The sequence below is a fragment of the Pseudomonas gingeri genome, assembly GCF_013385635.1.
Lineage (GTDB): Bacteria > Pseudomonadota > Gammaproteobacteria > Pseudomonadales > Pseudomonadaceae > Aquipseudomonas > Aquipseudomonas gingeri_A.
On record NZ_JACAPR010000010.1, the window covers coordinates 739,711 to 797,381 of the forward strand.

Below are 57,671 nucleotides of genomic sequence, written 5' to 3' on the forward strand. Positions count from 1 at the left end.
TGGAGGGCTACAGCCTGCTGCAACCGGGCGACCGGGTGCGTTTCGAGGCGGTCAGCCATCATGAGTTCATCCGCCTGGGTGGCGACGACACACCACTGGAGGCCTTGGCATGAGTGGCTTGCAGGTAGAACGCAGTACCCCCCTGGTGCTGCTGCAGGACGCTGGCCGTTTCGGCATTCGCCAGCTCGGCGTGACCCAGGGCGGCGGCGCCGATTGGATCTCGATGTCCTGGGCCAACTGGCTGCTGGGTAATGCGCTGGAGGCGGCGGTGATCGAGATCACCCTCGGCGGCCTGGAACTGATTGCCCAGGAAGATGCCTGTCTGGCCCTGGCGGGTGCCGACCTCGGCGCCCGTCTCGACGGCCAGCCGCTGCAACCCTGGCGCAGTTTTCTGGTGCGCCGTGGTCAGCGCCTGGTCTTCAGTCAACCGATCCAGGGCGCGCGCGCCTACCTGGCGGCTCCCGGTGGTTTCGATGCGACACCCGTCATGGGCAGCAAGGCCACTGTGTGCCGTGAAGGCCTGGGTGGTCTCGACGGTGCGGGGTTGGCGCTGGCGGCGGGTGATCGGCTGGTCTGGTCCGGCACTTCGCCGCAACCGCGGGAGCTGGAGGCGGGCCGTATCCCTGACCTGGTTTCGACCCGACCGCTGGAAACCGTGCTGGGGGCGCAGATCGCCGACTTCGCCGGGCAGAGTCTGTTCGATGCCTTCAACAGCCCCTGGCAAGTCGATTCGAGAGCCGACCGCATGGGCGTGCGCCTGCTCGGGCCGACTTTGCACTACCAGGGCAAGGCGCTGATCTCCGAGGGTATTCCGCTGGGCGCTATCCAGGTGCCGCCGGACGGCCAGCCGATCATCCTGCTCAACGATCGCCAGACCATCGGCGGCTATCCACGCCTGGGGGCCCTGACCCCGCGCTCGCTGGCCCGCCTGGCGCAGTGCCTGCCGGGTGACAGCCTGCGGCTGGCGCCGGTGGTCCAGGCGGTTGCGCAGGAGCAGCACCTGCGTTTCCTCGCGCAATGGCATTGACGCCAACCCATGCCGCCACGTCCGCTGTCCGGGCGTGGTGGCGCGCATTCATGCCGCGTTTCGTAGCCGTTCCAGGAAGTGCTCCCAGACCTGCGGATTGAGCAGATGAGGTGGGCGTTCGCCACGCAGCAGCGTCTGGATCTGTTGTGCGGATGAGCGTGCGACATTGCGCCGGCCACCCACGCTGACGCCGGCGGTATGGTAGGTGGCGATCACGTTTTCCAGCGCCAGCAATGGCGAACCGTGGGGCGGCGGCTCCACGGCCCAGACATCCAGCCCGGCCCCCGCCAGATGACCGTCTTTCAGCGCCTCGTAGAGTGCTTCCTCATCGTGAATGCCGCCGCGCGCGGTACTGACAAACACCGCTCCCGGCTTCATCGCCGCGAACTGCCTGGCGCCCATCAGGTGTCGGGTCGAGGTGTTGAGCGGGCAGTGCAGCGAGACGTAATCCGACTCGGCCAGCAGTCGCTCAAGCGTTGCCGGTTGGGCCCCGCGTTGGCCAAGGGTGTCTGCGTCCAGGTGCGGATCATAAGCCAGCACGTTCATCCCGAAACCACGGGCCACCCTTGCGGTGCGCTCGCCGATAACGCCGAGACCGATGATGCCCAGGGTTGCCCCGTGGATTTCATCGCCCATCAGCTCTTCGCGGGCGAAACCGCTGTCCGTCCGCAACCGCCGGTTGGATGGAACGATGCGCTTGGCCAGGGCCAGGATCAGCCCGAAGGTGTGTTCGGCCACGGAGTTCGCGTTGGCCCCGGCCTGGTTCACCACGGCAATACCGGCGCGTGTACAGGCGTCGACATCGACGGTGTCGTAGCCCGCACCGCCGCTGGAGACGCAGAGCAGGTCCGGGCAGCGTTCTATCAGCGCGGCATCGGCGAACCATTGGCGCGGCAGTTCATCCTTGGCGGCGGTGACGTGATAGGCAGCCGAACGGGCCAGGCCCGCCCAGACGCCATCTTCGTCGGCGCGCAACAGGCGTTGCAGGCGCAATGCCGGGGATGCCTCGATCAGTTCGTCGAAGATCGGATTGATCCACAGGTCCAGGCGGCTGACAACTTTGCTCGATGAGCTAGACATACTCTGTCCTTTATCCAGGAAAGCCACGGTTCAAAGGTGTGATTCAAGGGCGTGACAGGACCGGCTGACGGTCGGTGACCCCGTTGTCCGCTTCGACGGTGATCGTGGTTTTCGGGCGCGGTTCGACCATGGTCAGCAGGATGATGAAAGTGAGTAGGGAGCAGGCCCCGAGAAAGACGAAGACCACGTTCCAGCTGTAGGCATCGAGCAGCACGCCGACGACAAACGGGGCAAAGGCACCGCCCAGCGAACCGCCGGTATTGACGATGGACGCGGCGAACGGGACCTTGTCCTTGACCGCCAGGCCCATGGGGTAGACCAGGAATGTCGAATAGCCGATGTTGAGGAGAATGCCGGTTAGCAGGAAGATGCCGGCCAGCAGTGCCGGATCGTCCGGCGAGTTCAGCAGCACCAACATCATCACGATGGTCGCCAGGGCGGTGATCAGCATCGCCGGCTTGCGGCGCCTGTCGAAGACCTTGTCGGAAAGCCAGCCGCCCAGCAGATTGCCGATGATCGCGCCGACCCAGGGGAAGGCTGCCACCGCACCCATCTTCAGCACGGAGTAATGCTTGACCGAGACCAGGTACGTCGGCACCCAGGTCATGATGGTGTAGGTGATGCCCACCATGAGGAAGTAACCCAGCGCACAGGCCCAGACGTTCCATGACCTGAGGATACTGGCGTTGTCCGCCAGCAGGTCCATTTCACGACTGCGAATAAAGCGGTCAAGCCGGCTGTGACGGGGCGCGAGGGTGGCAGTGGCCTTGGCTGGGGGCGTGTCGATTTCCTGGATATAGCGCCTTTCGGTTTCGGAGCAATGCGCGCTCTGCGACGGATCATCCTTGACATAGAGCCACCACAGCGCCGCGATCAGCAGGCCCGGGAAGGCAAAGATGTAGAACACTTCCCGCCAGCCATACAGGCTGACGATCAGCGCACACAGCGGCGGGACAAAGGCTGGCGCAAACTTGATCGACGACATGAAGATGCCGGTCGCCAGGCCTTTTTCCCGTGACGGGAACCAGCGATTGATGATCGAGACGATACCGATATTGATCGGCCCCTCGGCCGCGCCCAGCAAGGCACGGGCGAGCTTCAACTGCAGCACGCTGCTGGTCATGCCGATCAGTAACGTCGACAGAGAGGTCAGCACCAGGGAGGCGGTCAACAGATTGCGGATGCCGAAGCGGCTGAACAAGTAACCGGCGGGAATCTGCACCAAGGCATAAGTGAGGTAGAACAGGCTTGCCAGCGCACCGATATCGGTATTGCTGAGCATATATTCCTGTTTGATGAAGGGCACTACGACACCGATATTGGCCCGGTCCGCACCGGCGATCATATAAGCGAGGAAAAACAATGCGGCGACTATCCAGCGGAAGCCGCCTCTCTTTGGAACAGTAATACGAGATGCTGGCGAATTCATCGAGTGACCCGGTATTTTTCTTATTGGGAAAATAAATACTAGGGTTAGCGGAGGAATATCTTTAGCGATATTTAGGACTCGAATACCATCACTTTTTTTCCGCGAACTGCGTGGAATATGTCACGCCCACTTCCGAGTAATCAGCGGGCAATCAGCAGTCTGGAAAAATCACACAGTTGCTTCGCCATCTCGGCGATCTCGGCACTCACGCCGACCCAGCGATCACCCCGGTGCAGGGTGATGTAAGGTGCGTCCGGGAGGGCCGGCTCGCATTGCAGCTCGCACAGGTCACCACGGTCGAGCAGGTGCGCCAGGCAATCTTTGGGCAGATAGGCGATACCCAGTCCGGATGTCGTCAGGCCCACCTGGGCGAGCAGATTGTTGACGTTGATGGTACGGGTGAAGTCCACGCCCTGTGCGGCAAACCAGCGCTGGTAATGCAGCCCGGCCCCGGAAGAAACCCCCTGGGTCAGCAGTTTCTGGCTTGCCAGTTCCGCCAGGGACCAGACGCGGCTGCTATCCAGCAGACGTGGCGAGCACATCCACACATTCCTCACGCTCTGCAATTGGAGGCTGACAAACCGTGCATCGGCGTAGACCGCCGGCGCCACGATCAGGTCCAGCTGATCCTGTTCGAGCTGGCGAAACAGGCCCGAGCCGACATCCACCGAAGGCTCCAGTTGCAGCCTCGGGTAAACGGCATTGACGCGTTCCACCAGCGCAGGCAGCCAGGTCATTGCCGTCAGTTCGGTCACCCCCAGGCGAAAGCGGCCCACGAGCGCCGATTTGTCGCTGACCTCACCGAGCATCTGGTCACGCCGCATCAGCAGGTCGCTGGCATGGGCCAGCAATAGCGCACCCTTGGGGGTCAGGCGCGAGGTGCGCCGTGTACGGTCGAACATGGCGACGCTGAAGGTTTCCTCCAGCTCGGCGATACGCTTGGAAATCGCCGATTGGGACATGTGCAGCTTGTCTGCGGCGGCCTCGAAGCTACCGAGCTGGGATATCCAATACAGGGCTTCCAGCTGCTTGAACGTGACCATCGACATAACCTTGTGATTACTAAAAGAGATGGTAAATCATATATAAATATCGCTAAAAGTATAATTTTAGACTCACTACTATCGGTTTGTCGTGATAACAAACCTAATAAGTAGGGCATCTTATGTTACTTCCAGGCACCCGTATCAACCCATCGGTTGCGACCGCTTCCACTTCTCTGATCGAAGCCTTTGCATCAGTGGTTACCCCTCATATCAGCGACAACCTGGGCCGGCATATCGGTGCTCGTGGCCTGACGCGCTATAACCGCACGGGCAAGTTGGTCGGTACGGCGCTGACGGTCAAGACCCGTCCGGGAGACAACCTGTATATCTACAAGGCCCTGATGATGCTGAAGCCGGGCCACGTCCTGGTGATTGATGGCCAGGGCGACACCAACAATGCGGTCATCGGTGAACTGATCAAGTTGTACGCCCTGCAACGCGGCTGCGTCGGCTTTGTCGTCGACGGCGCCATCCGTGACGTGGCGTGCTTCGAGAACACGCCGTGTTATGCCAGGGCCGTGGTGCACTGCGGGCCGTACAAGACCGGGCCGGGCGAGATCAACGTGCCGGTGTCCATCGGCGGCATGGTGATCAACCCGGGGGACATCGTGGTCGGTGACGAGGATGGCCTGGTCGCGTTCTCCCAGGAAGCGGCCGAGGACGTGCTGGTCAAGGCCCGTGAACACGAAGCCCACGAAGAGCGGGTGAAGGCCGAGATCGCCACTCATGCGGTCGAGCAATCGTGGATCACCAACGCCCTCGTCAAAGCCGGCCTGATGTGAGGCAAACCATGAGTACAGCACTTCTTTCCCGACGCGTCCTGAGCATTGCCCCTTCGCCGAGCATCGCGGCCAATGCCCTGGTGGCGACGTTGCGGGCGCAAGGCCGGGACATCGTCAACTTCACCGTGGGCGAACCCGACCTCGCCACCCCGGCGCATATCGTCGAGGCGGCCCAGGCGGCGATGCTGGCGGGGGATACCCATTACACCAATACCCTCGGCACGCCTGCGCTGCGCAAAGCCATCGTGACCAAGCTGCAGCGTGACAACGGCCTCGAATACACGGTCGATCAGGTTGTCGCGGCCGCCGGTGGCAAGCAGATCATTTTCGAAGCGCTGGCGGCGACCCTCGATCCCGAAGACGAAGTCATTGTGCATACCCCGTACTGGGTTTCATATCCGGATATCACCCGGTTGAACGGCGGTACTCCGGTTGTTGTCGTCGGGCATGAAGGCAACGGTTTCAAACTGACGCCGGAGGAACTGGACGCGGCCATCAACCCGCAGACGAAATGGTTGATCCTCAACTCACCGAACAACCCCAGCGGGGCGGTCTACACCCTGGATGAGTTGCAGGCCCTCGCCGAAGTGCTGCGCAAACATCCCGATGTACTGGTCATGGCCGATGAGATCTACGAGCACTTCGTCTATACCGAGGGTGGGCATGTCTCTTTCGCCAACGCGGCGCCCGACCTGAAAGAGCGGACGCTGATCGTCAACGGTGCTTCGAAGGGCTATGCCATGACCGGCTGGCGCCTGGGCTTCGGCGCCGGCCCGACCTGGTTGATCGCCGCCATCGGCAAGCTGCTGTCGCAAAGCACCACCTGCCCCAGCTCGATCAGCCAGGCGGCTGCGGTGGCGGCATTTGCCGGCGATCAGGCACCGGTCCGCGCCATGGCCAGCCTCTACAAGGCACGGCGCAATCTCATGCTGGAGCTGCTGTCCGCCATCCCGGGATTGAGTTGCGTCATCCCGGACGGCGCGTTCTACGTGTTTGCCAACGTGGCGGGGCTGCTCGGTCGTCGGGTCCCGCAAGGCTGGACACTGCGGACCGATGCCGACGTGGTCCGCTACTGGCTTGAAGAGGCCGGCGTGGCGACGGTGGTCGGCGACGCCTACGGTCTCAGTCCCTACGTGCGTCTTTCCTTCGCCAGCGGCGATGCCTTGATCCGCGAAGGTTGCGCGCGCCTGCACAAGGCCTGCGCCGTGTTGCGCTGATCGGCCGATTCGAGCCGACAGCTGTCAGGGGAGGGTACTGCCTCCCCATTGAAAACAAGATCCTGCCACTGACATCACCTGTGAGACGGACATGCATAAACCTCGTATTCCCCTGGTCGTTCAGATCCTGATCGGCCTGATCCTCGGCATCGCTGTCGGTGCCTTGCTCAACCACTTCCCGGACGCACGTCCCTGGCTCACCGAAAACCTGCTGCAACCGGCCGGCGACCTGTTCATCAAGCTGATGAAGATGATCGTCATTCCCATCGTGTTCTGCTGCATGGTGGTCGGCGTCGCCGGCCACAGCGATCGCAAGGCGCTCGGCCGGATGGGGATGAAAACCCTGCTGTACTTCTTCGCCGTGACCACCACCGCGATCATTGTCGGCCTGGTGCTCGGCAATCTGCTCCAGCCGGGTGCCGGCACCGATCTGCACAGCCTCAAGGCCGCCAGCATCAGCCTGCCTGCCGGCAGCGGGCACCAGGGGATCATGGGCCTGCTGTTGGGCATCGTGCCGGATAACATCGTCGACGCCATGGCCAAGGGCAACCTGCTGCCGGTGCTGTTCTTTGCCGTGATGTTCGGACTGGCGCTGTCCGGCCTGCCCGATGAGCGCAGGGAGCCGGTACTGGCGGTGTTCAGGGGGCTGAGCGATGCGATGTTCCGGATCACCTCGATGGTGATGGCGTACTCGCCCATCGGGGTTTTCGGCATGATTGCCGTGACCGTCGCCAACTTCGGTTTCTCCTCACTCCTGCCGTTGGCGAAGCTGATACTGGTCACCTATGTCGCGCTGATCCTGTTTGCCGTGGTGGTGCTGGGCAGTATTGCGCGGCTGGCCGGTGTCTCGATTTTCGGCTTGATCCGGCACATCAAGGATGAGTTGGTCCTGGCGTTTTCCAGTGCCAGCTCGGCGGCGGTGATGCCGCAATTGATGGTCAAGCTGGAGAAATTCGGCGTGCCACGGGAAGTGGTGTCCTTTGTCGTCCCGGTCGGCTACTCGTTCAACCTGGATGGCGCCTCGCTGTTCCTCGGCATCGGCACGCTGTTCGTCGCCCAGCTCTACGGGATAGAACTGAGCCTTGCCCAGCAGGCGGTCCTGGTCGTCACCATGGTCCTGACCTCCAAGGGCGCGGCAGGCGTGCCCGGCTTCATGTTCGTGATCCTCTCGGCGACCCTGGCCAGCGCCGGGCTGCCGCTGGAGGGCATTGCGTTCATTGCCGGTGTCTACAGGGTCATGGACATGGGCACCACGACCCTGAATGTGCTCGGCAACGCGTTGGCGCCCCTGGTGATCGCGCGCTGGGAGCGGGGGAGCCCGGGCCTGGACGCCCAGGCCCGCGATGATCAGGCCACCGGGATCAGCGGATCGGCAGATGCCAGCGCCGTCGCACGCTCGGCGGCAGGTGGATAGATCCATACCCTGTTGATACTGGTCTTGAGCTTCTTGGCTTCGTCCTTGACCCGTTTCAACTGACGGTCCCAACCCTCGGTGTACACCGCGCCCCATTCCGTGACTATCGCAGCAGGTTTTCGCGCTGATCGAGCCGATAGATGGCTGAGGGCATCGCCGGTCCGGATCGGGCCAAGCCCTGATTGCATGCGGCGCAACGGCCCTGATGGGGGCCGCTGCGTATTCAACGGTAGTCTGCCGGAAGGCCGTGGTTATCTACTTCTGCGGGTACTTGAAGGTGAACGTCTCGCTGAAAGGTCCCCACCATTCCGGCACGCCGGTTTCCTTGTCGATGTGATGGAAGAAACCGTTGACCTGCGGGCTCTCGTAACGCAATACCACGGTGTAGGTGCCCGGTCCGTCCATCTTGACGTTGTTGGCGTAGTGCGCGCCGTCTTTGGCGACCATCGGCAGCAGCGTGCCGATTTCCTTGTAGTCAGGTGAGCCTTGCTTGACCAGCAGGTAGGAAATTCGCAGGTACGGTATCCACTCGCCGTTGGCGAAACCGTATTTGTTGTCCGCGGTGGCATGCACGTCCGTTTCAAGGTGCACGCTGTCGGCGCCCATCACCATGCCCGGAGGCATGGGGGCCATGTCGATTCCGACCAGGTAGGAGGAAGCGATCTCCATGTCATGGGTCTGCACCGGACCACCGATGGGAAACTCGCGGGCTTGTGCGCCTGCCGCGAAAGTCAGGGCGCCGACACCGGCAAGGGCCAGCGCCAATACGTTGAATGAAGATTTCACGGTGTACTCCTGAGGACGTTGAGGTTCAGTGAATCGTGGCTGCGGCGGGGCGCTGCCTGATCAACCAGCGGCCAATGATCAAGGTGGCCAGGGTGACGGCCCAGGCGGCCAGCTGCACGCCCATGGGCCTGTCGCTGTAGCCCAGCAGTGCCTGGAGTACGCGGCCGGTCATGCTGCCGTCGGCGACGATCGAGGAGCTGTCCCACCACTCGTAGCCCCAGGCGGGAATCAGGTCCGCACCGGCGAGGATCGCGGCCGCGCGCCCGGCCATGCCCGCCGCCAGCAAGGCGATCAAGCCGCTGGTGAAGTCGAAGAGTTTGTTCAACGGGATGATGACCAGGCCGCGATAGAGCAGCCATGAGACCAGGCTGCCGGCCAGCACGCCCAGCACCCCGCCGGCCAGCATCGACAGGGCGGATGTCTGGCCGGAGGCGGCGATACCGTAGAGGAACAGCACTACCTCCGAGCCTTCGCGCAGCACGGCCACAGCGACCACGGTGGCCATGGCCGGCAGGGACGACTCGCCGCGCGTCACGGCGCGCCCCAGCGCTTTCATTTCGGCGGCGATTTCCCGTCCGTGGCTGGCCATCCACAAGGTGTGCCAGCCAAGCATCACCACCGCGACCAGCAGGATCGCACTGTTGAAGATTTCTTCGCCGAACCCCGACAGCGACTCGGTGATCGCACCGGCAAACAGGGCCAGCACGCCGGCTCCGAGCACGCCTGCGCCGATACCGATGACGATGTAGCGTCCCCGGTGGCTGATGCCCTGGGTCGCGGCCAGCACGATGCCGACGATAAGACCTGCTTCCAGGACTTCGCGGAATACGATCAGCAGACTAGCGAGCATCGTCCTGGCCTCCTGTCGCCGTCACGGTGACCGTGCCCTTGGCGTCATCCGGATGGTAGTCGTCAAAGAAGCTGTAGGTCCCGGGATGCATGGGGCCGGTGAACACCGTGATGGTGCCGCCCGGGACGATGATTTTTTCGAACTTCATGTCGTAGCTTTCGAACTCGTCAACGGAGTTGTCGTGGCTGGTGAGCTGGATGCGAAAGCGCTTGTCCGCCGGGACCGTGAAGGTCGACGGGGTAAAGTGATGATTTTCCAGCACGAGGGTGATGGGGGCGTCGTCGATTGTTTCGGCGGCCAATGCTATCGGGCTCGATAGCAGGAAAAGGACAGAGGTGAATGTGATCCGGGCAAGCATGAAGGGCTCTTGTTAATAAGACTCATTCTCGAATGTTGCGTGTTACTTTCCGGGGAAGCAATCCGCCAGAGGGCGTAACCGAGCTTCTTCATGAAGATTTCATGTTCGAGGTCAGGAGGCTCGGCTGAACCGCTATCGCCCTTTTCTAAGCTAAGTCCAAAACAGTATTTAAAAGATATTATTTAGAACGTTTAAGCTGGTTCCACCACGCCACTCAGGGGGGATGCCCGGACGTTCAGCGCCTCTGTTGCCGGCGCGTCCCATGCCCGAAGAGTGGAACACCGCCCTTCAGTCCGCAGGTTCGCCACCCCATGAATGCCTTATCGCTGAGCCGTAAATTGATCACCCTGCTGGGAGTTGTCGGTATTTCCCTGAGTGCCCATGCGGCCGACTTGACCATCGGCTATATCACTGGCATCGATCCCACCAAGCTGCCCATCGCCGATGGCACGTTCGACAAGGTCATCGGCGAGAAAATCAACTGGCGCCGCTTCGATGCCGGGCCGGCGGTGATTGCGGCCATGGCCTCCGGCGACCTGCAGATCGGCAACCTGGGCTCAAGTCCATTGGCCGCCGCGGCCTCGCGTAAATTCCCACTGGTGGCGTTTATCGTCACCTCGCAGATCAAGGGCTCCGAGGCCCTGGTGGTGCGTGACGGCAGCGGTATCAAGAGTCCCCAGGACCTGATCGGCAAGACCATCGCCACCCCCTTCGTTTCGACTTCCCACTACAGCCTGCTCGGCGCGCTCAAGCACTGGAACCTGGACCCGGGAAAAGTGAAGGTGGTCAACCTGTCTCCGGCGGAAATTACCGCGGCCTGGAAACGCGGTGATATCGACGGCGCCTTTACCTGGTCGCCGGCACTGGGTGAAATCCGCAAGACCGGGAGGATCCTCACCGACGCCGGTGAAGTCTCGCAGTGGGGTTCGCCGACCTTCGAAGTCTGGGTGGCGCGCAAGGACTTCGCGGAAAAACATCCGGAAGTCCTGAAGAAGTTCACCCAGGTCAGCCTGGCGGCAATTGCCGACTACAACGCGCACAAGGCCGAGTGGACCGCCGACTCCGAGCAGGTCAAGACCATCGCGCGCTTTACCGGCGCCAATCCGGCCGATATCCCGGAACTGCTGCAAGGCTCGCATTTCCCTGATGCCGCCGAGCAGAAATCCGCGCAGCTGCTGGGCGGTGGCACGGTCAAGGCGGTTGCGCAAACGGCCGAGTTCCTGAAAGAGCAGGGCAAGATCGAAAGCGTTCTTCCTGACTATTCACCCTATGTCAGTGACCAGTACATCTCGCAATAACCAGCCTGCCATTGCCCACTGAAGCCACTCGATAGAGTGGTTTTTTTTTGCCTGTCGTCGAGAAGCTTACTGATTCGATCAATACATACGCGGGCAATTTGATTGTCGCTTCAATGGCGACGCTGAAGCGCATGGTGCGTTATTTATGCCTGCCGCAGTGATACGCATAATTCAGCCATCCATGCGGGAAAGTCGGCGGATTGTCTCCCCGGCAGCGACTAACAGTATCACTTGTCGTTATTTATCCAGATGCGTCGCTCCGTCATCATTCAGACATGGGCAGCGAAGATTCAGAGGCCGTGACGATGTTGACGAAACACCAGATCACCTCCGGTGCCTATCTCGAGAACTTCGGTGAGGTGCCCAAGGAAATCATGTGGACGCTTGAGCGAATCGAGCGCTCCATGCGGGACACGCTGGCGACCCGGCCAACTTCCGGCGACTTGTGGATCTTTGGTTATGGTTCGTTGCTCTGGAATCCATTGTTGAGTTTCGCCGGTCAACAGCCGGCCACCTTGCACGGTTGGCACAGAAGTTTCTGCATGCGGATCATTGCCGGACGCGCCACCGTTGAAACGCCTGGGCGAATGCTTGCCCTGGAGCCGGGTGGTTCTACGCAGGGCGTTGCCTTCCGGTTGACGGAGCAGGTCGCGCAGGAAGAACTGTTGCTGTTGTGGATACGCGAGATGCCGACCGGAGCCTACCGCCCGTTGTGGGCGCCGCTCTCACTGGATGACGGCACGCAAGTCACAGCGCTGGTGTTCGTGGCCGAACCGGATCACCCGCTGTATGAGGCGGATGCGCGTATCGAGTCGATTGCGCCGTTTATTGCCGAAGCTTCGGGGCCCATGGGGAGTAACGCCGATTATGTTCACAAGTTGAATCGAGCGTTATGTGAGGTCGGTTTTGTTGATGCATATATCGACGCGTTATCGACAGGCATAGCTCTCTAAGGCATGACTATTTGCAGTAACACATCGTGAAGTAATACCGCCGTAGTGGACGTTATATCCGCCCAGCTCAAGTTCTGGGTGAGGGCCTCCTTGTGCCCGGAAAAGCGGTTTTCAAGTTTTAGCAAGTTGCAGCAGCGCGAATAAGTTTTTCGATAGCCGCCTGCGGCGTCATCCAACGAGTAGGAGATAAAGAAATGATCGCCCATCCCAAACGACTTTCCGTCGTGTTGAGTGCGCTCTTAGTGGCCGGCACTGCCGGGATCGCCGTGAAGTATGGCGGTCATTTTTCCCCGGTCAGCACGGCGCAGGCGGCCGAGGTTGCCCGGGTGCCCAAGACCGAAGTAGACGTCGCCACCGTGGTCTTCAAGTCCGTCAGCGAGTGGCAGTCGTATTCCGGCCGCCTCGAAGCCGTGGGCAAGGTGGACATCCGCCCATTGGTTTCCGGGACCCTGGTGGCCGTGCATTTCAAGGATGGTGCGCTGGTCCGCAAGGGTGATCCATTGTTCACCATCGACCCGCGCTCCTACCTGGCCGAAGTGGACCGCGCCGCGGGACAGTTGGCGGCTGCCGAGTCCCGTGCGCTCTACACGGCCACCGATGCCGGCCGCGCGGCGCGACTGATCGATCAGAACGCCATTTCCAAGCGTGATTTCGATGAGAAGCAGAATGCCTCGCGCGAAGCCAGCGCCAACGTCAAGGTGGCAAAAGCGGCGCTGGATGCGGCCAGGGTCAATCTGTCCTACACCGAAATCACCGCGCCCATTTCCGGCCGTGTGTCTCGCGCCGAGCTGACCGTCGGCAACGTGGTCTCGACCGGTGCCGCGGCGCCGGTATTGACCAGCCTGGTCTCGGTGTCGCCCATCTATGCCTCGTTCGATGTCGATGAACAAACCTACCTGCGCTACCTGAACCAGTCTTCGGCCCAGCCCGCTCCGGTGTCCCTTGGCCTGGCCAATGAAGACAGTTTTTCGCGCATGGGCGTCGTCGACTCCATCGACAACCAGTTGGACACCCAGTCCGGAACCATCCGTGTGCGCGCCCGTTTCGACAACGCCACCGGCGCGCTGCTGCCAGGCCTGTATGCACGCCTCAAGGTCGGCGGCGGCCAGCCATCGGATGTGGTGCTGGTGGACGATTCAGCGATCGGCACCGACCAGGCGAAGAAGTTCGTCCTGCTGGTGGGCGAGGGCGACAAGGTCGAGTACCGCGAAGTCACCCTGGGCAACCTGCATGAAGGCTTGCGCATCATCACCTCCGGCCTGAAAGCCGGTGATCGGGTGATCGTCAGCGGTGTGCAGCGTGTGCGTCCGAACGACAGTGTCCACGCCACCAGCGTTGACATGGCGAACATCAGCCGTGCTGCGAAGCCTGCGGCTTAACGCGAGAACATCATCATGAATATCTCCAAGTTCTTTATCGACCGGCCGATCTTCGCCGGCGTGCTGTCGGTGCTGGTGGTCCTGGCGGGGCTGATTGCCCTGACCAAACTGCCCACCGCCGAATACCCGGAAGTGGTGCCGCCCTCGGTGGTGGTGCGCGCCGAGTACCCGGGCGCCAACCCCAAGGTCATCGCCGAAACCGTGGCGTCGCCGATTGAAGAGCAGATCAACGGCGTCGAAGACATGCTCTACATGCAATCGCTGGCCAACAGCGACGGCAAGTTGACCACCACCGTGACCTTCAAGCTCGGCACCGACCCGGACAAGGCCCAGCAGTTCGTGCAGAACCGCGTGGCCCAGGCCTTGCCGCGCCTGCCGCCGGATGTGCAGCGCCTGGGCGTGACCACGATCAAGTCGTCGCCGACCCTGACCATGGGCGTGAGCATCACTTCGCCCAACCAGCGCTACGACCTGACCTACCTGCGCAACTACGCCCTGATCAACGTCAAGGACCGCCTGGCGCGGATTCCCGGCGTGGGTGAAGTGGTGATGTGGGGCGCCGGTGACTACTCGATGCGCATCTGGCTCGATCCGCAGAAAGTGGCGCGCCTGAACCTGACCGCCACCGATGTGGTCAACGCCATCCGCGAGCAGAACGTGCAAGTCGCGGCCGGTATCGTCGGTGGTGCGCCGATGCTGACCAACGTGCCGATGCAACTGAGCGTCAACGCCCAGGGCCGTTTGAAGACCGAGCAGGAATTCCGCGACATCATCCTCAAGGCCGCTGGCGGGGCGGTGACTCACCTGTCCGACGTCGCGCGGGTCGAGATGGCGGCTTCCGAGTACACCCTGCGGGCCATGCTGGACAACAAGCCGGCCGTGCAGATGATCATCTTCCAGCAGCCCAATGCCAACTCGCTGCAGATTTCCGATGACGTGCGCAAGGTCATGCAGGAGATCAAGCAGGACATGCCGGACGGTGTCGACTACGGCATCAAGTACGATCCGACCCAGTTCGTCCGTGACAGCATTCACGCGGTGATCCAGACCCTGCTCGAAGCCATCGCCCTGGTGGTACTGGTGGTCATCGTGTTCCTGCAGACCTGGCGCGCCTCGCTGATTCCCTTGCTGGCGGTGCCGGTGTCGATCATCGGCACCTTTGCCCTGTTGCTGGGCTTTGGTTACACCATCAACGCCCTGTCGCTGTTCGGCATGGTCCTGGCCATCGGCATAGTGGTGGACGATGCCATCGTCGTGGTGGAGAACGTCGAGCGCAACATTGCCGACGGTCTCTCGCCACGGGAGGCGACCTATAAAGCCATGCAGGAAGTCAGTGGGCCGATCATTGCCATCGCCTTGACGCTGGTGGCAGTGTTCGTGCCGCTGGCGTTCATGTCGGGCCTGACCGGGCAGTTCTACCAGCAGTTCGCGATGACCATCGCCATCTCGACGGTGATCTCGGCGTTCAACTCGCTGACCCTGTCGCCCGCACTCTCGGCCATCCTGCTCAAGGGGCATGACGAGCCGAAAGACCGCCTGACACGAATCATGGACGCTCTGTTCGGGCGTTTCTTCAACGCGTTCAACCGGGTCTTCAACCGGGGTTCGCAACGCTATGGCCATGGCGTGGGCCTCGTGGTCAACCGCAAGCTGGCGATGCTGGTGATCTACGCCATCCTGCTGGGCGGCGCGGTCTGGATGGGCAAGATCGTGCCCGGTGGTTTCGTACCGGCGCAGGACAAGGACTATGTGGTCGCCATTGCACAACTGCCCAGCGGCGCCACCCTGGACCGCACCGAGCAAGTCGTACGGGAAATGGGCGACATTGCCCTGGCCATTCCCGGGGTCAAGAACCTGCCGCAGTTCCCGGGGTTGTCGGTCAGCCTGGCCAATTCGCCCAGCAGCGCGCTGGTATTCCCGGTGCTCGAACCATCCAAGTACCGTTCCAAGGCTGAATCCGCCGCGGCCATCGTGGCGCAGTTGAATGCCCGGTATGCCGGGATCAAGGGCGCCGCCATCGCGGTATTCCCACCACCGCCGGTGGCCGGCCTGGGCACCGTCGGCGGCTTCAAGCTGCAGATCGAAGACCGTGGCGCCCTGGGTTACGAGGCATTGAACAAGGCGACCCAGGATTTCCTGGCCGCCGCAGCCAAGGCGCCGGAACTGGGCCCGGCGTTCTCCACGTTCCAGATCAACATGCCGCAACTCAACGTCGACCTGGATCGGGTCAAGGCCAAGCAGTTGGGTGTGTCGGTGACCGATGTGTTCGACACCCTGCAGATCTACCTGGGCTCGATGTACGTGAACGACTTCAACGCCTTTGGTCGTGTGTATCAAGTGCGAGCTCAGGCTGATGCACCGTTCCGGGCCACTGCTGACAACATCGGCCTGCTGAAAACCCGTAACGACAAAGGCGAGATGGTGCCGTTGTCGTCGCTGATCAAGGTCAGTACCACCTACGGTCCGGAAATGGTCGTGCGCTACAACGGCTACACCGCAGCCGATATCAACGGCGGGCCAGCACCGGGCTATTCATCCGGTCAGGCGCAAGCGGCGGTTGATCGTATTGCGAAGGAAGTGTTCCCACGCGGTATCAGGTACGAGTGGACTGACCTGACCTACCAACAGGAATTGGCGGGTAACGCGGCGCTATGGGTATTCCCGATCAGCGTGTTGCTGGTGTTCCTGGTACTGGCGGCGCTGTATGAAAGCCTGACCCTGCCACTGGCGATCATTCTGATCGTGCCGATGAGCATCCTATCCGCACTGGTCGGCGTCTGGCTGACCAATGGCGACAACAACATCTTCACCCAGATTGGCTTGATGGTACTGGTGGGGCTGTCGGCGAAGAACGCCATCCTGATTGTCGAGTTTGCCCGTGAGCTGGAAATGCAAGGTCGCACCATTGTGCAAGCAGCGGTGGAAGCCAGTCGCCTGCGTCTGCGCCCGATCCTGATGACCTCCATCGCTTTCATCATGGGCGTGGTGCCCCTCGTGTTCTCCACCGGCGCGGGTTCGGAAATGCGTCAGGCCATGGGCGTCGCGGTGTTCTTCGGCATGCTCGGCGTGACCTTGTTCGGCCTGCTGCTGACACCGGTGTTTTACGTGCTGCTGCGCAAGCTGTCGGGTGTCGAGCACCTGGTGGACAAGCATGGCAAGCACCCGCACCTGGGCGCTGATCTCGCCGGCCATGAGCATTCGGATCAGATTATCCCTCCCACCCGGTCTTCGGTTCACGCGCCTGAAATCGCGTAAGAGCCGCAAGGAGAACGACATGAAAGTATTTGCGCTGAATCGCGTGTTTTTCGGGACTGTGTGGCTGGCGACCCTGCTGGCGACGGCGGGTTGCTCGCTGGCTCCCACGTACCTCAAGCCGCAGGTGTCGATGCCGCCGGCGTACAAGGAGGAAAAGACCCCGCCGCTTTTAAAGCCCGCTGAAGCCGGAAGCTGGAAAGCCGCCGAGCCGGCGGAAGCCATTTCACGGGGCGAGTGGTGGCGGGTGTTCGACGACACCGCGCTCAACCAGCTCGAAAGCCAGGCCCTCGATGCCAACCAGAACCTGGCGGCGGCGGCGGCCCGCTTGAAGGAGGCGCGGGCGTTGAAGCAGTCGGCCCGTTCTGCGCTGTTCCCGACCCTGGACGCGGGTTTCGGCCCGACCCGGGAGAAGGTCTCGCCGGCCTCGCAGTTCCAGTCGGACAGTGGCCAGGGCGCCAGCCAGACGATGTGGCGCGCCCAGGCCGGGGTGTCTTACGAGGTTGACATGTTCGGCCGTGTCGCGTCGACAGTGGATGCCGCCGATGCGGACGCCCAGCGCAGCGAGGCCCTGTTCCATTCGGTGTTGCTGGCGCTGCAGGCGGACGTCGCGCAGAACTATTTCGCATTGCGTGAACTGGACGCGCAAGCCGAGGTTTATCGCCGTGGGATCGAGTTGCGCGAGCAGGCCCTGAAGATGGTGCAACAGCGCTATGTGACGGGTGATATCGCCGACCTGGATGTCGCCCGGGCCGAGTCCGAACTGGCGACGGCGCGTACCGATGGAATGACCGTGCAGCGCCTTCGCGCGGCCTCGGAGCACAGCCTCGCGGTACTCCTGGGCAAGACCCCGGCGGAGTTCTCCATGGCCGCCAACCCGCTGCAACCGGTGAACCTGCGGATTCCCGCCGGCCTGCCGTCGTCGCTGCTGGAACGACGTCCGGATATCGCCGCGGCCGAACGTGCCATGGCCGCGGCCAATGCCCGGATCGGCGTGGCGAAAGCGGCGTTCTTTCCGTCGCTGACCCTGACCGGTTCGGCGGGGTTCGAGTCGGGTTCGCTGAGCAACCTGTTCAAGTGGAGCAGCCGTACCTTCCTCCTCGGACCCTTGGCCGGGACGGCGCTCAACCTGCCGATCTTCGATGGCGGCCTGCGCAAGGGCAATCTGGCCAATGCCCGCGCGGTCTACGAGGAGGACGTTGCCAACTACCGCCAACAGGTGCTGGTGGCGTTCCGCGAAGTGGAAGACAACCTCTCCGACCTGAGGGTGCTGGCAGACCAGACCTTGACCCAGGCGCAGGCGGTGGAAGCGTCCCGGCGCGCTGCCGGATTGGCCCGCGCCCGGTACACCGAAGGCGATGCCAGCTATTTCGCGGTGATCGATGCCGAGCGCGTGGCTTTGCAGTCACGCCGCGCGGCGGTGCAACTGGAAGGCGTCCAGGCGGCCGCGACGGTCAACCTGATTCGTGCCCTGGGCGGCGGTTGGGACGATGCCGCTGCGGCCCGTGCCGGCACGACGCTTTCGCAAAATTGATTCCAGTGGGTAGCGCGATCTTCAAAAGCTGCCCACGCCACTTTCCATCCCACTAACGGTGAAATCATGACCTCAATCGACCGCGATACTCCGTCGAGGGACAAGCTGTTCATTCTTGCAGCCATCTGTCTTTCCGCCCTGGTATTGCCCCTGAGTTTTACCGGCGGGGCCGTTGCCACGCCCGCCATCGGTCGCGACCTGGGCGGCAGTCCGGTGGCGCTGACCTGGATCACCAACGCCTTCATGTTGTCTTTCGGCAGCTTGCTGATGGCGGCCGGCGCGCTGGCCGATGTCTACGGGCGCAAGCGCCTGTTCACCCTCGGCATGCTGTTGTTCACCGCCGCTTCCGTGGCGCAGAGCCTGGCACCTTCGGTGTTCTGGCTGGATGTCCTGCGGGCCGTCCAGGGCGTTGCCGGTGCGGCGGCGCTGGCCAGCGGTTCGGCCGCCCTGGCGCAAGAGTTCGAGGGGCATGCGCGGACTCGTGCGTTCAGTATGCTCGGCACCACCTTCGGCATCGGCCTGGCGTTTGGTCCCCTGGTGGCCGGTGTACTGATCGAAGCGTTCAGTTGGCGGGCGATCTTTGTCTTCACGGCCGTGATCGGGGTGATCGCCATGGTCTTCGGCCTGCCGCGCATGCGCGAAACCCGCGACCCGGATGCCATGGGTCTGGACTGGCCAGGCACTGTCACCTTCAGCGCGGTGCTGGCCCTGTTCACCTTTGGCGTGATCCAGGCGCCTGACAGCGGCTGGGGTAGCCCGCTGGTGGTCGGCCTGCTGGCGGCGTCGGCGCTCTTGCTGGTGGCTTTCGTGATGATCGAAATGCGCGTCAAGCGGCCGATGCTGGACCTGACACTGTTGCGTTTCCCGCGCTTCGTCGGCGTGCAGATGCTGCCCATCGGCACCTGCTACTGCTACATCGTCCTGGTGGTCATGTTGCCGTTGCGCTTTATCGGCGTCGAAGGATTGAGTGAAATTGACGCCGGCCTGCTGCTGTTGGCGCTGTCCGCGCCGATGCTGGTGGTGCCGATGCTGGCCGCTTCGCTGACCCGTTTTGTTTCGGCGGGGATCCTCTCGGGGGTGGGCTTTCTCATTGCTGCCGTAGGGTTGCACTGGCTGAGCCTGTACAACGTCGGCGAACCGAAATCCGGCCTGGTAGCCCCGATGCTGTTGATCGGAATCGGTGCCGGCCTGCCCTGGGGCCTGATGGATGGCCTGTCGGTCAGCGTCGTGCCGAAAGAGCGCGCCGGCATGGCCGCCGGGATCTTCAACACCGTACGAGTGGCGGGCGAGGGCATTGCCCTGGCCAGCGTGGCGGCGATGCTGGCGTCGCTGTTGCACAGCCACCTCTCCGACGCCTTGCAGGTGGTTGCCGGCAGTGCCGATGCTGTGCTGATTGCCGAAACCGCGCACCGTGTCACCACGGGCGACATGGCCCATGCGATCAACACAGTGCCGGGGCTGGCCAACGAGCGCCTGGTCGCCGGCTATGCGGCGGCGTTCCAGTATCTGCTGCACATCCTGACCCTGATCACCCTGGCCGCCGCTGCTGTGGTACTGGGTCTGTTGAGCAAGGATCGTGCGGTTGCCGATGAGGCGATCAGTGATACGGCCTGATTGTCTCCCGCTGATCTACAGAGCATCTCCTTTCTGATTGTTTATCCACAAAGTCCACAAGCACACACTTTATCCATCGGGCCCGAGCCGGGAACGAATCACTCAATCAACCTCAGGTACAGCCATCATGCACAAACTCTACATCGCCAATCAGACCTGTTCCCAGACCGTCCAGATCATTGCCAACGAACTGGGCCTGAGCCCCGAGTTGATCCACTACGATGTGTTCGGCAAGAGCACCTCCAACGGTGATGACTTCAATCAGGTCAACCCACTGGGCTACGTACCGGTCCTGGTGCTCGACAATGGCCAGAACGATCAACTGTCTGAAACGGTGATTATCTCCTCCTACCTGGCCGACCAGTTTCCCGAGTCGCAGCTCACCCCGGCGAGTGGCACCCTGGAGCGCGCCAAGTTCGATCAGTTGCTGAACTTCCTGGCGACGGAAATCGCCCAGAAACATATCCCCCTGATGCGCAAACTGCTGACCGTGGACGGCGCCCAGTGGACCCGGGACAAGCTGGTCAGCGCCTACGGTGTGCTCGATGCCCGCCTGGCCGACGGCCGCGCCTACCTGACCGGCGACACCTTCACCGTGGCCGATGCCTATGTGTTCGGTACCTGGTGGCATGAGCGTTCCGGTGCGCCGATCACCCATCTGAAAAACCTGATGGCCTACAAGGCGCGCATCGATGCCCGTGCCTCGGTACAGAAAGCCTTGAAGGATGAAGCCGAAATCGTTGCACTGCATGAAGAGCGCAAGTCGGCCTGAGGTTGATGGCGCTGTCGAGAAAGGCCGCTTGTGCGGCCTTTTTTATTGGGCGGTTTTCTACCGAGGCGAAGAGGAGAGCTAACGCAGGCGGTCCGCCAGGTAGTTGAGCACCGCGCGGTTTTTCGCCGGCATCCGGTGGCCCAGGGGAATCAACGCATGGACGGGCGGGCCGGGTGAATCCGCTGCCGGCAGTACTCGCACAAGCCTGCCGCAATCCACGTAGGGCTGGGCCACCTTGTCGTAGAGCTGCGCGATACCGAGTCCGACAACGGCGGAGTCAATCACGCCCTGGCCATCGGAAACCACCAGTACCGGGGTGGGCATGAACTCTCTGACATGACCGTTTTCGCTAATCGACCAGGGCCGCAGTCGACCGGTGAAGCCGCGAAAGATCACCGCGTCATGATTGACCAGGTCGGCGATGGACTCTATCGGTGTGTGGCGCGCCAGGTAGTCGGGGGCGGCGTAGAGACTGAGGGTGATATTGCACAACTTGCGCACGGTCATTTCGCTGTCCTGCGGCAACTCGCCGGCCCTGACGACGATATCCCAGCCTTCGCCGACGGCATCGGACATGCGGTCGGTCATGGACAATTCCAGGGTCACCTGCGGATAGCGTTGACGCAGTTCGGAGATGGTCGGCAGGAACAACTGGCGAAAACCCGATGGAATGTCCAGCCGTACCCGACCGATGGGCTCTTCCTTGCGGGCCGCCAGCGCCTGTGCGGCATCGCGCAGTCCGTCGAGGGCGGCGATGGCGGCGGCCAGGTAGGTTTCACCGTCCTCGGTCAGGCGTACGGCGCGGGTGGTGCGCTGGAACAGCTTGGTACCGAGCCGGGCCTCCAGGCGCTGGACGGCCTTGCCGACATTGGATTTGCTGGTCGAAAGGTTTTCCGCCGCTCGGGTGAAACTGCCGGTCTGGGCGACGCCGACAAAGGCGGCGATATCCGGAAATGAAGCATCGATGCGTTCCATTACTGTCTCTCGCTGGGCACCTGGGCATTTCGAACTGGATTATTGCAGGAATACCTGAGGTTGCACGGGGGCGCCAGTATAGACACGGGCATTTATCCGATTGGCGTCTTTTGGGCGACACACTGTCTCTCGGCGGGAGGCCACGGGTTGACCCTCGCTTAATGAAAAACGCCCCGGACTTCAAGGGCCGGGGCGTTTGCATGCAACCGAAGGACTTAGTGACCGGCGCTCTGGCCGCCGTCCACGTGGAGGATCTCGCCGGTGACAAAGGCGGCCGATTCCAGGTAGACGATCGCCTGGGCGATATCCCTGACTTCGCCCATATGCCCCATCGGGTGCAACTGCCCCAGCGCGGCGTGGGTTTCCTCGCCGTGCATCGGCGTCTTGATGATGCCGGGGCTGACCGCATTGACCCGGATTCCGCGCTTGGCGTACTCGATCGCCAGGGATTTGGTCGCCGAGTTGAGGCCGCCCTTGGTCAGCGAAGCGAGGACCGACGGCACGCCGTCGATGGCGTGGTCCACCAGGCTGGTGGTGATGTTGACGATATGGCCGCTGCCGTGTTTCTCCATCTCGTTGATCGCCAACTGGGTGATGTAGAAGAAGCCATTGAGGTTGACCGCCAGTACGTTGACATAGTCTTCGTGGGTGTAGCCGGTGAACGGCTTGGCGATAAAGATCCCGGCGTTGTTGATCAGGCTGTCGATACGACCGAAACGTGCCACGCCTTCACGGATCACGCGCTGGGCGGTGGCCGGGTCGGCGATGTCGCCGGCGATGGCGAGGATGTCCGGATCGCTGGACGGCTGGATCGAGCGGGAAGTGGCGACCACCCGGTAGTCCAGGTCACGGAAGGCCTTGACCACGGCGGCACCGATACCTTGGGACGCGCCGGTAATCACGACGACTTTTTTTGCATTGCTCATGATAAAAACCTCTATAGGTGGTAAGTGGGGTAAAGCGTGATCAATCAGGCCGCGGCGGAGGAGATTTCCCGCAGCATCTGTTCGTAGTAAGCGATCGATTGCGAACCGGAGACCAGGTGGCGCTCGTTGAGAATCATCGCCGGCACCGAGTTGATGCCGCGTTGGCGATAGAACCCTTCGAGTTCGCGGACCTCGTCGGCGAAGGCAGCCGAGGCCAGGACTTCACGGGTCGCCGTGGCATCCAGTCCCGCTTCGGTTGCCAGGCGCACCAGGGTCTCGCGGTCGCTCGGGTTCTGGCCCTCGCTGAAGTAGGCACGCAACAAGGCTCGCTTCAGTTCGATCTGCCGCCCTTGCTGCAAGGCCCAGAGCAACAGGCGGTGGGCATCGAAGGTGTTGTAGAAGTGGCTGCGTTTTTCCAGGTCGAAGTGAAAACCGATGGCTTCGCCACGGGTCATCAACATCTGCTTGCCGGCAACCACTTCCTCGGCGCTGCGTCCGTACTTGCGCATCATGTGTTGCACGGCGTGCTCGCCTTCGGCCGGCATGTCCGGGTTCAGTTCGAAGGGTTTGAAAGTCAGCTCCACCGGGATTTCACCGGCGAGGTTGGCGATCGCCTGCTCCAGGGCCGTCACGCCCAGGGCGCACCAGGGGCAGACCACGTCGGAGATGAATTCGATTCTGACGGGGGCGCTCATGACGGATTTTCCGCCAGTTGCTTGCGGTACTGGGTGGTGGTGATACCGGCGTAGCCCCAGTTATCGGTATCGACTTCCTCGATCACGATATGGGTCAGGTCCGGGCGTTTGTTGAGGACCCGTTCCAGGGTTTCGGTGATTTCGGCGATGACCTGGGCTTTCTGCTCAGTGGTAACGCCGTCGCGGGTGATGCGTACGCTGACAAAAGGCATGACAACTCTCCAGTGGGCTGGCCATCGGCATGATGGGCAGGCAGTGGAGTCAATCTATTGTGTTGTCGGCTGCGGATAAATAGGGGTTAAAGAACATCATTAGTAATATGGTGTAATCAATTTGACGAGTTAAATGCCGAAGCCCGGCGATGGCCCGGCTTCGGTGCAAAGGCTGGATCAGCGCAGTGCGCGGCAAAACCGCTGGATGGCTTCGCAGGCCTGGCGCAGGGAGGCGTCATCCAGTGCATAGGCGATGCGAATGTAGGGACCCAGTCCGAACGCGCTGCCGTGCACCACGGCCACATCCGCTTCGTCCAGCAGGGCGTGGGCGACATCCTCGTCGCTGTGCAGCACCCGTCCGCCCGCGGAGGTACGACCGATCAGGCCGGCGCAACAGGCGAAGGCATAGAAGGCTCCCGCCGGACTCACGCATTGCAGTCCCGGTATCTCGTTCAGCAGCGCCACCATCAGGTCCCGGCGACGCTGGAACACCGCCCGGCTTTCCAGGATGAAGTCCCTGGGGCCAACCAAGGCGGCAATCGCCGCCTGCTGTGAGATCGAGCTCGCGCCCGAGGTCTGTTGCCCCTGCAGCTTTTCCATGGCTTCCAGCAACCAGCGCGGCCCCGTGGCAAAACCGATGCGCCAGCCGGTCATGGCATAGGCCTTGGAGACCCCGTTCATGGTCAGGGTACGCGGTTGCAGGCGTGGCTCCACCTGGGCCAGGGTATGGAAGGGCTGGTCGTCGAAGATCAGGTGTTCATAGATATCGTCGGCCAGGACCAGCACCTGCGGATGGTCCAGCAACACATCGGCCAGGGCGCGCAGTTCATTGCGGTTGTACACCGCTCCCGTGGGATTGCAGGGTGAATTGAGGATCAGCCAGCGGGTCCGTGGCGTGATCGCTGCTGCCAGGGCGGCCGCGGTCAGCTTGAAGCCGCTGTCGGCGGCGCAGGTGACGATGGTGCTTTCGCCGCCGCACAGTTGCACCATCTCCGGGTAACTGACCCAGTACGGTGCCGGCACGATGACCTGGTCGCCCTCGTTGAGGGTCGCGGCCAGGGCGTTGTAGATCACCTGCTTGCCGCCGTTGCACACCAGTGTGTCCTGCCAGCTGACGTCCAGGCCGTTCTCGCGGCGGAATTTGGCGGCCACCGCTTCGCGCAGCGCACGGACACCGGCGACCTGGGTGTAGCGGGTATGGCCGTGCTCGATGGCGTCGATGGCTGCAGCGCGGATATGCGCGGGGGTATCGAAGTCGGGTTCGCCCGCGCACAGGGAAATGATCGTCGCCCCTTGTGCCCGGCGTTCCGCGACCCGGTCGATGATCCGATAGGTGGCTGAAGGTTGCGCGCTGGCCAGGCGCGCGTTCAGGCGTTGGATGTCAGTGCTCATGCTTTCCTCTGCAGGTTGTGGTAACCCAATACCGTGCGGGCTTCCTTGAGGGTCTTGCCCTGGGCGATCAGGCTGCGGATCTCGGCTTCGACCGTTTCGATCCGGCGGGCACAGGCGGCCACTTCGGCCGCACGGGCCCGTGGTACGACCACCACGCCATTGGCATCGGCGACGACGATGTCGCGGTCACAGACCCGCGCGCTGCCGATGGACACCGGCTGGTTCACCGACTGCACTTGCACCCGGTCCTTGCCGGTGCGCATGAAGCGGCCCTGGCTGAAGATCGGGTAGCCGTCGCCGAGTGCCTTGTTGACGTCGCGGCAGACGCCGTCGATGACGGTGCCGGTGATTCCGCGTGTGCCGGCGTACTGGGTCATGATGTCGCCCCAGACGGTGCAGTCGGTGCGCCCGCCATTGTCGATGACGACGATGTCACCCGCCGCCACGTCCTCGATAAAGTCACCCACGGTACCCGGCGGTACGCTCGCGGCGACGTACTGCACGGTGAACGCGGGGCCGACGATGACCTGGGTGTAGTTGTCCAGGGGCGCGATGCCCAGGCATTGGCCGGGCAGGCCGAGCTTGTCCATGGCATCGGAGATGCCCGGAGTATCCAGGCCAGCGAACAGGGCCACCAGGGCCTGGTCTTCACGGTTCATCGGGCGTGCTCCACGTAGATGGCTTCGAACTGGTTGTCATGCATCACCTCGGCCACCGAACGGCCGCTGCGGACCGCCTCGACCATGCCGTCCTGGCGACGGGCAATACGCTCGCCCAGCTCGAGCACTTCCTCGATCTGCGCGGCCGATACGAACACCGTGCCGCAGCGGTCGGCGATGACATAGTCGTCCTCGCTGACAGCGACGCCGGCCACGTCGATGGTCACGGCGGCAGCGATCTGTACTACGCGATTGCGCGCACTGATCATGGTCACGCCACGGCCGTAGACCGGGTAGCCGATCGCTTCGCTACCGTCGATATCACGACTGCAACCGTCGATCACCGTGCCACGCAACTGCTTGGCGACGGCGGCATTGGCGAGGATGTCGCCCCAGCAGGAAATGCCTTCGAGACCGCCGGCAATCACCAGTACGCGATCATTGCTGTGGATCTGCTCGACCACCGGCGTGATCAGGTGCGCGGTACGGCTGTTGTCGGTCTTCGGTGCGAGCAGCACGGTGCTGGCGCGGCCGACGATTTTCGGACAGTTCCACAAGGGCCGCAGCCCCACTGTGGCGCCGGGCAGGCCGAGGAAGTCGAGGGCATCGGACACGGTGTTGGTGTCCAGCGCGGCCAGGCGCTCGAGAAAGCGCTGGCCGGTCATGTTGTTGTCAATCATCGGAGAACCCCTGGGGTGAAGGAGGCATCCAGTGTCGGTGAGGCAGTTCCATAGGTATATTACGAATCACAGAAGCGTTGGATACGCTGAACCTATGGATAAGTCATGATCAATTTCCGTCTGATTCGTCATCTCTGGTTGTTCCTGGCGGTGGCCGAGGAGCAGAATTTCGGCCGAGCCGCCAAGCGCCTGGGGATGTCCCAGCCGCCGCTCAGCGAGCAGATCCAGGTGCTGGAGCAGGCCCTCAAGGTCACGCTCTTCGAGCGTTCGCGACGCGGCGCGAAGCTGACCCCGGTCGGTGCCGCGATCCTGCCGGCAGTGCGCAAGTTCGCCGAGCAACTGGAGCGCCTGGAGCTGGCCGTGGAGGAAGCGGTGGCAGGACAGTCGGGCATGCTCACCATCGGGGCGATTTCGACGGCCATGTTCGACGTGCTGCCCGGCCTGATCGAACAACTGAAGAGTTGCTACCCGCACCTCACGGTCTCCGTGCGGGAAATCGACAGTGTTGAAGCGGTCCCGGCTCTGGAGGCCGGGGATATCGACCTGGCCTTTGCCCGCCTGGACGGTGATCTCGGAGCGTCGATCCAGTCCTTGCCGTTGACCGAGGATCGCCTGGTGGTGGCGCTGCCTGCTGATCATCCGCTGGCCGCGCGGTCGCGCATCAGCCTGTCGAGCCTGGCCAACGAGCCCCTGGTGATGTTTTCCCGCAAGGTCAGCCCGGTGTATTTCGACAACCTGATCGCCACCTGCCGGGCCAGCGGCTTCTCCCCGAGGGTGCTGCATGAGGTGCGTTCGGTGGCTTCGCAGATCGCCTTTGTCAGCTACGGCCAGGGCATCGCCCTGGTGCCGGCGGCACTGAAGAAACTCGCCCCGGACAATGTCGTGTTTCGACCGCTGAGCCAGAAGCTGCAAGTGGTCACCACGGCGCTGGCCTGGAATGCCGATCGGCCCAATCCAGTGGTGGAGGAGGTGGTTGCGCGCTACCGGGCCGGGGGCTGAGCGGGCCGTGCCCGGCAATGATAGGTTTGGCGTATGGAGGCCTTACCGAATCCGTTATTTACACCCGCCCCGATCTCCCTGACATTGCCGTCTGTGCCGTCGCCGATCTTTTCGTTCAAGGAGCTGTTCACGTGTCTTCAGCCGAAACCTTCACTCATGCCCGACTGCCCCTGACGGTGGAGGGTGTCCAGTTGAGCATCGCCGCCATTTCTCGTGAAGGCAGCCTGGCGCCCATCGTCTTCCTGCATGGTTTCGGCTCGACCAAGGAAGACTACGCCGACATCGTGCTGCAGCCCGCATTCGCCGGTCACCCGTTTGTCGCTTATGACGCGCCGGGGTGCGGCGAGAGCCAGTGCAGCGACCTGTCGCGGATTTCCATTCCCTTCCTGCGGCAGACGGCGTTGCAGGTACTGGAGCATTTCGGCATGGAGCGTTTCCATCTGGTCGGCCACTCCATGGGCGGGCTGACCGCGCTGATGCTGGCCCATCAGTTCCCCGGGCGGGTACTCAGCTTTGTCGATATCGAGGGCAATATCGCCCCGGAAGACTGCTTTCTCAGCCGGCAGATCGTGGATTATCCGGCGGATGATCCCGAGGTGTTTTTCACCGCCTTCATCGAACGCGCCCGGCAGGCGCCGGCCTATGCCAGTGCGTTGTATTCGGCGAGCCTGCGCCACAAGGTGCGGGCCGGGGCGGTGCGTGGCATCTTCGAATCGATGGTCGACCTTTCCGATAACGCCGACCTGATGGGCAAGTTTCTCGGTCTGGAGTGCCCGCGGATGTTCATGTACGGCGAGCAGAACGCCTCGCTGTCCTATCTCGCGTCTATCCAGGCCCAAGGCGTGCGGCTGGCGCCCATCGCGCAGTGCGGGCACTTCCCGATGTACTCCAATCCCGTGGCGATGTGGCAGCAGATTGCCGATTTCCAGGGCACGGGCCAGGTGACGGATGTGCCTGAAGTGACTTGAGCCTCAGCATCGACCGGCAATAAAAAACGCCCCGAACCTTGCAGGTCGGGGCGTTTTTGTTCAACCGGGCATTGGCGGCGCTATCAGGCGATAGCATCCCACGCGCGGTCGCCATGCTCGTCCTTGATACGAGTGGGCAGGCCCATGGCATCCAGTGCCTTGAGGAACGGCTCGGCTGGCAGCTCCTCGACGTTGGCCATGCGCTGCACGTCCCACTCGCCACGGGCGACCAGCAGGGCCGCGGCCACGGGCGGTACACCGGCGGTGTAGGAGATGCCCTGGCTGTCGGTCTCGACGTAGGCTTCCTCATGGTCGGCCACGTTGTAGATGAACAGCTCGCGTGGCTGGCCATCCTTGCTGCCCTTGACCAGGTCGCCGATGCAGGTCTTGCCGGTGTAGCCAGGCGCCAGCGAGGACGGATCCGGCAGCACGGCCTTGACCACCTTGAGCGGCACGACTTCCAGGCCCTCGGCGGTGCGCACCGGTTTTTCGGACAGCAGGCCGAGGTTCCTCAGCACGGTGAAGACGTTGATGTAGTGCTCGCCGAAGCTCATCCAGAAACGCACGTTGGGCACGTCGAGGTTCTTCGACAGCGAGTGCACTTCATCGTGACCGGTCAGGTACAGGTTCTGCGAACCGACCACCGGCAGGTCGTCGGTGCGCTTGACTTCGAACATGGTGTTGCTGGTCCACTGGCTGTCCTGCCAGCTCCACACCTGTCCGGTGAATTCGCGGAAATTGATCTCGGGATCGAAGTTGGTGGCGAAGTATTTGCCATGGGAACCGGCGTTGACGTCGAGAATATCGATCGAGTCAATGCGGTCGAAATACTGTTGCTGCGCCAGTGCCGCATAGGCGTTGACCACACCCGGGTCGAAGCCCACGCCAAGGATGGCGGTAATGTTCTTCTGCTGGCATTCTTCGAGGTGTTTCCACTCGTAGTTGCCGTACCAGGGCGGTGTTTCACAGACCTTGCCCGGTTCTTCGTGGATGGCGGTGTCGAGATACGCCACGCCGGTGTCGATACAGGCACGCAGTACCGACATGTTGAGGAACGCGGAGCCGACGTTGATGACGATCTGCGATCCGGTTTCGCGGATCAGCGCCTTGGTCGCTTCGATATCCAGGGCGTTCAGCGCGAAGGCCTGGATATCAGCGGGCTGTTTGAGGCTGCCCTTGGCCTTGACGCTGTCGATGATGGCCTGGCATTTGGAGATGTTGCGCGACGCGATAGCAATACGACCGAGTTCGTCGTTGTGCTGCGCGCACTTGTGGGCCACCACCTTGGCGACACCTCCTGCACCAATGATAAGTACGTTCTTCTTCAATTTTTTCATTTCTCCTCAATCCGCCAGCTTACGAGAGGCTGGACAGGTAGTCTTCGTAACCGAACTCACGAACGACCTCGACAGTACCGTCGAGTTGTTTCACTACGATGGACGGCATCTTCAAACCGTTGAACCAGTTTTTCTTGACCATGGTGTAGCCTGCCGCGTCAACGAACGACAGCCGATCGCCGATGGACAGCGGACGATCGAAGGGGTACTCGCCGAAAATGTCTCCGGCCAGACAGGACTTGCCGCACACCATGTAGGTGTGGTCGCCGTTGCTCGGCGCCATCTTGGCGTCCAGGCGGTAGATCAGCAGGTCGAGCATGTGGGCTTCGATGGAACTGTCCACCACCGCCAGGTTCTTGCCGTTGTACAGGGTATCGAGCACGGTGACTTCCAGCGAGGCGCTCTGGGTGATCGCCGCTTCGCCCGGTTCCAGGTAGACCTGTACGCCGTACTTCTGCGAGAACGCCTTGAGGCGTGCGCAGAACGCATCCAGGGCATAGCCTTCACCGGTGAAATGGATGCCGCCGCCAAGGCTGACCCACTCGACCTTGTGCAGCAGGTGGCCGAAGCGTTCCTCGATGGTCGCCAGCATCTGGTCGAACAGGCCGAAGTCGCCGTTCTCGCAGTTGTTGTGGAACATGAAGCCGGAGATCTGCCCGATGACCTGTTCGATCTTCGCCGGGTCCCACTCGCCCAGGCGGCTGAACGGCCGTGCCGGGTCGGCCAGCAGGTAGTCGGAGCTGCTCACCTGGGGGTTGACCCGCAGGCCGCGGACCTTGCCCGTGGACGCTTCGGCAAAACGCTGCAGTTGGCCGATGGAGTTGAAGATGATCTTGTCGCAGTTCTCGAGCATCTCGCCGATCTCGTCATCGGCCCAGGCTACGCTGTAGGCATGGGTTTCGCCGACGAACTTCTGGCGGCCGAGCTTGAGCTCGTAGAGCGACGACGACGTCGTACCGTCCATGTATTGCTGCATCAGGTCGAACACCGACCAGGTGGCGAAGCACTTGAGCGCCAGCAGCGCCTTGGCTCCGGACTGCTCGCGCACGTAGGCGATCTTCTGCAGGTTGACCAGCAGCTTCTGCTTGTCGATGAGGTAATACGGCGTCTTGATCATTTCGAGGCCTGCTAGCCAAAAAAGGACGCGCATTGTGCCTTTACTTGGCCCGAATCGAAAGGTTGGCAGGCGTATTTCCTACCGGTCGGTACCGACGGTCAGACGAAGCTGCCGATAGGCGCTCACCAACTGATCGAGGGAAAAAGCCCGGTTGCGCCCGCTGGGATTGGGCAGGACCCACACCGCGGAATTTGCCAGGCGCCGGGGTTGCAGTCCCCAGTTGACGTCCCGCTGGCCGGATAGTCCGCAGTATGCCGCCTTGCCGAGAAAGGCCACGCAAGCGGGGGCATGACGTGCAATCTTTTGTTCAAAATTCGCAGCGGCGGCGATGAATTCATCGCGGGACAGCTGGTCCGCCCGTGCGGTCGGTCGCTCGACCACGGTGGTCAGCCCGTACCCGTAGCGCAGGATATCCCGATCGTTTTCCGGGAGCAGTTCCCCGGGGGTAAAACCGGCCAGATGCAGGGTGCGCCAGAACCGGTTGCCGCGACCGGCAAAGTGATGCCCCTGGGCAACGGCCATCAGTCCCGGATTGATGCCACAGAAAATCACCGCCAGTTGCCCGGCCAGAATATCTTCGAGTCCTTCAGTCACGACACACCTCACATGCCCGGGCTCAGCCGCAGATGACCCTGACCGCGTTGCGCGCCAGTTCGGTCAGTTCGGCCCGGGACTTACCCGCCCGAGCTCGTATCGAAATGCTGTGCATCAGGCCCGAGGCAAGCGCCGCCAGGGCGGCCGGGTCGGCATCGGCTTGCAGTTCGCCGGCATCGATTGCCGCGCGCAGACGGGTTTCCAGTTCGGCATCGAGGCGGCCGAGCCGGTTGGCAAGAATCTCGCGGATGGCCGGATCCTCGACCGCCTCGGTGGTGGCTGTGCCGATCATGAAACAACCCCGCGGCTGGCCGTCACCGGAGAAGTAGATCGACAACTGCCCTTCGTAGAAACGCAGCAACGCCTCGCCGAGGGTCAGGGAGCGGTCTTGCAGCGCCTCGTCCACGGCCGCCGCGGCCATCTCCCAGTACTGCTCAAGCGCCTTTATATACAGCGCGTGCTTGTCCCCGAAGGCGGCATACAGGCTCGGGCGGTTCATGCCCGCCGCCGTGGCGATGCTGTCCAGGGAGGCGCCGGCATAGCCGGTATTCCAGAACACTCCGAGCGCTTGCTGCAGTGCTGTCTGGGGGTCGTAGGCGCGAGGGCGGCCGCGGCCTTTTCCCTCGGTGGTCTTTTTTTGTGCCATGTCGTACAAAAATCCTTGAGTGAAGGCCGGGGTGGCTATATTCTTACATTGTCGCACAAAAATCGGAATTCAGACATTCACGGTTCCAGGCGTGCTCCCCGGCCACAGGTAAATTCGATCATGACCCAGCAATTCGACAGTACGGCGACACACAACTTCGAGCATCCGGGACCTGGCCAGGCGGCCGCGTTCATGCGCAACCCCTTGAAGGAGAGGGTGCGACCCCTGCTGATGGTGGGGCTGCCGGTGCTGTTCGCGGCGGTTGCGATTGCCCGTTACCTGGCGGCCGAGCCCTTCGTCTCGACCGACAACGCCTATGCCCGGGTCGCGAAAGCCTCGATCAATGCACGGATTTCCGGGCAGGTAGTGGAAATCGCGGTCGAGGACAACCAGCAGGTGCACAAGGGCCAGGTACTGTTCCGGATCAATCCGGAGCCTTTTCAGATCGCGGTCAATCGGGCGGAGGCGCAACTGAGCGTGGCGCGGCTGCGTATCGCCGGGTTCAAGGCCAGCTACCGGCAGCAGCAGGCCGAGTTGCAATCGGCCAGGGAGTCGGCGAGTTTCGACGAGAAGGAGTTCGCCCGGAAGAAGGCGCTGATGGCCACCGAGTTTGTCTCACGCTCGATCTATGAACGCGCGGACACCGATCTCAAGGTCGCGCGGCAACGCATCGCCGCTGTTGAACAGCAGATCGCCAATACCGTGGTGGCGTTGAACGGCAATCCGGATATCGACATCGACAGCCATCCGGCGATTCGCGAGGCAAAGGCGCAGCTTGACGAGGTGCAGTTGTACCTTTCGTATGCAACGGTCTATGCGCCGGACGATGGCATCGTCGCCAAGGTCGACGACCTGCAGGTCGGCAACTATCTCAACAGCGGTGCGCCGGCCTTTGCCTTGCTCTCGGCGCGGCAGGTATGGGTCGAGGCCAACTTCCGCGAAACCCAGCTGACCCATATGCATCCGGGCCAGACCGCGACCATCAGCATCGATACTTACCCGGATCATCCGTTCAAGGCCCGTGTCATCAGCATGAGCCCCGGGGCCGGCGCGGACTTCGCCCTGCTGCCGCCGGAAAATGCCACCGGCAACTGGGTCAAGGTGATCCAGCGGGTGCCGGTCCGGCTCGAACTCGATGAGGTTGATCCGCGCCTGCCGTTGTTCTCCGGCACCAGCGCCACGGTCACCGTCGATACCGGCTATCGCGCGCCCTGGTGGCAGCCGCTCAAAGGGTTGTTGACCGCGGGCAGCCGACAATGAGCAGCGCAGAGGGCGCGCGTGCGCTGAGGTTTGCCGCATTGCTGGCGACCTATATGCAGTCCGCCAACCTGCCGCTGCCGAACGCGGTGCTCAGGTTGCTGCAGGGCAGCTTGTCGATGACCGACGACCAGGCCGGCTGGGTCTTCACCTCCTACCTGGCGGCGAGCGCCATTACCTTGCCGATCGCCCAGTGGCTGGGTGGCCGTTATGGCCTGAAGCTGATGTACCAGGGCGCGCTGGCGATCTTCGCCCTGGGCCTGCTGCTCGCAACGTCGGCAACGACATCGCTGGAGTTCGTCGGTGCGCGGATTGTCCAGGGACTGGCCAGTGGTGTACTGGCGCCATTGTCGATGGCGATAGCCCTGGAAACCCTGGCACCGGCGCGGCGCGCCACCTTCGGCTCGACCTGGACCGCCATCGTCCTGCTGGGCATCGCTACCGGTCCGAGCATTGGTGGCTGGCTCGGCGAGCATTACGGCTGGCGCTCGATCTTCTATCTCGGTCTGCCGCTGTCGGCCTTCATTTTCCTGGTGGTGGCGCTCTGGTTGGCGGAGAAAAAGGCCGGGGCCAGGCAGCCCTTCGACTTCTTCGGTTTCGGCACCTTTACCCTGGGCATGATCGGCCTGCAGATGCTGCTCGACCGTGGCGAGCGCCTGGAGTGGTTCGCCTCGCCGGAAATCTGGCTGGAAGCGCTGGCCGCCGGATTGGGACTCTATCTGTTCGTGGTCCATGTGCTGACCGCAAAGGTGCACTTTGTCAGCAAGGGGCTGTTTCGGGATCGCAACTTCGTGTTGTCGACGGTGATGTTTTTCGCCCTGGGTTTTGTCCTGTTGTCGACCATGGCCTTGACCTCGCCGATGCTCGATGAACTGCTCGGTTATCCGCCCGACACGACCGGTGGCCTGACCCTGCCGCGAGGTATCGGCTTGGTGGGAGCCTTCCTGCTGATGAGCCGGGTTCCGGCTCGTATCGACCAGCGGGCCCTGGTGGCGGCGGGTATCGCCCTGGTGGTTTATGCCAACTGGCTGATGCTCGGCTATTCGCCGTTGATGGACAGCTGGCCGGTGGCGATTGCCGGTGCGCTGCAGGGTATCGGTCTCGGGGTGCTGATGCCGGCGCTGAGCAAGATGGCGTTCAGCACCCTCGATCCGAAACTGCGTCCGGAAGCCGCCGGGATTTTCAATCTGGTCCGGGTCTATGGCAGCACCCTCGGCGTAGCAGTGGTGCAGTTGTACTTCTTCAACAATACCCAGGCGATGCATCAGGCGCTGGGCAGCCACCTGACGGTGTATCGCGGCGCGGCATCGATGTCCTTGCCGAGCCTGGCCGGGCTCAACGAAATGATCACCGGCCAGGCAGCTTTTATCGCGCTGATCGGCCAGTTCAAGATTTTGCTGGTGGTGATGCTGGTGGCAAGTCCGCTGGTGCTGTTTCTGCGCAAGCCCGTTCCGACCAACTAGTGCTCGTGGAGTCTGGAAAATGCAATCCAATACGTTCGTCAGCAACAGACAGCGGTTTCCAGCGATGGTCGGGACGCTCTCGACGGTTGCCCTGTTGTCCGCCTGTACCGTCGGCCCGGACTTCAAGACGCCGTCGCCAAGCCCGTCGCAGCACTATGACCCGCAAGCCGAGCAACGTCTGGGCGGGCAAGGTGATCAGCACATCGAACTGGGCAAGAAGCTCAAGGGTGATTGGTGGTCGACCTTTCAGTCAACCAAGCTCGATCAGTTGGTTCGCCGGGCTATCGCCAGCAATCTCGAACTGGTAGCGGCTGACGCGACACTTCGGCAAGCGGCTTCCTCCGTGGCCGCGGCGGAAGGGGCGCTGTCTCCACAGGTCGATTTCGGCGCCCAGGCCGGCCGTCAGCGGATACACGCGAGCGCCGAACCTGCGGTTGCCAATTTCTATTCGGTCGGGCCACGGGTCGGCTTCGACCTCGATGCCTTCGGTGGCAACCGGCGGCGGATCGAGCAGCAGCAGGCGTTCACCGAGCTGCAGCAGCACCGCTACGAAGCGGCCTACCTGACGCTGACGGGCGATGTCGCCAGCCAGGCGCTGCTGGTGGCTAGCGCCAATGCGCAGATGGCGGCGGTGGAGAAGCTGCTGGCCAATGACGCGAGGAATCTCGAACTGGTGCGTACGGCCCAGCTCAATGGCGCCACCACGCGGATCGACGTGTCGCTGGCCGAAACCCGGCTGGCGCAGGATCGTACGCTGTTGCCACCCCTGGCCCAGCAACGCGATGCGGCGCGGCATGCGTTGTCGATCCTGGCGGGCAAGGGGCCTGCCGACTGGATCGCCGCGGATTTCGAACTGGACGAATTTACCTTGCCGGCCAACCTGCCGGTCAGCCTGCCTTCGGAAATGGCCCGCACCCGGCCCGATATCCTGCAGGCCGAGGCCGACCTGCATATGGCCAGCGCCGCGGTGGGTATCGCGACGGCCAATCTCTATCCCCACGTGGAGCTGTCGGCCTCGCTGGCACAGGCCGCTTCCGGCAATGGCGGCGCCGCGCTCTGGGGTCTTGCAGCAGGGCTGGCGGGACCGATCTTCGACGGCGGCACCCGCGAGGCCGAACGCCAGGCTTCTATCGACGGCTACCAGGCGGCGTTGGCGGGCTACCGGCAGACGGTCATCAGTTCCTTCGGCCAGGTGGCGGACACGCTGCAGGCGATCAACCACAACGCCGAAGCCAACCTGGCGCAGACACAGGCCTTGCGCGCCGCCGAAACCAGCCTGCACCTGAACCAGCAAGCCTATGCCCAGGGTGAAAACAGCATTCTCCAGGTGCTGGAGGCCGAGCGCGCCTATGAGCAGGCGTCGCTGGGGCTGATCAGGGTGCAGACCGCGCAGTATCTCGACACGGTACGGCTGTTCGTGGCGCTTGGCGGCAACGCCGTCGGCGCGGTGGCACGGCAGGTTGCCTCCGGCGAAATCAACAGACAGACCATGGAGTAACGACATGACTTATCAAGACACCCTTCGCGATACCCGGTTTCCACTTATCTACGGCAGCGGTTCGATGCCGGCGGTGGGCTTCGGTACGCTGTTCCGCGATCTTTCGGCGACCACCGAGGCGATCAGGACCGCGCTGCAAACCGGCTTCCGGCATTTCGATTGTGCCGAGCGCTATCGCAACGAAGAACAGGTCGGCGTGGCGCTACAGGAGGCGCTGGAGATCGGCAAGATCAAGCGGGAAGAGCTGTTCATCACCACCAAGCTATGGAACACCAATCACCGCCCCGAGCGCGTCAAGCCGGCGTTCGAGGCCAGCTGTCGGCGACTGGGTGTCGACTATATCGACTGTTATCTGATCCATACGCCGTTTGCCTTTCAGCCCGGCGACAACCAGGACCCGCGGGACGCACAAGGCCAGGTGATCTACGACCCGGACGTGACCCTGATCGACACCTGGCGGGCGCTTGAAAACCTGATGGATGAGGGGCGGTGCCGCGCCATCGGCCTGTCGGACATCACCCTGGAAGCCTTGAAGACGGTGGTCGCGGTGGCCCGGATCAAACCCTCGGTGGTCCAGGTCGAGTCCCACCCGTATCTGCCGGAATGGGAGTTGCTCGAGTTCTGCCGGGAGCACGGCATCATCGTCCTGGCGTTCGCGCCCCTCGGGCACGGCATGCAGCCCAATGTGCTGGAAGAACCGGTGATCACCGGGATCGCCCGACGTTTGCAGAAGACCCCGGCACAAGTGGCCCTGGCCTGGTCGGTACAGCGTGGCGTGGCGTTCCTGACCACCTCGGCGACACCGAGCCATATCCAGGAGAATTTCGACATCGCGACCTTGCCCCACCGCGCCATGCGGGAAATCCAGGAAGAGATCAGCACCCGGATACGTTTCAACTCGGTGGTGGAAACCGGTGTGCCTGGTTTTATTCCGCGTAAAAAATGATTCCAGGCATGATCGATGAATGATCGTTCCCACGCTCCAGCGTGGTAATGCAGCCGTTGACGCTCTGCGTCACAGAAGCGGACACGGAGCGTCCAGAGAGGCATTCCCACGCGGAGCGTGGGAACGATCGAGCGGGCAAGCCGGCTCCCACATTTGCGAGGTGGCAACGATGGACGTATTCCAGAGCATGCGGTTTTTCATCACCGTCGCGCAGAGCGGCAGCTTCACCGCGGCGGCCGGGGTGCTGGGCACCACGATCACCAATGTGTCCAAGGCCGTTTCCAGTCTTGAAGCCAGTCTGCAGACCCGGTTGATCAACCGCACCACGAGACGCCTGGCGCTGACCGAGGCCGGTGTGCGCTACCTGCAACGCTGCGAGAAGATTCTCGACGAAGTGCGCGAGGCGGACGAGGAGGCGGGGACGGCCCATGTCATGCCCGCCGGACGCCTGAAGATTCATGCGATGTCGGCTGTCGGCAATCACTACGTGATCGACGCCATCGCCCGTTACCGGGTGCTGTATCCCTCGGTCCTGTTCGACCTGACCCTGACCAATCGCCAGCCCGACCTGCTGGAAGAGGGTTACGACATGTCGATCGTGCTGGCACGGGAGCTACCCGATTCGGGATTCGTCGCCCAGCGGCTGGGGAGCACCTACAGCATTCTCTGCGCGTCACCGGCGTACCTGGAGAAGCGCGGCATGCCCGATTCGCCGAGCGCCCTCGCTGGCCATGATTGCCTGCGGATCGTCAACACGGTCATGCCCGTGGAACACTGGGCTTTCGAGGGGCCGCACGGCATGGAGGCCATCGATATCCCGGTGTCGCCTTTTCATATCAATACCGCCGCCCTGATGTTTACCGCCACTCGAATGCAGCGGGGCGCTTGGCGATGAAGGCCTCCATGCCTTCCTGCTTGTCATGGGTGGAAAAACAGACGGCACACGCCTGGGCCTCGGCCTGCATGCCGGAGCTCATGTCGGTGTTCTCCACGGTTGCGATGGTCCGTTTGATCTGGGCCAGGGCGATGGGCGCCAGGGCGGCGATCTGCGTGGCCAGGGCTTTTGCGTCTTGCATCAACTCGTCAGGCGCGCATAGCTGGGTGACCAGGCCGATTTCGAAGGCACGCTGAGCGTTGAGAAACTGGCCTGTCAACGTCATGTGCCGGGCTACGCCGCTGCCGACTACCCGCACCAGACGTGGCAGGCCGCCACCGCCGGTCATGATGCCCAGCTTCGCTTCCGGAAAACCGAACCGGGCCGTTTCCGAGGCGATTCGCAGATCGCAAGCCAGTGCCAGTTCCAGCCCGCCGCCGAGGCACCAGCCATTGACCGCGCAGATAACCGGCTGCGCCAGGGCCGAAAGACGGTTGTTGAGGTGGAGAATGCTTTCGGACAGCGCCATCGATTGCGCCGCGGTCATGGGGGCCATGTCCCGAATGTCGGAGCCTGCGGCAAATGTCCTGGAGCCGGCGCCCGTCAGGATAACAACACGCACGGAGCGGTTCGACTCCAGCACGGTGACGAATGCCAGCAATTGCTCCCTGACTTCGGCACTCAGGGCATTGGCGGCATCAGGCCTGTTGATCGTGAGGGTCGCGACCGGTCCATCGATGTCCATGATCACCACTTCGGCCTTTTCTGCAGCAGGCGGTGGCGAGGCCAACGGGATCCGGGCCTGGCCTTCACCGACTGACTGCCCGATGAATGCGTCAGTGTGCTGACCAAGCTCTGGAACGACCGCCGGCTTGCCTCGGACCAGGGTCGAAAAATGCACGGGCTGTTCTGGCAGGCGCATTTCCTGCCCGCCAATCATCCCCTTGCGGAACAGCGCTCGCGCGACGGCTTGGGGGCCGTCGACGGCACTGGCGACATCATCGATGGCCGCACAGGGGATTCCGGCCTGCTCAAGCATCTCGACGATACGTGCGACCGGTAGTGAACGACTCCAGCCTTCGATGGCGGCACGCAGTTGCGCCTCATGCTGGCCACGTCGTTCATCGCTGGCAAAGCGTGGATCCCGGGACAGGTCCGGGCGGTCGATGAGCAGGGCGAATTGTTCGAAAAGGCTGTTGTTGAGAATGGCGATGACGACATTGCCGTCCTGCGCCGCAAATGCACCAAAAGGCGCGGAGAACGGGTGGCGGTTGCCCGCCCGGGTCGGCGCCTTGCCGGAAACCAGGTAGCTGGCGGCGGCCGTCGGCATCAGCGTGAGCAATGAGTCGAACATTGAAACGTCGATCTGGCAGCCTTTTCCGCTGCCGTTGCGCTGGACCACTGCGGCCAGGATGGCCCAGGACGCGAACAGGCCGGCCGTGAGGTCACCGAATGCCTCGCCGACAATCATCGGCGGGCCCTCCGGGTCGCCGTTGATCGACATCAGCCCGGTCAACGCCTGGACGACCAGGTCGTACGCCGGTTTGCCCTTGAACGGACTGTGTTGGCCAAAGCCGGAAATGCTGGCGAAGATCAGTTTTTCGTTCAGCGCGCGCAGGGCCTCATAACCAATCCCCAGGCGGTCGGCCACACCCGGGCGAAAGTTCTCCACGACGATATCCGCGGTGCTCGCCAGTTGCCGTGCGACAGCCAGGTCCTCGGTTTTTTTCAGATCGAGGACGACGCTTTTCTTCCCCCGGTTGGCAAAGGCGAACAGGGCGCTGGAGCCCTCTACGAAAGGGCCGACATGGCGGTAGTCATCACCGCCCGGCGACTCGATCTTGATGACTTCGGCACCCAGGTCGGCCAGCAGCGCCGTCGAGAAGGGACCGGATAACACGCGGGTAAAGTCGACGACTCTCAACCCGGCAAGGGGGCCGGCAGACGTCGGATCCTGGGTTTGGTCGGAAGGTGCAGCGATGGACGACATAAAAACCTCGATCATTGTCTGGGCGGTGAGGGATGGCATGGACGTCATTGACTCGAAGCGATCGACTTTGCCCGAGCGTGAATTAATATAAACACGTCATGACAACCTAGGCAATCATGAATTCCTGCCGGGTGTCGGTTCCGCGTGGTGTGAAGGTCGGGTCATGACGCAGATGTGCCTGAATCCATTCGTGCTAGGATTGAAGGCTCTCTTAAAAGACGGGTGTCCCATTGCCTCTTCCTCTCTATCAGCAAGTAAAGGCCTACGTACTGGATGGTATCGCCAGCGGCCATTTCCGTTCGGGGGAGAAAATTCCCAGCGAGAGTGAGCTTGTCGCCGAGATGGGGGCATCGCGCTTGACCGTCAATCGCGCGCTTCGGGAACTGTCGGAGTCAGGAGTGCTGGACAGGATCCAGGGCGTGGGTACCTTTGTCGCGCCACCCAAGGTGGCCTCGACCTTCATCAAGCTGCACAACATTGCCGATGACATCCGTAATCGGGGACAGATCCTGACCATCCGGGTGCACAAGCTCGAACAGGTCAAGGCCAAGGCCAAGATCATGGCCGAGATACCCTTGAGCCAGGGCGCGGGCGCCAAGGACGTGTTCTTTCACAGCCTGCTGGTCTATTGTGCCGACGGTGTCCCCATCCAGCTGGAGGACCGTTTTGTTTCGGCACGCTTTGCACCGCTTTACCTGGAGCAGGATTTCACCCGGCAATCGACGACCGACTACCTTCAGTCCATTGCCATGCCGACCAAGTCGGAGCATGAAATCCAGGCCACGTTGCCCAGCGGTGCGGAGTCGACCCTGCTGGAGTTGACTGCCCCCGAAGCGTTTCTGGTGTTGACTCGCAAGACCTGGGTGAACGATGTCATGACCTCGTTCACCCGCTTTGTCCATCCGGGATCGCGGCAACGCTTCGTCGGTACGGCCCTGCTCAACGGCGCCCAGACCTGACGCAGCGGGGCGGCTGGTATTCACCGGCCGCTCTGCTCCCTACCTTTGCGGATGACCACTGGAACCCGGCCATGGAGCCGGGTTTTTGTTGTCCGCCGTTGCCGGAAAAATTCGTCTCGAAAAACTGTCGACAGCGCTTGAGCTGCGAGTTAGTTTATACACGTCATGACAACTTGATGACGTAAGCCGAAGTGAATCGAGTGGGTTTCGGTTCGACTGAATTGGCGCGCCGTTTGCAAGTTAGACTTCATGACATGTAATGACATTTAAATTCGCTGAGAGGTGCACCAAATGAGGATCGGATTTATTGGCGCAGGCGTGATGGGCGCTCCCATGGTGCGGCGCTTGCTCGATGCGGGTCACCACGTCCGTGTCTGGAATCGGACGCTGGCAAAAGCCGAACCGCTGGCCGCCCATGGCGCCCAGGTAGTGACGGCCCTTGGGGAAGTGGCGAGCGATGTCGAGTTGTTGATTTCGGTCATCGAGAACGGTGCCGCGGTGCGTGAGGTACTTTTTGCGCCGGAATTGCTCGATCAGGTGAAAGCGGGGTTGGTGATCGTCGACATGAGTTCGATCGCACCCCATGAGTCCGTGGACATCAGCGAGCGATTCCAGGCACTGGGCATTGCCTATGTGGATGCACCGATCTCGGGTGGCCCTGACGGTGCGGAACTGGGAACGCTGGCGATCATGGCGGGCGGCAGTGCCGAGGCCATCGAATACGCCCGGCCGGTGCTGGAGTGCATGGGGCGCGTCACTCATGTCGGGCGTTCCGGCGCGGGGCAGACGGTCAAGCTGCTCAGCCAGACAATTGCGTCGACCGCCATCACCGCGGTCTCTGAAGTGATGGTCCTGGCGACCCGGCTAGGCCTTGAGCCGGCCCGTGTCCGCGCGGCGCTGACCGGCGGTTTTGCCGACAGCAAGATGTTGCAGATTCACGGTCGGCGCATGGAAGAGCGCAATTTTGTTCCGGGCGGTCATGTCCGCACTTTTCTCAAGGACCTCAATAATGCGGCGGCGATCATGTCGGCAAACGGCCTGGTGCTGCCCGTGGCCGATCTTGCGCGAAGTTACTTCGCCCAGTTGTCGCGGGAAGGTCACGCCGACGATGACATCTCATCGGTGGTGCTGATCACCGAAAAACGCAACGCGTGTGCCTGAAGACGATCGGTGAGTTGACTACCCTTTGCGATGGGATGGTGTGCTCCTGCTCTTGAATGAGGGAAAGCCTGTGATTACGTTTGAGAATGTCACGAAGCAGTACATAGGTGGCACCGTCGCGGTAGACCGGCTGTCGCTTGTCGCCCCGACCGGGAAGTTGACGGTCCTGGTCGGGCCTTCCGGGTGCGGCAAGACAACGTCGCTGCGCATGGTCAATCGGCTGATCACGCCCAGTTCGGGCACCATCAGCCTGGACGGGGAGCCCACTTCAAGGATGGATGTGGCGCTGCTGCGGCGCCGGATCGGTTATGTGATCCAGCATGCCGGGCTGTTTCCCCATCGCACCGTCCTGCAGAACGTCGCCACGACGGCGTTGCTCAACGGTATCAAGCCGGCCAAGGCCCGCACGGTTGCCCTGGAACTGATCGAGCGTGTCGGGCTCACGCTGGATTTTGCCGATCGCTATCCATGGCAACTCTCCGGTGGGCAGCAACAGCGTGTCGGGGTTGCCCGGGCGCTGGCGTCGGACCCGGAATTCATGCTGATGGATGAACCCTTCAGCGCCGTCGATCCGGTCGTGCGCCTGCAACTGCAGGACGAGTTCCTGCGCCTGCAACGGGAGATCGGCAAGACCATCATCATGGTCACCCACGATATAGACGAAGCGCTCAAGCTCGGTGATCAGGTGGCCGTTTTCCGCACGGGCGGCGAACTGGTCCAGGTGGCTTCGCCACAGGAACTGTTGACCCGGCCGGCCAACGCGTTTGTGGCCGATTTCGTCGGGCGCGACCGTGGCTATCGCTCCCTCGGCTTCACGCCCATGGGCCACAACCTGCCGCTGCGTCCCGAACCGACCTTCAGGCTCGGCGAGCCTGTCCAGGCAGTCCGCCTTAGTGCCAATGAGCGCTGGGTCCTGGTGGTGGATGCCATCGGCAAACCGCTGGGTTGGGTCGATGCGCCGAGCCTGCGAGGCCCGGTCCAGGCGAGCGACTTGAACCTCAGTGGCACGCTTGCACCGGTCGATGGAACGCTTCGCCAGCTTTTCGATGCAACCTTGAGTGCACCGGGACGCCGGGGTGTCGTCGTGGGGCTGGACGGCATCCTCCTGGGCACCGTGAGCCTGACCGACGTCGCTGCCGCGCTGGGTGATTTCCAGGGTGCCCGGGACAGGAGCCTGTCATGAAGTTCGACTGGCTAATCCAGGAGTCCGGCACGATCGCAGGGCTGTTCTGGTCGCACCTGATCCTGTCAGTGGTGCCGGTGCTGATCGGGCTGGCCCTGGCGTTGCCGCTGGGCTGGGCCGCCCAGCGCAGCGGGGTGTTCAAGTCGGCCATGCTCGGCGCCGCCGGACTGCTGTACACGATCCCGGCGCTGGCGCTGTTTGTCCTGCTGCCTGGGATCATCGGCACGCGGATTCTCGACCCGCTGAACGTGGTCATTGCCCTGACGCTCTATTCGCTGGCATTGCTGGTCCGCACGGTCAGCGACGGGCTGGATTCAGTCCCCGAAGAAACGCTGCAGGCCGCCGACGCCATGGGCTATCGCGCCTTGCACCGCCTGGTGGCGGTCGAGCTGCCCATCGCCGTCCCGGTGATCGCCGCCAACCTGCGGGTCGCGGTGGTGTCCAATGTCAGCGTGGTTTCAGTCGCGGCGCTGATTGGTACACCGCAACTTGGCCTGTTGTTTTCGCAAGGGATGCAACAGCGATTCCTGACGCCGATCGTCGTCGGCATCGTCCTCTGTCTGCTGCTGGCGGTCCTGCTCGACGGGCTGGTGATCCTGCTGGCCGCACGCCTGACCTCCTGGCAACCGCGCAAGGTGCAATCATGATCGACTGGTTCCTTGATCCTTCGCACTGGACGGATTCCGAAGGAATCCTGGTGCGTGTCGCCGAACACCTGTTCTACAGCGCCGTTGCGTTGTTGATCGCGGCGGTCATTGCGGTGCCGATCGGCTTGTACGTTGGCCACACCCGAAAAGGCGTGGTCTGGGTCGCGGGATTCGCCAATATATTGCGAGCCTTGCCGAGCATCGGCCTGATCGTGTTGCTGGTGATTCTGTTCGGCCCGGTTTTCGCTTCCGACCTGGCCTTTCTGGTGCCGAGCCTCATCGTGCTGATCCTGCTCGCGGTCCCGCCGATCATGACCGGGACTTATGCCGGAATGGTCGCGGTCGACGCGGCTGTCGTCGACGCGGCGCGGGGCATGGGTTACCCGCCGCTGAGCCTGCTGTTGCGTGTCGAGTTGCCGTGCGCACTGCCGTTGATGCTCTCCGGGCTGCGTGGCGCCACGCTCCAGGTCATTTCCACGGCAACCATTGCTTCGTATGTCTCACTCGGCGGTATAGGCCGCTTCATCATCGATGGGCGTGCCCAGAACGATTATGCGCAGATGGCGGCGGGCGCCTTTCTGGTCGCTGTCCTCGCGCTGGCTGTCGACCTGCTGATTGGCCTTCTGTCCTCTGTTCTGGTGTCTCCCGGGCTGACCCGAAAGATGCCGAAAAGTGCTCGACGCAGTTCCATGGGTTGACGGATCGACCCACCAACCTTCCCCCTGGGATCCTTGAGAGAGTTCAGACCATGATAAAAGCAATGTTTGCCTTGGGTGTGTTCGCTGTTTCCAGTCTTTTGAACGTTTCGGCGATGGCTGCCGAAACGGCAAAAGTGGAGGCGATTACCATTGGTTCGGCCGATTTTCCTGAAAGCCAGCTGCTCGCCACGATCTATGCCAAGGCCCTGGGGGCAAAGGGTATTGCGGTCAATACCAAGCTCAACATCGGTAGCCGGGAGGTTTACCTGCCGGCGCTGCTCGATGGTTCGATCGATATGATTCCGGAGTATTCAGGCGCGACGCTCAGCTACCTGAACAAGAAAGCCACCGCCCATTCACCCCAGGATGTTGCCGAGGCGTTACGCAAGGCATTGCCGGAAGGCATCTCGATGCTGCCGCCATCGTCGGCCCAGGATTCCGATGTGGTGGTCGTCACGAAGGCGACCGCGGAAAAATACCAGCTGGCGACTATCGCGGACCTGAAGCCGGTTGCCCATCAGCTGGTACTAGGCGGGCCTCCGGAGTGGAAGTCGCGCAAGGAAGGGGTGCTCGGTCTCAAGGAGGTTTATGGCCTGACCTTCAAGTCATTCAAGACCCTGGACGTCGCCGGGCCGCTGACGCTTTCCGCATTGCTCAACGGGCAGATCGATGCCGCTGACCTGACTTCGACCGACCCGGCGATCAAGAGCAATAACCTGGTGCCCCTGGCGGATCCGCTGAACCTCTTTCCCGCCCAGAATATCGTGCCGATCTTCGCCGCGAAAAAGATGACGCCCGAAATGGCGAACCTGTTGAACGCCGTGTCCGCCGCGTTGACCACCGAGGACCTGATTGTCATGAACGGCAGCCTGAACGAGCACGAGAGCATCGATGTCATTGCCGCTCGCTGGCTGACCGTGCACAAGATGAACTGAGGCGGTGCGGGTGCAACGCGTGGCGTTGCACCATCGATGATCTTTCCATGAGGACACAATCTTGACCCGTCACATGATCACCGTAAAGCTGGGTGCGGAACCCACCTCCATCGACGACATCGCCGCGATCGCCGCCGGTGCACCGGTGGTGCTCGATCCCGTCATGCTCACTGCGATGAAACGTATCCACGATCTTATCCAGCTTGAGCTGGACAGCGGGCAGTCGATCTATGGGCTTACCACCGGGGTGGGCGACCTGTACTCGGTGAAGCTGCGCCCGGAGGAGATTTCACGCTCGCAGCTCAATATGTTGAGGAGCCACGCCAGCGGGGTCGGGGACCCCCACGACAACCTGGCGATCCGGGCCATCATGGCAACCATGATCAAGGCGCTCCTGCAAGGCTGCAGCGGTGTCAGCTCCGAGCTTGTCGTGACCATGAGCGAGATGCTCAACCGGGGCGTCACACCCTGGTCGCCAGGAGGCGGGTCGGTCGGCTATCTGATTGCGACGGCCCATATCGGCCTGGCTGTTTTTGGCCAGGGCCAGGCGTGGTACCAGGGTGAGTTGCTGCCCGGTGGCGAGGCGCTTGCGCGTGCTGGTATCGCCGTCCGTGAGCCGGGGCCGCGCGAGGGGCATGCGCTGCTCAGCGGGACCTACGAAATCACCGGCATCGGTGCCCTGGTGCTTGACCAGGTGGAGCAACTGGTCGGCCTGGCCGATGTGGCAGGCGCGATGAGCCTTGAAGCCTTGAAGGGCAACACCAAGGGCTATGACCCGAGGCTGCAGCGCATGCGTCCCCATGCCGGGCAAGCGGCGACGGCCGCCCGGCTCCTGAGTTTGCTGGACGCCAGCGAGATCATTGCGGCGAATGTCGATCACCGTTTGCAGGACGCTCTCAGCCTGCGCTGCATCCCGCAGGTGCATGGTGCCGTGCGCGAGGCCATTGCCTACTGTCGTGGCGTGCTTGAGGTCGAGATCAACTCGGTGACGGACAATCCGGTCTTTGTCGTCGAGAACGATACGCTGGTCGCCTTGCCCGGCGGCAACGGCCACGGTGCACCGACCGCCTTGGCCCTGGATTTCCTGGCGGTGGCCATTTCGCAACTGGGCAGCATGTCCCAGGCCCGCTCCGATCGGTTGACCAATAGTCACCTCAGCGAGCTGCCCGCGTTTCTGGCCGATGGCCGTGGTTCCAACTCCGGCTTCATGATTCCGCCTTATGTCGCCGCGGCACTGGCTGCCGATAACCGCGGGCTTGCGGCGCCGGCCAGTGTGCACAGCGTTTCGACCTGCGCGGGCCAGGAAGACCATGTGTCGATGGGCGTCGGTGCCGCGCGCAAGGCACGCACCGCCGCGAACAACACGGTGGATATTCTCGGCGTCGAGTTCATTTGCGCCGCGCAGGCCCTGGAGTTCCAGCGCCCGTTGCGACCGGGGCGGGGCACGGGGGCGGCCTACGACATGATCCGTACGCAGGTGCCGGCGCGTGACGAAGACCGGGACATGTATCCGGAGCTGCAGGCCATTCGCGAAATGATCGATGATGGTCGCCTGGCCAGCGCGATCGAGAGCGCCATGGGGTCGCACTGAGAGACTCGACGCTCGGTGAAACCGGGGTTAGCATTGCGGCGACCTCGGTATTGCCCGAAAAGTCCTCAGGAAAACCTCAGGCCATGACCATGCTCGCACGTGCCAAACACTTCTCCATCAAGCAACTCGCCATCCAGGCGGGGGTCAGCAAGGCCACGGTCGATCGTGTGCTGCATGAGCGAGGCAGTGTGCATTACCAGACCCGGCGGCGTATCGAGCAGGCCCTGGATGAACTCGAGTCCCAGGAAAAAAACGGCCTGGTGGTGGGGCGCACCTTCCATATCGACGTGATCCTGCACACGCCACGGCGTTTCAGTACGGCGGTGCAGAAGGCGATCATCACGCAACTGGGCAGCCTGGCGCCGTTTCGCATCGCTCCGCGGTTTCACCTGTTCGAGGACATCGAGCCGCAGGCGATGCACGACAGGCTACTGCGTTGCCTCGACACGGGCAGCCAGGGCGTGGTGCTCAAGGCCGCCGACGAGCCGGTGGTGAACCAGGCGGTCGGACGACTGGCCGAGGCTGGTATCCCGGTGGTGACCCTGGTGAGTGACTTGCCGCAAAGCGAACGCATCGGCTATGTCGGCATGGACAATCGCACCGCCGGGCAGACCGCCGCGTACCTGTTTTCACGCTGGCTGCCGTCCGAGCCCCAGGAGGTGGCCGTGGTGATCAGCAGCGAGCTGTTCCGTGGCGAAGAAGAGCGGGAGATGGGCTTTCGCATGTGGCTGCGTGGACGTGCCGCGCATTTGCGGGTGCTGGATATCAGCGGTGGTTTCGGGGTTTACGCGCGTACCTTCGAACGGGTGAGCGAGGCACTCAAACAGCATCCCGGGCTCAAGGCGGTGTACAGCGTCGGCGGTGGCAATCGCGCGATCGTCGATGCCTTTGCCGCGCAGGGCCGGCCCCTGGAAGTGTTTGTCGGTCACGATCTGGACGAAGAAAACCGGCAGTTGCTGAACGAGGAAAAAATCGCCGCGATCATCGACCACAACCTGCAGGTCGATGCCCGCAATGTGTTCCTGCACATCCTGCAGTTCCACCGGCTGTGGAAAGCCGGACCGATTGCTCCGTCCCAGGTGCAGATCGTCACGCCGTTCAACCTGCCTGGTGGTTAAAGCGTTGGGCGATGCCACGGTACAACATCGGGCCTGACGTGTTGCTGAATGTGCTTCTACGTGGCGCTTTGGCCTACAAGATCCTGGGAAGCGTCTGCCTATCTCTTCCAACAGGTTTTGGCCGAGTATCCGAATGGTATTGTTGTCGTGCGCAGCACCTGGCCGGGAAGGCCGGCTTGACGATGACCACACTCCTTCGAGCCGATGTCTCCAGGTCGCTTGTCAATTGCAGGAGCTATTATGGAAATGTCGCTAACCTTATACGACGCACTGACGACTGCCAGTATTCCGGCGAACAAGGCCAAGGCGGTTGTAGATGCCTGGGAGGCCGATATGAAAAATCTCGCGACAAAGTCGGATTTGCTGCAAACCGAAGCACGCCTGGAAGCACGGCTGGATGCACGCTTCTCGGAGCAGGGATCAGTTGTCAGGGAGCTGGGCAGCGAAATGCGGGCACAAGGTGTCGAACTGCGCGCCTTGATCAAGGAGCAAGGGGCCGATCTGCGTTCGTCCATTTCGGCATTGGAGTCGCAGAACAAGATCCTGCGGTGGCAGTTCGGCCTGATCTTCATCTGCGTCGCCGTACCGCTGCTGAAGATGGGTTTTGAGCTGCTGAGCAGGTCGGCCTGATCTTCGCGTTCTTTCATTCAAGCGCGACAAACGAAAAGCCCGCGCAATGGCGGGCTCTCGACAGATGGGCCAAATCCCTTTGGCTGACATCATTCTGATTAACGGGTATGACGATGTGGTGACAGAGTCGCAATGATTGCGTGACAGCCTCTGTGTCATCTCAAGGCTGTCGACTCGACAGCGTCAGCCTCGACCACTCGCTCCATCCGCCACCCAGCGCCGTGTACAGGTTCACCTCCGCCACCAGTTGCGCCAGCTGATCGTTGATCAGGCCTTGCTGCGAACTGAACAGCGAACGTTGCGCATCGAGGAACACCAGGCTGCTGTCGACCCCGGTCCGATAGCGATGCTCAGCCATATCGTAATAGTCCTGTGTGGCCTTCACCAGGTCACGTTGCGCCTGGAGTTGCTCGTCGTAGGTCTGGCGTGCCGCCAGGCCGTCAGCAACTTCCTGGAAGGCAGTCTGGATCGATTTTTCGTATTGCGCGATACGGATATCCTTCTGCAGCTTCGAGTAGTCCAGGCTCGCCCGCAGGCTGCCGGTATTGAAAATCGGCAGGTTGACCTGCGGCTGGAAGGTCCAGGATCCCGAGCCGGCCTTGAACAGTCCCGACAGTTCCTTGCTGGTGGTGCCGGCATTCGCGGTCAGGCTCACGCTCGGAAAGAACGCCGCCCGCGCCGCGCCGATATTGGCGTTGGCGGCCTTGAGCTGGTATTCGGCCTGGAGGATGTCCGGGCGCCGTTGCAGTAGATCCGAAGGCAGGCCCGCCGGCACTTGCGCCACCAGGCCATCGGCCAGCGGTCGTTCGGGCAGCGAGTCGGGCAGTGGTGCGCCGACCAGCAGTGTCAGGTTGTTCAGGTCCTGGGCGACCTGGCGCTCGTAGCGCGACAGGTTGGCGCGGGCATTTTCGACGCTGGTCCGGGCCTGGCTGACATCCAGCGCCGAGAGCTTGCCGGCATCGCGGCTGCGGGTGGTCAGGTGCAGGCTCTGTTCATAGGCGGCGAGAGTCTTGCGGGTCAATGCCAGCAATTCACGGTCAGCCAGCCAGGTCAGGTAGGCATTGGCGACATTGGCCACCAGGCTCAACTGGGTGCTGCGTCGTGCCTGTTCCGAGGAGAGGTAGGTGGCCATGGCCTGCTCGGTCAGGCTGCGCACGCGGCCGAACAAATCCAGCTCATAGGCGCTGACGCCCAGGTTCACCGAGCTGCTCGAGGTGATGACCGGCTTGCCGCCCGCCAGACTGCCCGGCACCCGCTGGCGTGAGCTGCTGCCATTGGCCGAAACCGCCGGCAGCAGGTCGGCGCGTTGGATCCGGTACTGGGCCTGGAAGGCGTCGACATTCAGGGCGGCCACCCGCAGATCGCGGTTGTTCATCAGGGCGTTTCCGATCAATTGCCGCAGCGTCGGGTCACGAAACAGGCTGCGCCAGTCCGCGCCTGGCGCAACGCTGTCTTGGGCGGTCGTCGCATAGGCCGGGCCCTGGGGATACTGCGGCGCACTGGGCGAAGCCGGTTGCCGGTAATCCGGCATCAGCGAACAACCGCCGAGCAGCAGTGCCGCGGCGACCAGGGAAAGAGGGGATTTGCTCATCGACCAGCCTCATGGAAGGGAAGGGCGGGTGGCCGTGTAACCGGCACCCGCTTGTCAGCAAGAAAGGAAGGTCTAGGCGCCGGCCATCCAGCGGGCCAGCCCATGGCGTCCGCTGACCCCGAGTTTGGCGGCCGCGCGCTTGAGATAGGTTTCGACGGAACTGTTCTTCACGCTGAGTTTCTCGGCCATCTGTGGCACCGTGCCACCCACCAGCAGCCCCAGGCAGACTTCCCGTTCCCGGCTCGACAGAATGATGTCGCCCAGAGCCAGGCGCTTGCTGAAGGCTTGCTGCAACGAGACGGGCTCCTGTTCCGCCTGAGGCCCCGGCATAGGGCTGGTGACGTTCTTCAGGACGGCCTGGCGGCTGATCTGCGCATGGCGTTCGATCAGCGGCAGCAGGGTGTCGGAGAGGTTCTTGAGAAATGACAGCTCGCCGAGGGCAAAGCCTTTTTGCGTGTGCGAACGGTAAAGCGAAATGACACAGCGCCGATTGGATTTGCGCGACACCAGGTTGCACTGGTGGGCGGCGTCCCGGTTATCACGGCGGTTGACCTGCGCGTTCATCTGGATCAGGAGTGAGTCATCCATCTCGATCATCTGGCTGAGCAGTGGATGTGTATCCGGGTGCTGCGGGAGTTCGGGCGGCGCAGAGTCGTCTTTCAGGCCGGCGCAGCCCAGTGGCTCGATATCGACCACGCTGGCCTGGCGCTCGTCGAGTGTCCATTCGCTGAGGTCGATCCGCTCGACCGGTACCAGCTTATCGATCAGGTTGAGCATGTTGCTGGCAAAGTGTTCATTGCCCGTGCTTGAAATCAGTTCGCCCAATTCGAAATAGAAGCCGGGGCTTTCTACGTCTCGAATACTGCTGGTCAGATTCATTTCCTTGTCTTCCTTGATATAGACCTGTCGTCAAACGATTTGCGGCATGAAATCGGAAGCAACCAGTTCTCCTTGAACAGGATTTCTCCGGGGATTTAAGCCTATGCATTTATCCTACGTCTGTAGTGGAAAAAGGGGACATAAAAATCTATGAAGGGTGTAGGGGGTATGGGGATTTTCTGACTATATCAAACGCTTGTTCTGTGTTGGGTTGTCTTAATAATATAGCTACAAATGCATGATATTAATAAATTTTATGGGTTGTATGGCGGGTGATTCAGTCGGTGGCAAAGGTGGTCTTTAGCGTATTTCCTACATATTTTTAAGACTTTGCTTAAGTGGCGTTTTGACGGTGGCTACAAAGATTCCGGGGGAGTGCTCAATGTCGCGGGTCCTGGTGGGGGAGTCGCTTGCATGAATATCCCCAGGGATAAGCCCCTCCATACAGGAGGTTTTTTTGTCCGGGGTTTTGGTGCCATACAGCCCCGCAAGCCGGATGTTTAAATTCGCGGATAATTGTTTGAGACGGACCTTATGGAACTTTCCCGCGCTACCGACATGGACGATACGGCTGTGACTCGAGAGGGCTTTCCCCTGACGGCCAGCCAGCGGGACATCTGGCTTGACCAGATGAGTCGGGGTGATTCTCCGTTGTACAATATCGGAGGATATGTAGAACTTAATGGGACCATTGTCCCGCAACTTGTCCAGCGTGCGGTCGAGTGCCTGGTGGCCAAACACGATGCCCTGCGCACCGTGCTGCGGGCCGGTGCCGATGGCCTGCCCGTACAGAGCTTCGCCCCGACGCTGGCCGTGTCGGTGCCGTTGTACAGCGTTGCCAGCCAGGCCGATCCGCTGGCAGCCGCCCGGCGGCTGATGCAGCAGCAGATACAGCAGCCTTACGAACTGGAGGGCGGGCCGTTGTTCCGCTTCTTCCTGGTTCGGCTGGACGATACCCACAATTTGCTGGGCACCCAGGCCCACCACCTGATCCTCGACGGCTGGGGCTTCGGGCAGATGCTGGCCTCGCTGGGAGGCATCTACAGCGCGCTGGCGCGCGGCGAGGAGCCGGACCTGGTGGCACCGTCCTATATCGACTTTATCGCCGATGACCAGCAATACCGCGATTCGTCGCGCTACACCCGCGACCGTGACTACTGGCTGGCCAAGTACCGGACGGTACCGGACCCGATGCTGCTGCCGCGTTATCGCGGTCGGTGGGCCAGCGACAGCGTGGTCCAGGCCTTTCCCACATCACTGCACGAGCGGATGAAGGCCCTGGCGAGTACCTGCCAGGCCTCGGCCTTCCATGTGTTGCTGGCGGCGGTGCATCTCTGCTTCGCCGGTACTTCGCAGCCCAATGACTGGGTGCTCGGCGTACCGATCCTTAACCGTGGCAATGCCCGCTTCAAGTCGACCCTGGGACTGTTTACCCAGGTCAGCGCGCTGCGTTTCGATTTTGCCGATGGGCTGTCGTTCGGCGAACTGGTATGCGGTGTACGTGATGTCCTCAGGCAGGACCTGCGGCACCAGCGCTACCCCCTGAGCGAGATGAACCGTGCGCTGGGCCTGCTGCGCGAGGATCGCAGCCAACTGTTCGAAATATCGGTGTCCTATGAGCAGGATGACCATGATTACCGGTACGGCGAGGCGCAGGCGCACACCGTGAAGGTGTCCAATCGTCACGAGTCGACACCGTTGACCCTTCATCTGCGCAGCAACCGTTATAACGACAAGGCCTGGATCCACCTCGTCTACAACGAGGCCTACTTCGAGCCCGCCGAGGTCCAGGCACTGGCCGAGCGGCTGACTTTCGTGCTCGAGCAGGGACTGGAAAACACCGGCCTGGCGCTGCGCGAGTTTGTGCTGGTCACGCCGGCCGAAACCGAGCGGTTGGCGGCTTGGAATGCCACTGAGGCGGCCTATGATCTCGAACAGACCATCCAGCAGGTGTTCGAGGCCCAGGTCCGACGCACACCGGAGGCCGTGGCAGTGGTGGCGGGCGAGCGGAGCCTGACCTATCGCCAGCTCAACGAGCGGGCCAACCAGTTGGCGCACTGCCTGCGCGAGCAGGGCGTGCAACCCGATGCGCGGGTGGCGATCTGCGTCGAGCGCGGCCTGGAACTGGTGATCGGCCTGTGGGCCATCGTCAAGGCCGGGGGCGCCTATGTGCCGCTGGATCCGGGCTATCCGCCGGAGCGCCTGGAGCACATGCTGCGCGACAGTTCGTCGGTACTGCTGCTGGTGCATGCCGCTACGCGTCACCTGCCGGGCGCGGTGACCATACCCGTGCTCGACTTCGACCATGACACCTGGCATGACCAACCGGTGAGCGAGGTGCAGGTGCCGGGACTGACCGCGTCGAACCTGGCCTATGTGATCTATACCTCGGGCTCCACCGGCACACCCAAGGGCGTGGCGCTCGAGCATCGCGGCCTGTGCAACCTGGTGCACTGGAGTTCGAAACTGTTTACCGGCGATCGCAGCGGGGCGTTGTTGCAGAAGTCCCCGTTCAGTTTCGACGGCTCGGTCTGGGAGTTCTTCTGGCCGCTGACCGTGGGCATGCGCCTGGTGCTGGCCCGTCCCGACGGGCAATGGGAATCGGCCTACCTGGCGCAAACGGTGCGTGAGCAGCAGGTCACCGTGATCAAGTTCGTGCCGGCGATGCTGCAGCAGTTCCTCGAACTGGAGGAAGTCAGCCAATGCACCAGCCTGACGGACGTGTTCTGTGGCGGCGGCGAACTGACGGCGGCCCTGGCCCACAGGGTCCGGGAGTGCCTGCCAGGGGTGCGCCTGCACAACGTCTACGGGCCGACGGAGGCGACGGTCGACAGCACGGTCTGGACCCTGGAACCGGGTGCTGCGATACCGGATATCCAGTTGCCCATCGGCCGGCCGATCTGCAACACGCGCCTGTATGTGCTCGATGCCCAGGACCGGCCGGTCCCGATCGGTTTCAGCGGGCAATTGCACATTGGCGGGGTCGGCGTTGCCCGTGGCTACCTGGGGTTGCCGCAGTTGGTGGCCGAGCGTTTTATCGACAGTCCGTTCGTGGCCGGCGACCGCCTCTATCGCACCGGTGACCTAGTGCGTTATCGCGCCGATGGCAACCTCGAATTCCTCGGGCGCGACGACTTCCAGGTCAAGCTGCGCGGCTTTCGCCTGGAGCTTGGCGAGATCGAGGCGCGCCTTTCGGCCCATGACAGGGTCAGGGAGGCGGTGGTGCTGATGCGCGACGAGCGGCTGGTGGCCTATTTCACGCCGCGAGACCCCGCACAGGTGCCGGCCATCGAGGCGCTGCGCAACCATCTGTCGACACTGCTCCCGGACTACATGGTGCCATCGGCCTATGTGCGCCTCGACGCATGGCCACTGACTCCCAACGGCAAGCTGGACCGCCAGGCACTTCCGGCCCCCGGCATCGAGGCGGTGATCAGCCGGCGTTACGAGGCCCCACAGGGCGCCGTGGAAATCGCCCTGGCGCAGATCTGGGCCGAGGTGCTGAAGCTCGAGCGGGTGGGCCGCAACGACCATTTCTTCGAGTTGGGCGGGCATTCGCTGCTGGCCATGAAGCTTGTGGCACGCATGCGTGAGGCGGGCCTGGAGGCCGATGCCTCGGCCATCTTCAGCGAACCCCGCCTTGCTGCCCTGGCTACCCGCACCGTCGGGCGCGTGCAAGCGCTCGAGATCCCGGCCACCACCATTCCGACGCTCAATCGCCGGCGGCGGCTCTGACTGTCGGGGCAGCCTCGCACCCCCTGAAAACGGCGGCGTTGGCCATGTCCCCGCTTCCCATGTCAGACACATCCGAATGGATGCTTTAGTTTTCAAACCAGTGAAAAAACACTGATGGCTTAGTGCCTTTATTTCCTTTTTTTGAGCAGGACGCCTCATGCGTCCTGATGACACGCAGCGCCGCCTGGTCGGCGCAAGGGCGCGAAGCACGGGCACAGCGTTGCCTTTGAAAATGGACTTTCTCGTCAACCGTTTCCGAATTTAAAAGCAGGTCTCTCATGCAGTTCAGCGAATTGATGGCAGTTATTTCCACCCATGCGATCCGTCTTCAACGCGAGGAGGACGACCTGGTTGTCCTGGGCAACGATGACGCGCTGGACGATACGCTGTGGCAACAGCTGAGTGCGCACAAGGCGCAGTTGCTCGACCTGGTGGCGCGCCATGGCGGCGACTGGCTGAGCCCGGCCCTGCGCATTACCCCGGACATGCTGCCGCTGGTGACGCTGGAGCAGGAAGCCATCGATCGGATTGTCGCCGGGATCCCCGGTGGCGCGGCCAATGTCCAGGACATCTACCCCCTGGCACCGTTGCAGGCCGGTATGCTCTACCACCACCTGGCGGCCGGGCAGGGCGATCCGTACCTGCTGCACAAACCGTTCGTCTTCGGCGATCGCGCGCGCCTCGAGGCGTTTGTCCAGGCCCTGCAATGGGTGATCGAGCGCCACGATATCCTGCGCACCTCCATCGTCTGGGAACGCCTCGACGAACCGCTGCAAGTGGTCTGGCGCCAGGCCCCGCTGGTGTGCGAGGAAGTCGCCGTGGACGCCGCCGGCGGCGAAGCCCTGGAGCAGCTGCGCGCCCACCTTGAGGCCCGTGACTACCGCCTGGATCTGCGTCAGGCGCCCTTGCTGCGCCTGGTATTTGCCCATGACGAGGCCCGACAGCAGGTGGTCGCGGTGCTGTTGTTCCATCACATGGCCCTCGATTACACCGGCCTGGAGGTGGTACGTCGGGAGATCCGCGCGCACCTGCTCGGGCAGGCCACCGAAGTCGGGGCTGCAGTGCCGTTTCGTGATTACCTGGCGCGGGCGCGCCTGCGCCTGGACGAGTCTGCCCACGAGGCCTTCTTTCGCGAGATGCTCGGTGATATCGACGAGCCGACCTTGCCGTTCGGTCTGCAGGATGTGCAAGGCGACGGTCGAGGCATCGAAGAGAGCCGTATCGGCTTGCCCCCTGACCTGAGCCGACGCCTGCGCCAGCAGGCGCGGCAGGCGGGAGTCAACGTGGCGAGCGTGCTGCACCTGGCAATGGCCCAGGTGCTGGGCAAGGTCTGCGGGCGCTCGGCGGTGGTCTTCGGCACGGTGCTGCTGGGACGCATGGACGCCGGTGTCGGCGCCGAGCAGGCGCTGGGGATGTTTATCAATACCTTGCCGCTGCGGGTCGATGTCGGTAGCGAAAGCGTGCTGGCCGGCCTGCTCAAGACCCATGAGCGCCTGACCGCGCTGCTGGGGCACGAACAGGCCTCGCTGGCCCTGGCCCAGCGTTGCAGTGGCGTGAGTGCGCCGACGCCATTGTTCAGCGCGATGCTCAACTATCGTCACAGCGACGCCGCCGAGCGGGTCGAGGTGAGCGAGCTGGCCCCGGGCATCCGCATCCTGGGGGGCGAGGACCGCACCAACTATCCGCTGACGGTCAGTGTCGATGACCTGGGCGAGGACTTCACGCTGGCGGTCAAGACCTTGCCGGCGATCGGTGCGCAGCGGGTCAGCGGTTATCTGCAGACGGCGCTCGAGGCGCTGGTCGATGCGCTGGAGCACGATCCTGTGCAGGCGCTCCAGGGCCTGTCGATCCTGCCCGTCGAGGAACGCCAGCACCTGCTGGTGGACCTCAATGCCACCGAGGACGCTTACGATCTGGAACAACCCATCCAGGCACTCTTCGAGGCCCAGGTCCGACGCACGCCGGAGGCCGTGGCGGTGGTGGCGGGCGAACGGAGCCTGACCTATCGCCAGCTCAACGAGCAGGCCAACCAGTTGGCGCACTACCTGCGCGAGCAGGGCGTACAGCCCGATTCGCGGGTGGCGATCTGCGTCGAGCGCGGGCTTGAGCTGGTCATCGGCCTGTGGGCCATCGTCAAGGCCGGGGGCGCCTATGTGCCGCTGGACCCCGGTTATCCGCTGGAGCGCCTGGGCTACATGCTGCAGGACAGCGCGTCGGTGCTGGTGCTGGTGCATGGCGCCACCCGTGACCTGCTGGGCCCGGTGGCGGTCCCGCTGCTCGACTTCGATCGTGCCGATTGGCACGACCGCCCGCTCGCCGATACACCGGTACCGGGGCTGGGCGCGTCGAACCTGGCCTATGTGATCTACACCTCGGGCTCCACCGGCACGCCCAAGGGCGTGACCCTCGAACACCGTGGTCTGTGCAACCTGGTGCACTGGAGTTCGACACTGTTTACCGGTGATCGCCACGGCGCGTTGCTGCAAAAGGCGCCGTTCAGCTTCGACGGTTCGGTCTGGGAGTTC

Annotated in this window: 49 protein-coding genes and 2 pseudogenes (2 of these 51 only partly in view); 30 read left to right on the top strand and 21 right to left on the bottom strand. The window is 62.6% G+C overall.

The genetic code is table 11. The features are described from left to right. Together pxpB and HX851_RS13725 are read left to right on the top strand one after the other, a co-directional pair. Positions 1-113: the 3' end of a 5-oxoprolinase subunit PxpB gene (pxpB, locus tag HX851_RS13720; RefSeq protein WP_177059926.1), read on the top strand. The gene continues 592 nt to the left of window position 1, outside the view; the window shows 113 of its 705 coding nt (coding positions 593-705); the start codon falls outside the window, past its left edge; the stop codon is at positions 111-113. Then, on the top strand, positions 110-1,027 hold the full coding sequence (locus tag HX851_RS13725) for a 5-oxoprolinase subunit C family protein (RefSeq protein ID WP_177059918.1): 918 nt from the start codon (positions 110-112) through the stop codon (positions 1,025-1,027). The genes pxpB and HX851_RS13725 overlap by 4 nt, the downstream gene beginning before the upstream one ends. Positions 1,028-1,075: 48 nt before the next feature. Here HX851_RS13725 and HX851_RS13730 read toward each other — a convergent pair whose 3' ends face one another. The 3 genes from HX851_RS13730 to HX851_RS13740 all read right to left on the bottom strand — a co-directional run bounded on the left by HX851_RS13730 (position 1,076) and on the right by HX851_RS13740 (position 4,579). Next, positions 1,076-2,107 (bottom strand): hydroxyacid dehydrogenase, encoded by a 1,032-nt coding sequence (locus HX851_RS13730; RefSeq protein WP_177059917.1) that lies wholly within the window; start codon positions 2,105-2,107, stop codon positions 1,076-1,078. Positions 2,108-2,150: 43 nt separating this feature from the next. After that, the gene (locus tag HX851_RS13735; RefSeq protein ID WP_177065705.1) at positions 2,151-3,536 is read right to left on the bottom strand and encodes an MFS transporter; all 1,386 of its coding nucleotides are present in this window, start codon (positions 3,534-3,536) and stop codon (positions 2,151-2,153) included. Between the two features lie 140 nt (positions 3,537-3,676). Further along, entirely contained in the window at positions 3,677-4,579 is a 903-nt protein-coding gene (locus HX851_RS13740) for a LysR family transcriptional regulator (protein ID WP_177065707.1), read from the bottom strand. A 122-nt stretch (positions 4,580-4,701) separates the two neighbouring features. Between HX851_RS13740 and HX851_RS13745 the strand changes: the two genes are divergently transcribed. The 3 genes from HX851_RS13745 to HX851_RS13755 all read left to right on the top strand — a co-directional run bounded on the left by HX851_RS13745 (position 4,702) and on the right by HX851_RS13755 (position 7,995). Continuing rightward, positions 4,702-5,364: an RraA family protein gene (locus tag HX851_RS13745; protein ID WP_177059914.1), complete on the top strand. Its 663-nt coding sequence runs from the start codon at positions 4,702-4,704 to the stop codon at positions 5,362-5,364. Positions 5,365-5,372: 8 nt separating this feature from the next. After that, positions 5,373-6,581 carry a pyridoxal phosphate-dependent aminotransferase gene (locus HX851_RS13750; protein WP_177059913.1) on the top strand — a complete coding sequence of 403 codons (1,209 nt, stop codon included), beginning with the start codon at positions 5,373-5,375 and terminating at the stop codon, positions 6,579-6,581. A gap of 91 nt (positions 6,582-6,672) precedes the next feature. Then, the gene (locus tag HX851_RS13755) at positions 6,673-7,995 is read left to right on the top strand and encodes a cation:dicarboxylate symporter family transporter (protein ID WP_177059912.1); all 1,323 of its coding nucleotides are present in this window, start codon (positions 6,673-6,675) and stop codon (positions 7,993-7,995) included. Here HX851_RS13755 and HX851_RS38695 read toward each other — a convergent pair. From HX851_RS38695 to HX851_RS13770, 4 genes and pseudogenes are all read right to left on the bottom strand, one after another. After that, positions 7,929-8,090: pseudogene (locus HX851_RS38695) on the bottom strand (NAD(P)/FAD-dependent oxidoreductase); the annotation flags it as partial. The gene HX851_RS13755 and the pseudogene HX851_RS38695 sit on opposite strands and share 67 nt — an antisense overlap. Before the next feature lie 160 nt (positions 8,091-8,250). Next, entirely contained in the window at positions 8,251-8,781 is a 531-nt protein-coding gene (locus HX851_RS13760) for an iron transporter (protein WP_177059911.1), read from the bottom strand. A gap of 25 nt (positions 8,782-8,806) precedes the next feature. Next, positions 8,807-9,631, bottom strand: coding sequence for an FTR1 family iron permease (locus tag HX851_RS13765; RefSeq protein WP_177065709.1), 825 nt, complete (start codon positions 9,629-9,631; stop codon positions 8,807-8,809). Beyond that, entirely contained in the window at positions 9,621-9,989 is a 369-nt protein-coding gene (locus tag HX851_RS13770; protein ID WP_177065711.1) for a cupredoxin domain-containing protein, read from the bottom strand. The genes HX851_RS13765 and HX851_RS13770 overlap by 11 nt, the downstream gene beginning before the upstream one ends. A 311-nt stretch (positions 9,990-10,300) precedes the next feature. On the opposite strand from HX851_RS13770, the gene tauA reads away from it, so the two are divergent. The 7 genes from tauA (at position 10,301) to HX851_RS13805 (ending at position 20,791) form a co-directional block, all read left to right on the top strand. Further along, entirely contained in the window at positions 10,301-11,287 is a 987-nt protein-coding gene (gene tauA, locus HX851_RS13775) for a taurine ABC transporter substrate-binding protein (RefSeq protein ID WP_177059906.1), read from the top strand. Positions 11,288-11,562: 275 nt separating this feature from the next. After that, on the top strand, positions 11,563-12,240 hold the full coding sequence (locus HX851_RS13780; protein WP_256262474.1) for a gamma-glutamylcyclotransferase: 678 nt from the start codon (positions 11,563-11,565) through the stop codon (positions 12,238-12,240). A 194-nt stretch (positions 12,241-12,434) separates the two neighbouring features. Continuing rightward, positions 12,435-13,619: an efflux RND transporter periplasmic adaptor subunit gene (locus tag HX851_RS13785; protein ID WP_177065713.1), complete on the top strand. Its 1,185-nt coding sequence runs from the start codon at positions 12,435-12,437 to the stop codon at positions 13,617-13,619. Positions 13,620-13,634: 15 nt separating this feature from the next. Next, positions 13,635-16,874 (top strand): efflux RND transporter permease subunit, encoded by a 3,240-nt coding sequence (locus tag HX851_RS13790; RefSeq protein WP_177065715.1) that lies wholly within the window; start codon positions 13,635-13,637, stop codon positions 16,872-16,874. 19 nt (positions 16,875-16,893) lie between these two features. Next, entirely contained in the window at positions 16,894-18,405 is a 1,512-nt protein-coding gene (locus HX851_RS13795) for an efflux transporter outer membrane subunit (RefSeq protein WP_177065717.1), read from the top strand. 66 nt (positions 18,406-18,471) lie between these two features. Next, complete coding sequence (locus HX851_RS13800) at positions 18,472-20,019, top strand: MFS transporter (protein WP_177065719.1); 1,548 nt, start codon at positions 18,472-18,474, stop codon at positions 20,017-20,019. Between the two features lie 127 nt (positions 20,020-20,146). Continuing rightward, a complete protein-coding gene (locus tag HX851_RS13805; protein WP_177059898.1) occupies positions 20,147-20,791 on the top strand; it encodes a glutathione S-transferase family protein in 645 nt (214 codons plus the stop codon). 78 nt (positions 20,792-20,869) lie between these two features. On the opposite strand, the gene HX851_RS13810 is transcribed toward HX851_RS13805, so the two are convergent. The 7 genes from HX851_RS13810 to HX851_RS13840 all read right to left on the bottom strand — a co-directional run bounded on the left by HX851_RS13810 (position 20,870) and on the right by HX851_RS13840 (position 26,315). After that, complete coding sequence (locus HX851_RS13810; RefSeq protein ID WP_177059897.1) at positions 20,870-21,766, bottom strand: LysR family transcriptional regulator; 897 nt, start codon at positions 21,764-21,766, stop codon at positions 20,870-20,872. Positions 21,767-21,981: 215 nt separating this feature from the next. Continuing rightward, on the bottom strand, positions 21,982-22,692 hold the full coding sequence (locus tag HX851_RS13815) for an SDR family NAD(P)-dependent oxidoreductase (protein ID WP_177059896.1): 711 nt from the start codon (positions 22,690-22,692) through the stop codon (positions 21,982-21,984). A gap of 44 nt (positions 22,693-22,736) precedes the next feature. Next, on the bottom strand, positions 22,737-23,387 hold the full coding sequence (locus HX851_RS13820) for a DsbA family oxidoreductase (RefSeq protein WP_177065721.1): 651 nt from the start codon (positions 23,385-23,387) through the stop codon (positions 22,737-22,739). Further along, entirely contained in the window at positions 23,384-23,599 is a 216-nt protein-coding gene (locus HX851_RS13825) for a tautomerase family protein (RefSeq protein ID WP_177059894.1), read from the bottom strand. The genes HX851_RS13820 and HX851_RS13825 overlap by 4 nt, the downstream gene beginning before the upstream one ends. A gap of 177 nt (positions 23,600-23,776) precedes the next feature. Next, positions 23,777-24,991 carry a pyridoxal phosphate-dependent aminotransferase gene (locus HX851_RS13830; RefSeq protein WP_177059893.1) on the bottom strand — a complete coding sequence of 405 codons (1,215 nt, stop codon included), beginning with the start codon at positions 24,989-24,991 and terminating at the stop codon, positions 23,777-23,779. Then, positions 24,988-25,650: an RraA family protein gene (locus HX851_RS13835; protein ID WP_177059892.1), complete on the bottom strand. Its 663-nt coding sequence runs from the start codon at positions 25,648-25,650 to the stop codon at positions 24,988-24,990. Before HX851_RS13835 ends, HX851_RS13830 begins: the two co-directional genes overlap by 4 nt. Next, on the bottom strand, positions 25,647-26,315 hold the full coding sequence (locus HX851_RS13840) for an RraA family protein (protein WP_177060132.1): 669 nt from the start codon (positions 26,313-26,315) through the stop codon (positions 25,647-25,649). The genes HX851_RS13835 and HX851_RS13840 overlap by 4 nt, the downstream gene beginning before the upstream one ends. Before the next feature lie 120 nt (positions 26,316-26,435). On the opposite strand from HX851_RS13840, the gene HX851_RS13845 reads away from it, so the two are divergent. Continuing rightward, positions 26,436-27,329: a LysR family transcriptional regulator gene (locus HX851_RS13845; RefSeq protein ID WP_177059891.1), complete on the top strand. Its 894-nt coding sequence runs from the start codon at positions 26,436-26,438 to the stop codon at positions 27,327-27,329. 131 nt (positions 27,330-27,460) lie between these two features. After that, entirely contained in the window at positions 27,461-28,297 is an 837-nt protein-coding gene (locus tag HX851_RS13850; RefSeq protein ID WP_177059890.1) for an alpha/beta fold hydrolase, read from the top strand. An 83-nt stretch (positions 28,298-28,380) separates the two neighbouring features. Here the strand turns inward: HX851_RS13850 and HX851_RS13855 are convergent, their stop codons facing one another. From HX851_RS13855 to HX851_RS13870, 4 genes are all read right to left on the bottom strand, one after another. Then, on the bottom strand, positions 28,381-29,625 hold the full coding sequence (locus tag HX851_RS13855; protein ID WP_177065780.1) for a saccharopine dehydrogenase family protein: 1,245 nt from the start codon (positions 29,623-29,625) through the stop codon (positions 28,381-28,383). 28 nt (positions 29,626-29,653) lie between these two features. After that, on the bottom strand, positions 29,654-30,751 hold the full coding sequence (locus HX851_RS13860; RefSeq protein ID WP_177059888.1) for a carboxynorspermidine decarboxylase: 1,098 nt from the start codon (positions 30,749-30,751) through the stop codon (positions 29,654-29,656). Between the two features lie 78 nt (positions 30,752-30,829). Beyond that, complete coding sequence (gene mug / locus HX851_RS13865; RefSeq protein WP_177059886.1) at positions 30,830-31,345, bottom strand: G/U mismatch-specific DNA glycosylase; 516 nt, start codon at positions 31,343-31,345, stop codon at positions 30,830-30,832. 22 nt (positions 31,346-31,367) lie between these two features. Then, the gene (locus HX851_RS13870; RefSeq protein WP_177059884.1) at positions 31,368-31,991 is read right to left on the bottom strand and encodes a TetR/AcrR family transcriptional regulator; all 624 of its coding nucleotides are present in this window, start codon (positions 31,989-31,991) and stop codon (positions 31,368-31,370) included. Between the two features lie 120 nt (positions 31,992-32,111). Between HX851_RS13870 and HX851_RS13875 the strand changes: the two genes are divergently transcribed. From HX851_RS13875 to HX851_RS13895, 5 genes and pseudogenes are all read left to right on the top strand, one after another. Continuing rightward, positions 32,112-33,251, top strand: a complete 1,140-nt coding sequence (locus HX851_RS13875) for an HlyD family secretion protein (protein WP_177059881.1) — start codon at positions 32,112-32,114, stop codon at positions 33,249-33,251. Next, positions 33,248-34,711 (top strand): MFS transporter, encoded by a 1,464-nt coding sequence (locus tag HX851_RS13880; protein WP_177065723.1) that lies wholly within the window; start codon positions 33,248-33,250, stop codon positions 34,709-34,711. The genes HX851_RS13875 and HX851_RS13880 overlap by 4 nt, the downstream gene beginning before the upstream one ends. Before the next feature lie 19 nt (positions 34,712-34,730). Next, positions 34,731-36,209 carry an efflux transporter outer membrane subunit gene (locus HX851_RS13885; RefSeq protein WP_177065725.1) on the top strand — a complete coding sequence of 493 codons (1,479 nt, stop codon included), beginning with the start codon at positions 34,731-34,733 and terminating at the stop codon, positions 36,207-36,209. Positions 36,210-36,213: 4 nt separating this feature from the next. Then, positions 36,214-37,155: an aldo/keto reductase gene (locus HX851_RS13890; RefSeq protein WP_177065727.1), complete on the top strand. Its 942-nt coding sequence runs from the start codon at positions 36,214-36,216 to the stop codon at positions 37,153-37,155. 169 nt (positions 37,156-37,324) lie between these two features. After that, positions 37,325-38,020, top strand: a pseudogene (locus HX851_RS13895) (LysR family transcriptional regulator); the annotation flags it as partial. On the opposite strand, the gene HX851_RS13900 reads toward HX851_RS13895, so the two are convergent. Beyond that, positions 38,013-40,067 carry a CoA transferase gene (locus HX851_RS13900; protein WP_439899217.1) on the bottom strand — a complete coding sequence of 685 codons (2,055 nt, stop codon included), beginning with the start codon at positions 40,065-40,067 and terminating at the stop codon, positions 38,013-38,015. The pseudogene HX851_RS13895 and the gene HX851_RS13900 sit on opposite strands and share 8 nt — an antisense overlap. Positions 40,068-40,249: 182 nt before the next feature. Here HX851_RS13900 and hutC point away from each other — a divergent pair, with 182 nt between their 5' ends. The 9 genes from hutC to HX851_RS13945 all read left to right on the top strand — a co-directional run bounded on the left by hutC (position 40,250) and on the right by HX851_RS13945 (position 48,941). Beyond that, on the top strand, positions 40,250-40,978 hold the full coding sequence (hutC, locus tag HX851_RS13905) for a histidine utilization transcriptional repressor HutC (protein ID WP_177059871.1): 729 nt from the start codon (positions 40,250-40,252) through the stop codon (positions 40,976-40,978). Positions 40,979-41,269: 291 nt separating this feature from the next. Then, positions 41,270-42,139 carry an NAD(P)-dependent oxidoreductase gene (locus tag HX851_RS13910; protein WP_177065732.1) on the top strand — a complete coding sequence of 290 codons (870 nt, stop codon included), beginning with the start codon at positions 41,270-41,272 and terminating at the stop codon, positions 42,137-42,139. A gap of 70 nt (positions 42,140-42,209) precedes the next feature. Next, on the top strand, positions 42,210-43,322 hold the full coding sequence (locus HX851_RS13915; RefSeq protein ID WP_177059867.1) for an ABC transporter ATP-binding protein: 1,113 nt from the start codon (positions 42,210-42,212) through the stop codon (positions 43,320-43,322). Further along, positions 43,319-43,969, top strand: coding sequence for an ABC transporter permease (locus HX851_RS13920; protein WP_177065735.1), 651 nt, complete (start codon positions 43,319-43,321; stop codon positions 43,967-43,969). The genes HX851_RS13915 and HX851_RS13920 overlap by 4 nt, the downstream gene beginning before the upstream one ends. Beyond that, on the top strand, positions 43,966-44,667 hold the full coding sequence (locus HX851_RS13925) for an ABC transporter permease (RefSeq protein ID WP_177059863.1): 702 nt from the start codon (positions 43,966-43,968) through the stop codon (positions 44,665-44,667). Before HX851_RS13920 ends, HX851_RS13925 begins: the two co-directional genes overlap by 4 nt. Before the next feature lie 77 nt (positions 44,668-44,744). Next, positions 44,745-45,602: an ABC transporter substrate-binding protein gene (locus tag HX851_RS13930; protein WP_369680891.1), complete on the top strand. Its 858-nt coding sequence runs from the start codon at positions 44,745-44,747 to the stop codon at positions 45,600-45,602. Positions 45,603-45,675: 73 nt separating this feature from the next. Next, entirely contained in the window at positions 45,676-47,193 is a 1,518-nt protein-coding gene (locus tag HX851_RS13935; RefSeq protein ID WP_177065737.1) for an HAL/PAL/TAL family ammonia-lyase, read from the top strand. Between the two features lie 89 nt (positions 47,194-47,282). Continuing rightward, a complete protein-coding gene (locus HX851_RS13940; protein ID WP_177060129.1) occupies positions 47,283-48,311 on the top strand; it encodes a LacI family DNA-binding transcriptional regulator in 1,029 nt (342 codons plus the stop codon). 246 nt (positions 48,312-48,557) lie between these two features. Then, positions 48,558-48,941, top strand: coding sequence for a DUF1640 domain-containing protein (locus tag HX851_RS13945; RefSeq protein ID WP_256262472.1), 384 nt, complete (start codon positions 48,558-48,560; stop codon positions 48,939-48,941). A gap of 160 nt (positions 48,942-49,101) precedes the next feature. On the opposite strand, the gene adeC is transcribed toward HX851_RS13945, so the two are convergent. Continuing rightward, a complete protein-coding gene (adeC, locus tag HX851_RS13950; protein WP_177065738.1) occupies positions 49,102-50,532 on the bottom strand; it encodes an AdeC/AdeK/OprM family multidrug efflux complex outer membrane factor in 1,431 nt (476 codons plus the stop codon). A 72-nt stretch (positions 50,533-50,604) separates the two neighbouring features. After that, the gene (locus HX851_RS13955; RefSeq protein ID WP_177065740.1) at positions 50,605-51,411 is read right to left on the bottom strand and encodes a helix-turn-helix transcriptional regulator; all 807 of its coding nucleotides are present in this window, start codon (positions 51,409-51,411) and stop codon (positions 50,605-50,607) included. A gap of 630 nt (positions 51,412-52,041) precedes the next feature. On the opposite strand from HX851_RS13955, the gene HX851_RS13960 reads away from it, so the two are divergent. Together HX851_RS13960 and HX851_RS13965 are read left to right on the top strand one after the other, a co-directional pair. Next, positions 52,042-55,146, top strand: coding sequence for a non-ribosomal peptide synthetase (locus tag HX851_RS13960; protein WP_439899222.1), 3,105 nt, complete (start codon positions 52,042-52,044; stop codon positions 55,144-55,146). Between the two features lie 278 nt (positions 55,147-55,424). After that, positions 55,425-57,671 carry part of the coding region annotated (locus tag HX851_RS13965; protein ID WP_177065744.1) for a non-ribosomal peptide synthetase on the top strand (this coding region is incomplete at its 3' end). Its footprint extends 12,759 nt past the window's final position, so 2,247 of the 15,006 annotated nt are shown.

What these genes read in the sequence shown, in the direction of transcription:
- HX851_RS13725 (WP_177059918.1), top strand. Translation starts at nt 110, where the DNA reads ATGAGTGGCTTGCAGGTAGAACGCAGTACCCCCCTGGTGCTGCTGCAG.
- HX851_RS13730 (WP_177059917.1), bottom strand. Translation starts at nt 2,107, where the DNA reads ATGTCTAGCTCATCGAGCAAAGTTGTCAGCCGCCTGGACCTGTGGATC.
- HX851_RS13735 (WP_177065705.1), bottom strand. Translation starts at nt 3,536, where the DNA reads ATGAATTCGCCAGCATCTCGTATTACTGTTCCAAAGAGAGGCGGCTTC.
- HX851_RS13740 (WP_177065707.1), bottom strand. Translation starts at nt 4,579, where the DNA reads ATGGTCACGTTCAAGCAGCTGGAAGCCCTGTATTGGATATCCCAGCTC.
- HX851_RS13745 (WP_177059914.1), top strand. Translation starts at nt 4,702, where the DNA reads ATGTTACTTCCAGGCACCCGTATCAACCCATCGGTTGCGACCGCTTCC.
- HX851_RS13750 (WP_177059913.1), top strand. Translation starts at nt 5,373, where the DNA reads ATGAGTACAGCACTTCTTTCCCGACGCGTCCTGAGCATTGCCCCTTCG.
- HX851_RS13755 (WP_177059912.1), top strand. Translation starts at nt 6,673, where the DNA reads ATGCATAAACCTCGTATTCCCCTGGTCGTTCAGATCCTGATCGGCCTG.
- HX851_RS13765 (WP_177065709.1), bottom strand. Translation starts at nt 9,631, where the DNA reads ATGCTCGCTAGTCTGCTGATCGTATTCCGCGAAGTCCTGGAAGCAGGT.
- HX851_RS13770 (WP_177065711.1), bottom strand. Translation starts at nt 9,989, where the DNA reads ATGCTTGCCCGGATCACATTCACCTCTGTCCTTTTCCTGCTATCGAGC.
- tauA (WP_177059906.1), top strand. Translation starts at nt 10,301, where the DNA reads ATGAATGCCTTATCGCTGAGCCGTAAATTGATCACCCTGCTGGGAGTT.
- HX851_RS13780 (WP_256262474.1), top strand. Translation starts at nt 11,563, where the DNA reads ATGGGCAGCGAAGATTCAGAGGCCGTGACGATGTTGACGAAACACCAG.
- HX851_RS13785 (WP_177065713.1), top strand. Translation starts at nt 12,435, where the DNA reads ATGATCGCCCATCCCAAACGACTTTCCGTCGTGTTGAGTGCGCTCTTA.
- HX851_RS13790 (WP_177065715.1), top strand. Translation starts at nt 13,635, where the DNA reads ATGAATATCTCCAAGTTCTTTATCGACCGGCCGATCTTCGCCGGCGTG.
- HX851_RS13795 (WP_177065717.1), top strand. Translation starts at nt 16,894, where the DNA reads ATGAAAGTATTTGCGCTGAATCGCGTGTTTTTCGGGACTGTGTGGCTG.
- HX851_RS13800 (WP_177065719.1), top strand. Translation starts at nt 18,472, where the DNA reads ATGACCTCAATCGACCGCGATACTCCGTCGAGGGACAAGCTGTTCATT.
- HX851_RS13805 (WP_177059898.1), top strand. Translation starts at nt 20,147, where the DNA reads ATGCACAAACTCTACATCGCCAATCAGACCTGTTCCCAGACCGTCCAG.
- HX851_RS13810 (WP_177059897.1), bottom strand. Translation starts at nt 21,766, where the DNA reads ATGGAACGCATCGATGCTTCATTTCCGGATATCGCCGCCTTTGTCGGC.
- HX851_RS13815 (WP_177059896.1), bottom strand. Translation starts at nt 22,692, where the DNA reads ATGAGCAATGCAAAAAAAGTCGTCGTGATTACCGGCGCGTCCCAAGGT.
- HX851_RS13820 (WP_177065721.1), bottom strand. Translation starts at nt 23,387, where the DNA reads ATGAGCGCCCCCGTCAGAATCGAATTCATCTCCGACGTGGTCTGCCCC.
- HX851_RS13825 (WP_177059894.1), bottom strand. Translation starts at nt 23,599, where the DNA reads ATGCCTTTTGTCAGCGTACGCATCACCCGCGACGGCGTTACCACTGAG.
- HX851_RS13830 (WP_177059893.1), bottom strand. Translation starts at nt 24,991, where the DNA reads ATGAGCACTGACATCCAACGCCTGAACGCGCGCCTGGCCAGCGCGCAA.
- HX851_RS13835 (WP_177059892.1), bottom strand. Translation starts at nt 25,650, where the DNA reads ATGAACCGTGAAGACCAGGCCCTGGTGGCCCTGTTCGCTGGCCTGGAT.
- HX851_RS13840 (WP_177060132.1), bottom strand. Translation starts at nt 26,315, where the DNA reads ATGACCGGCCAGCGCTTTCTCGAGCGCCTGGCCGCGCTGGACACCAAC.
- HX851_RS13845 (WP_177059891.1), top strand. Translation starts at nt 26,436, where the DNA reads ATGATCAATTTCCGTCTGATTCGTCATCTCTGGTTGTTCCTGGCGGTG.
- HX851_RS13860 (WP_177059888.1), bottom strand. Translation starts at nt 30,751, where the DNA reads ATGATCAAGACGCCGTATTACCTCATCGACAAGCAGAAGCTGCTGGTC.
- HX851_RS13870 (WP_177059884.1), bottom strand. Translation starts at nt 31,991, where the DNA reads ATGGCACAAAAAAAGACCACCGAGGGAAAAGGCCGCGGCCGCCCTCGC.
- HX851_RS13875 (WP_177059881.1), top strand. Translation starts at nt 32,112, where the DNA reads ATGACCCAGCAATTCGACAGTACGGCGACACACAACTTCGAGCATCCG.
- HX851_RS13880 (WP_177065723.1), top strand. Translation starts at nt 33,248, where the DNA reads ATGAGCAGCGCAGAGGGCGCGCGTGCGCTGAGGTTTGCCGCATTGCTG.
- HX851_RS13885 (WP_177065725.1), top strand. Translation starts at nt 34,731, where the DNA reads ATGCAATCCAATACGTTCGTCAGCAACAGACAGCGGTTTCCAGCGATG.
- HX851_RS13890 (WP_177065727.1), top strand. Translation starts at nt 36,214, where the DNA reads ATGACTTATCAAGACACCCTTCGCGATACCCGGTTTCCACTTATCTAC.
- HX851_RS13900 (WP_439899217.1), bottom strand. Translation starts at nt 40,067, where the DNA reads ATGACGTCCATGCCATCCCTCACCGCCCAGACAATGATCGAGGTTTTT.
- HX851_RS13910 (WP_177065732.1), top strand. Translation starts at nt 41,270, where the DNA reads ATGAGGATCGGATTTATTGGCGCAGGCGTGATGGGCGCTCCCATGGTG.
- HX851_RS13920 (WP_177065735.1), top strand. Translation starts at nt 43,319, where the DNA reads ATGAAGTTCGACTGGCTAATCCAGGAGTCCGGCACGATCGCAGGGCTG.
- HX851_RS13925 (WP_177059863.1), top strand. Translation starts at nt 43,966, where the DNA reads ATGATCGACTGGTTCCTTGATCCTTCGCACTGGACGGATTCCGAAGGA.
- HX851_RS13935 (WP_177065737.1), top strand. Translation starts at nt 45,676, where the DNA reads ATGATCACCGTAAAGCTGGGTGCGGAACCCACCTCCATCGACGACATC.
- HX851_RS13940 (WP_177060129.1), top strand. Translation starts at nt 47,283, where the DNA reads ATGCTCGCACGTGCCAAACACTTCTCCATCAAGCAACTCGCCATCCAG.
- HX851_RS13945 (WP_256262472.1), top strand. Translation starts at nt 48,558, where the DNA reads ATGTCGCTAACCTTATACGACGCACTGACGACTGCCAGTATTCCGGCG.
- adeC (WP_177065738.1), bottom strand. Translation starts at nt 50,532, where the DNA reads ATGAGCAAATCCCCTCTTTCCCTGGTCGCCGCGGCACTGCTGCTCGGC.
- HX851_RS13955 (WP_177065740.1), bottom strand. Translation starts at nt 51,411, where the DNA reads ATGAATCTGACCAGCAGTATTCGAGACGTAGAAAGCCCCGGCTTCTAT.
- HX851_RS13960 (WP_439899222.1), top strand. Translation starts at nt 52,042, where the DNA reads ATGAGTCGGGGTGATTCTCCGTTGTACAATATCGGAGGATATGTAGAA.